The organism is Acinetobacter sp. YH01022 (genome assembly GCF_013420235.1).
In the GTDB taxonomy this organism is placed as follows: Bacteria; Pseudomonadota; Gammaproteobacteria; order Pseudomonadales; family Moraxellaceae; genus Acinetobacter.
Genome location: NZ_VOYP01000022.1, coordinates 1 through 56,934, shown reverse-complemented (window position 1 = coordinate 56,934; position 56,934 = coordinate 1). Strand labels below are relative to the sequence as shown.

Below are 56,934 nucleotides of genomic sequence, written 5' to 3'. Positions count from 1 at the left end.
TTTTTTCGTTCTGTAGGTGATCGTGATCGAAGAAAGTTTTCAACGACTTTTGCAGCTTCAACTTGAATATTGTCGTTCATAACGAATGAGTCATAAAGTCGAGAGGTCGCTTCGGCATTGATAGAGCGTTGATTGGCTTTCGCAGCCGCATCAATTTTATTTTTTAACTCTTCTGGAATTCGAAGGTTAAATTGAATGTCTTTTTTACCCATACATTCCACTGACAGTAGGAATTTTCATACTAGCATTATGCTATAAAAAACGAGTTGACATAAGTGATAGCACATTGCTATGTTAGCATTATGATAACATCTGGTTTATTGCATATGAAACAAACGAATCTACGATTACCCATAGATTTAATTTCTTGGGTGAAACAAACAGCAAAGAAAAGACATCAGTCAATGAATGCTTTTTTAATTACTGAATTGGAGCGATTAAGAGAGGAGGATAAGAGTGAATTGACAAAAAAGTGATTATTTTTATTCGGCAAAAAGTATAAAAGCCCATGTTGGTCGCATGAGCTTTTATGAATGTCTTCATTGGTGATCAGACATTTGTATTTTGATGAATAGGGACACTCTTGTCAATCCTATCTCAAAATCGCTTTTTGCCTGTTTTTTTTAATAAACAGGAGGCTCAAATGAGCACTAAATTTAAAAATGGTCAGTCACGCTATCGGTCCGAAGCTGAAGTTGTGACTCTCACAAAATTTCAGTTGTCTACGTTAACTCAAGCAGTACGTTGTTTAGACGATGCAGAATTTGAAAAGTATGGTGATGTCTATCTAGAATTCCCCGTCATTATTCAAGGGGATGGCAGCGTATCAGAAATTTTTAATCTGTACTTCCTGAAGAAACTAGAGCAAACATTAAATTATAACTTTAAGACCTTTGGATCAATAGCAGATCAATTGGTCGATTTTTTACGCTTCTTGGAAGATGAAAAGCTTGACTGTTTAAAGTTTCATAAAGTGAAACAACTGAATGCAATTTTTAAATACCGTACTCGATTAATAGAGCAGACCAATGCAGACTTGATTAAACCAAGCACCGCTCGTGGCAGAATTAATGCCGCGGTGAATTTTTATAGACTCCTTGTGACAGAAGATTTGGTTGATCATCAGCGTTATGGTATTCCTTTTCAAGATGTCTACAAATACATTGCAGTGGATAATGAATTTGGCGCACGTAGGCAAATGGCAATCAAGTCACATGATCTTTCGATTTGTGTTCCAGGTAAAGCCCCAAACCCTGAAGCTATTATCGATGGCGGTGAGCTGAGACCGCTGATAGTTGAAGAGCAAGCGATAGTATTAAAAGCACTGCAAAAATCATCACGTGAATATCAGTTGATGTTTTATCTTGCACTTTTTACAGGTGCTCGCCTGCAAACGATTTGTACTTTGCGGATTAAATATTTGGTAGAGCGTCAGCCAGATAGTCATGGTTTTATTCGCCTGCCAGTAGGTGCAGGTACTGGCATCGATACCAAGTTTCAAAAGCCAATGACGCTGTTGATCCCGCATTGGTTAGCGCAAGACATTAAAATTTATATCAATAGTGAGCAAGCCTGTTTGCGTAGACAGAAGTCAAACTATGGTGATTCTGATGAAAACTATGTGTTTCTCACAAAGTTGGGTACACCTTTCTATACCAGTAAAGCAGAACAGCAAGAACTGACTGAAAAAATTAAAGCTTCTAATTCATTTAGGACAAAATTTAAACTATATGAAGGCGAAGCGGTACGCAGTTATTTAAAAACAGTGTTGTTACCTAAAATTCACTTGACTGATCCGCAGTTCCAAAGCTTCAAGTTTCACGATTTGCGGGCTAGTTTTGGTATGAATCTCTTGGAGAGTCAATTACAGCATTTACCTAATGGGCATTCTTCATTAATAGCAGTCGAATATGTGCAAGCCAGGATGGGGCATAAGAGTAAGGAAACTACGCTGCAATATCTAAATTATAAGCCACGTCTTGAATGGCGAAATAGGATTCAGCATGAGTATGAATCGAGTTTAATGCAATACGTGATGTCTTCTGTAAATAAAACAGGAGAAGCATCATGAACTTCACTCGCTCTCTTTTATTTGTACATATTTCTGATGTGGGCAGACAAATTATAGAACACGAATGCCTCGTGCTTGTGCTGAAAGATAAAACCGCAGCCTTTGGCTCTAAAATGTTGGATATTGGAGCGTTATTTTATCAAAAAAGAGCATCTAAGAATGTTTTATCCAAACAGCAGTTGTTTGCTTCTTTTGATGACAAAAGACGCTACTTTTTACAATGCCTGACCGATTACCTATTTCAGATGCAATGCGCAGACTTATCAAAAGGCTTGTTTTACTATACATCTAAAATGTTTCTAGATTGGGTGGATCAGCAAAAGAAAGTTTTTGATCTATCGGATAAAATCAGTGTGATAGATGCTTACCAGCGTTACAGTAAACATCTCGTCGATCGGACTTTGCTATCTGATACAGCGGCAGAATATTTAGCAGCCCATACAGCTAAGATTTATCAACGCAATGTAGCTAAGCTAATTGCCTATGTGTTTAACTGTCATGAAGTTGATGTCGTCGCGCAAGCAGTACAAGTGCAGTCACAGAGTTATGATGTTCCTATCTTGCCTCTAGCTGAACAGGATCATCAGAAGACTTATGCCACCTTGTTGAATGTATTTCTAGAAATTCATCGTATCGTTGTGCAGGAGGGAAATTTCCCCGCCCATTTTCAATCGATTGATGATGAAAGTTTCTATTTCTATTCCGGTTTTCATCATCAAACTGAAAAACAGCATATTCAATTTGATATGCAGAGCTATTTAGCCAAATATGCGGTTATCCCAGCTTTTTCCAAAATGCTAGCTGATTTTGAGCTTGCTGAGAATAGTGAGCATAGAAAACGCTTACGTGAAAACCGCAACGAAGCGATGAATAAATTGCGGCAACGCAATGAAGATAAACGGCATATAGAACGTGAAAGACTCGCCTCCTATGGTTTAGTCATTGGCATGCTGTTATTTATAGCACAGACTGGAGCGAATTTAGACACGGCTCAACAGTTACAACTGGAGTCTATGCAAATCCTGCCCTCGACTCAGGGTAGACGATTTTCAGGCACGAAAAGCCGTGCAGGAGGAAAGACGGTACACCCTGAATTTGGGGTTCAATTTGAGCCGATTTTTAGGAAAATTTTGGAACTTCGAGCTTGGTATATTCAAGAAGAGCAGTGTGGTTTTGTCTTTCCACTGCGTAATGAAATTCAAAAATTTGGACCAGTTGGATACGGCAAGCTGCAATTAGTCAAAAGATTTTTAAAGCGTATTTTTCCAAAAATGTTTTGGATTACTCCGCAGCAATGGCGTAAGCACGTCAGTAGTCAATATGTTGAGCTGAGTAATGGTGATTTATTACTCGAAGCTGAAAAAATGGGGCATTCACTCGATACAGCCCGGAATAATTATGCGCGTACTTCATTTAAAGAGGCAGGTCAGCAAATTTCTCAATTCTTTAATGAGCTGCGAGGCGTTGCGGTTGCAAAAACTCGAACTGTTGAACATATTGCTGTGAAAACTATAGATGTGGCTGTTGCTGCTCATTCTTTGCCTGTTGGGAGTTGTCATACACAAATACCACAACCTGAAAAGGCATTAGGTTTTACAGAAAATGCACCAACCCCGAACTGTCAGCAATTCGAACATTGTCTTTTTTGCGCACACTATGCTGTTCATGCCGATGACGAAGATGTACGTAAACTTTTATCACTTAAAACCATGCTGGGGTATGTTAAACAAAAAGCGACCGACTTGCTCAAATGGGAGCAGCAGTTTGGGGTGATATTACACCGCATTGATGAAGTGCTTACTGAACTGTCGAACACTTACGCTACTTTACGAGATCGTATTTTCTCGATTCAAGAAGAGGTTGAAAGTGGCGATTTAGATGCATATTGGCTGAATCATTTTGAGTTGCTTGTCGAGCTAGGATGGGTGTCATGAGTTCCTTTAATTTTTATTTATATGCGATTGGTGCTAAACAATTTTTACCAGATGAGTATCATCTTGAAAATAATCAGCTTACTGTTTCTGCATCCTTTATTCTATCCCGAATGCCAAATGGAGCAACATTGTCTAAATACGGAGATAATATTTGGGACTTTTCACCGTATTTGCCGAATTGCCATTGTAGATTAAATTTTAATACATGGCTTCACAGTGCATGTGAAGATGATTTTCTTTTCTGTCAAATTCGCACAGAAATGAAAAAAATCGCTTTTGCGCTGCTATACGTCAAAACAGGTATGCCGATTATCAAAAGTATTGAAAATCGGCATACTGTACTACGACATTTAGCTGCAATTGCGTATAGAAATGGCTGCACTTTACAGCAATTATTTACAGATGCAGTCTATATTACAAAATTACAAGAAGCGTATGTGGGATTCAGTTTTAGAATTGCTTCATGTCTCAAGGCTTTGCTGAAAGATTGCTTTTCTATACAGCAGCAATACCCTGACCTTATTCCTGCATTTACTGTCTATAAGCCGATTTTGCATCTGGAAAAAGTCATTGCCAAATTGCGGATACAATCTAACAAAATTGGACCGCAAACCAAACTTATTCCATCCAGAATTTATATAAAATTAATCAATGGGTTGTCTGAAAAACTGACTGAATTTAACCAAAATTCATCTGCCTTACAGCAATGGTTTCAGCGCATCCTGCAAGACAAGACTTTTGCTCGTATGCCGGCTGAGTTTAAACGAACACAGCATGCAACGAGTTTTGAAGATGCACGAGACTTATTAGGTTTAACGAAGCTTTTTAAAAATAATAACATTCAAAAACACGCGAATTTAACTCGCTATATCACGTTAATTCAAGGTATAGCGAAGCTTTGGATTCACCTATTTACCGGCATGCGTGACAATGAAGTGAATCAACTGTCTTATGACTGCTATCAAACTGTTCAGAGTAATGAGCATGTTGTGCATGTAATCATGGGGTATACCTCTAAACTGCATGGCGGTGGTAATAAATCGACATATTGGATCACGTTTGAAGATATTCAGTTTGGTGTTAATGCAGCACAAAGTATTGGTGATATCTATGCATTGCTTAATCCGCATTATGATTCTTCTAACCCTACTGAATATCCATTGTTTCCAACAAGATTTTCTCAAAAATATCGACATAAAAAAAATCGGAATATCGAGAAGGAAACGGATTATGTATCACACTTTAACGGAGCACCTATTCGTTCATATTCGAGTTTTAATCATTACATACCTCGAATCCTGTCTGTAGTTGGTGATGATCTACGAATTTGTGAAGAGGACCTGGCGGAATTGGAAACTTTTGATGGTTTCCGCAATTGGCGAGAAGAAAAAGACTGCCAAGTTGGTGAGTACTGGAATATCTGTACCCATCAATTTAGACGTTCGCTTGCAGTTTATGGCGCTCGTTCAGGCATGATCGGACTTGGCGCTTTGTCAGTCCAATTTAAGCATCTAACAGAGTCTATGACGTTGTATTACCGTAATAATGCGGTATTTGCACCAAATATTTTAGTGAGTGACAGTCAAAAAGAGTTTATTCAAGAACTGGAATATCAGCGCTTGGTACATTCTTATGCGCAATTTGAAGAGGGTGTAATTAATAGTGCTGGCCGTTTACTTGGTGGGGCAGGAACCTATTTGCAGCTACAAAAAGACCGCGAGCAATTACTCACAGTATTTCCAAACCGTGATGAAACCATTAAGCGTATGAAAAAGGGTGAAATTGCCTATAAGCCTAGCTTGTTTGGCGCATGTACCAACCCTGATTCTTGCGAAAAAATTTCTTTTACGGCTATTACGAGCTGTTTGAGTTGTGCCCATGCTGTGTTTGATGCAACAAGTGCTGAAAAAATACAAAAAGCGGTTCAGCGACTACAACGGCAGCGAGATATGCAAGTACAGAACAGTCTGCTATACGAGCAAATGGACAGTGATATTTTGGCTTTAAACAAAATGATTCAAAGAATTCAAACGATTAATATTGAGGTGTAAAATATGAGTGCACTTAATGATTATTACGCTGCTTTAGAGCGATTAAAAGCCAACAAACCGATTATTCTACCGAAAGGCTCTGCCATTAATAACGATACGGTTGCAATGGAGGCTGGACGTAAACGAGGCTCGATTAAAAAGAGCCGTCATGCTGCATTAATTGAGGCAATTGAGCAAGCTGCACAGGCAGCAGGGCAAAATCTTCTTTCGCCTGCCCAGCAAATTGAGCAAGCGAAAACTAAGACCAAAGCGGTGAAAAGTGATTATGAGCAGCTGAAAGAAGATTATGAAATACTGCTGGAAAAGTGCAATTCTTTATTGTTGGAAAATTTTGAGTTGAGGCAAAGTACTCGGACTATTTGATTGATATAGCCACTCAGTTTATGAACTTAGTGGCTTTTTAATAAACGGAGTAAAAAATATGCCGTTAAACTTATTTCCACGGTCTGAGGTCTACTATTTTGATGATGCTCGAAGATTCTTTATTGACTAATACCACCATATCTACAGCATTGGCTTTTAAGGGTAGCCACGCATCTGCTTTTGGATATTTGGCTAAAGTTTTTTCAACGTCTGCTTTTGAGTTGTACTGTTGCAGTTCTACAAGTGGTAATGCACGTTGTTGGATTTGGTGTTTGGCTTGAGTGAGTTCTACATAGCGTTCTGGACGCTGTGAAATTGAAATACCGCTAAATACTTCTGCAAACATTTCATCATTGCGTTGTTGTGTGTCTTTGGCAAATTCAGTGGCAACATATTGCGGTTTAAACCATGAAGGTTTTTGGAATTGTGGCTGTGCATGCTGAATATTCGTATCAACTATTTCATTTTTTCTAACCAATTCAAAACGATCTACATTATAAACCAACCATGCAGGACGACCTTGTTCAATACTAAACACCCCATAACACAAAGCCGCGATTTGAATGAGGATAATGACACTGAGGTCAAATTTTAGTGTTTTTTTGCCTTCTTTATAGACCAATAAGCCTAAAAGTGGCCCTAAAATCACGTCGATAACCAACAGCATTAAAAAGATATGCATTACGCCAACAGCTGTGGCAAGTGGCGAGGGATACCAAATAAAAAAGACGAGTCCAACCACCCATAAAGCGACTAAGAATGATAGCAATAAATGGCTGAGGAAAAAATTTAGGCGATGAGTCATAATGATGTTTATCTCAGCAATTAAAAAAGCAGCCGAAGCTGCTTTTTTAAATTATAAAACTTAGCGACATTCCGATGGCGCATATTTTGATTGCAAACCATTTGTCGGAGATACAACAGTAATACCATCAGCCGTAGCTTTAACCTTAGTTGCAGAAGCACAGCCCCAGTCAATAGTACCTGTGCTACCCGCTGCTTGAGCGTCTTCAAGTGATTGACCTGCACCTGCAGCACCATTGCGCACCCAAGGCGTTAACGTGATTTGATTTTCATTTGCCGCCAAACCAACTGCTGTAGGATTAAATGTAACTGTAATTACACCTGTATCTGCTGTTAAAAGTACAGAGTTTACATTTTTAGAGTTAGCACCTGTATTAGAAGCTTGAGCATTCCAAGTGGTCACTACACGGTTTAAATCCGCCTTAGAAGCCGAACCATCAGTTTGTACCATTAATTTAGCAGAGTTTGCTAAATTTAAACCTTCCGTAATACGTGTACGCACTGTGTAATCTTGATATGCAGGAATTGCGATTGCAGCCAAAATACCAATAATAGCGACCACAATCATCAGTTCGATCAAGGTAAAACCTTTTTGCATTGTATTCATAACATTCTCCACAAATGTTGTTAATTTAATTATAAGCTTTGTAAGCTATTTTAATATTAGCATATTCTATGCCAATCTTTAGCTTCGATAATTTTAACTTAAAAAAACAATGATTTAAATGAATATTTTTCTGCATGAAAATAATCAAATAAATACTGTTTAGATTAAAAAATGACAATTAATGACACTATATGTGAGTTTTTGCTACATTTCATTGCCCTTAAATTTGATTCCTCCCAAAAAGTATAAAAATTAAGTGATATTGATCACAGAAAAAATGATTGGAATTTTATTGACCGTTCGTCGGATGCTATGAGAATATTTGTTTAAAGTAGAGATTCATACTTTTCAATGGACAAAACTTAAATTTTTGTCCATTGAAAAGTATGTCCATATGGACAAAATAAATAATGAAGTAAAACAAGATAATTCAATGGTTTGATGCATGTCTATATAAAGTGACTTATGGAATGTTTTTATATTAATGATCGTAGTAGCGATTATCGGTATTTTGGCTGCAGTAGCATTACCTGCATATCAAAACTATACAGCTCGTGCTAAAATGTCTGAAGTAGTTTTAGCTGCTTCAACTTGTAAAAATACAATTTCTGAAGCTGCTGATTCTGGTTTGCCAGCTGCACCTACAGCTAATACATGGGGTTGTGGTGAAGCTGGTTCATCTGCTCCAATTTCTAGTAAATATGTAAAAGAACTTACAACAACAGAAGATGGTGCAATCTCAGTTGAAGCTCAAAATATTGGCGCTGATGTAGATACAGAAACAGTAACAATTACCCCTTATGCTACAGAAGATACATCTGCTGCTGGTACTGCAATGACTGCTGCTGATTATGTTTCTGGTGCAAATAAACCAATTAAAGGCTGGGCTTGTTCATTCTCTGGCGATAAAAAGTTTGTACCAGCTTCTTGCCGTTAATATTTAATTTAAATAGTTATACAAAAAACAGTCTTAGGACTGTTTTTTTTTGTATTGGTAAATTGAGAGTTTAAGATGAATGGTTTGATCAAAGATAAATTCAGAGCGGCTGGTATACATTTACTGATTAGCCTATTTTTGGCCTTAATCTGCTTTTTGCTGGTCTATTTAGTATGGTACCCATCACCTTTGGTAAAAGCGACAGGGGTGGGTGGGCTATTTTTAATGATGTTAGGAATTGATCTGGTACTCGGTCCTGCTTTTACTTTTATTGTTTATAAAAAATTAAAAAAAACTTTAAAATTAGATCTGTGCATTATCGCAATTATTCAATTAAGTGCCATGATTTATGGTGTTTACTCTATGTATGAGGGGCGTCCAGTATGGATTGCATTTGCCGGAGATCGGTTTGAATCGGTTCGAGCCAATGAAGTGATTATCAATAGTGATCATTACAAAGCACCACTGTTGAGTCCTGAATATATTGATGTGGAAACAAAACCTAAAACGGCCAAAGAACAGTTAGATATGATGCTAAGTGAAGCACAGTCAAATATTAGCCCCGCACAACAGTCCAAATATCATCGTTCATTTGACTTTGCTAAAGCTAAAATAGCTCAAAAAGCAATGGATTTGGCAGAGTTAAAAAAATACAACGATTCTAATGATATTAATCATGTACTTCAAAAATATCCACAAGCTACAGCCTGGTTACCTTTGAAAGCCAGTGTGATGGATATGGTGGTATTGGTCAACCAACAAAAAGGTGAGGTGATTAAAATAGTAGATTTAAGGCCATGGAATTAACATAAAAAGGATTTTATTGACAAAAATTATCCATTTCTAATCATGATTTCTTTTATTTTAATATAAGCATTTGATAAATAATGAACTTATTAGATGGCATGTCTTTTGCCTATATTTGTTGAAATAAAAAGCAAAGGATAACGACATGAAAGGTTTTACATTAATAGAGTTAATGATTGTCGTTGCAATTGTTGGGGTGTTAAGTGCTGTGGCATTGCCCACTTATTTAAATTACGTGACGCGTGCGAGTATGTCAGAAGTTATTTTAGCCATGGCTGTTTGCAAGACTTCTATTACAGAAGCATCGCAAACAGGACTTGCTTCAGTACCGACTACTGGGGCTATATTTGATTGTCATGCATCTTCACATAAAGTTGCTGCTGTGAGTGTAGACCAGAATGGAGTAGTTAGTATTCAGTCGCAGAATATTCCACACTTGGGTACACGATTAAATTTAGAACTTGTGCCGTATAGCGATGCTGCCATGACGAATTTAACAGTGGCAGCTGACTTTGCTGCTGGATCGACAAAAGAAATTAAAGCATGGAAATGTAGGCCTAAACAGGATGCAACGGGAATAGATATTGCTTATTTACCGACAAGTTGTCGTTAGGTTGTTTTTATCTATATCTTGTTGGCCAAAAAATAACATGCTATTTTTTATAAGTTTATTGCTACTTAGATATTTATAATGACGAATGAAAGATTACCCGCAGCAAAAGACTTTTCTCTCCGTGATAATGTAGAGTGGTGTTTTTTTGCAGTAGCTAGCTTATTAAATTTGAAAAATATTTGTGATGAGCCATTATCTGAATTTAACCCAACTGAGGCGTTAATTATAATTAAAAATAAAAATTTAGAAATTGGCAGTGTTTTGGAAAAATACTATTTAGCTTATAAAGAATGGTATGAGTCTGAGCAAGCAGATGGTGTGTTCACGCTAGAAGAAAAGCGAGATACAACTCATGCAGAATTGCGTAAAATATATTTTAAGTTGTTAGAACGAAAAAATACATAGTACTGTTTCCTTCTACTCTGCTAGGCAATGCTATATTTAAATTCAGTGAAAAAAGTAAATAGTAGAATCGTACTGCTCACAGTCAGGGTTAAATTGTTGATTTAAGACCATAGAAATAAACTGGACTGCATTAGAAAGTAGTTGTTTAAGCTGTATTAGTTCAGACTTAATCTGACACAGAGCTTGAAAAAGAAGAAGTTACCGATTTTGATTAAAGGTGTCGAATCTCAATCAATAAAGGTAACTTCTCATGTTGCATACTAACAATCAAATCATTAAACACAAAGTCGGTCTGCTGAATTTAGCAGAGGAACTCCAGAACGTATCCAAAGCTTGTAAAGTCATGGGGGTATCTAGAGATACCTTCTATCGCTATCAAGAACTTGCCAGTACCGGCAATATGGATGCACTCATCAACCAGAGTCGCAGAACTCCAAATTTAAAAAACCGAGTGGATGAGCAAACAGAACAAGCTGTTGTTGATTTTGCAATCCAATATCCAGCTTATGGTCAGCATCGGACCAGTAATGAGCTACGTCAGATTGGCATCTTCGTATCTGGCAGCGGTGTGCGCTCTATCTGGCTTAGACACAATCTTGAGAATTTCAAAAAGCGATTAAAGGCGCTTGAAATGAAAGTTGCTCAAGAAGGTATTCAGTTGAATGATCAGCAGATTGCTGCATTGGAACGTAAACATGAAGATGATGTTGCTTGTGGTGAAATTGAAACACATCATCCAGGATACCTTGGAGCACAAGATACTTTTTATGTCGAAAATCTAAAAGGCGTTGGGCGTATTTATCAACCTAAATAGACAACAGGATAAAGACTATCGAGTGTTCTATTTTGCCATTCTGTCACTTGTTCAATGACAGCATCCGTCACCTTACTAATAAGGGAGGCAGATACATCGGCATCGTACATTTCTTTAAAAAAAGCAACAATTTCTCTATTTGTCATTCCTTTCGCATATAGCGAAAGAATTTGATCATCCATGCTAGTAATACGCGTTTGATGCTTCTTAATAATCTGTGGCTCAAAAGAGCCGTCACGATCATGAGGGATATCTAAAGCAAGCTGCCCATCTTGTGTTAGAACTGTTTTGGAGCTAAAACCATTACGTGCATTAGATCCTTTCTTAGGTTGATGCTTTTCATAGCCTAAATGTTCAGAAAGCTCAGTATTCAGAGCGGTTTCGATCATGAACTTTTTAAATATGGCTGTCATTTGGTTTAAATCTTCAGGAGTTTTTAAACCTTTAGCTAATTCAGCTGCCATACTTTTGATTGTAGCTTCAACCATGTGAAGTACCTCTTTTTATTATCCTCAGTAGGATAAATGAAAATTAAGTACTTACACAAAATTTAGAACAGTCCCTTTAAGCAAAAAAAGCAGATTATCAATTCATCTGCTTTTTTATTATCATATGCCCATCCTATTTTCACTGATTTAATCATGAAATTCTTTCTACTTCTCTTAGCTAGTGTTTTTATCTCATTGGCTTGGCTTCTGCCTATTCACTATAGGCCATGGGTTACATATACTGGCGAACTTTTTGCTTTTTTATCCCTCTTTACTCTAGCTGCAATATATTTAAAAGATAAAATTAAATTGCCTGTTATAAGTTTGCCTTTGTTGCTCCTTGCGGCTATCCCGCTGGTTCAGTATGGGGCAGGTGAGCTCTTTTTCTTTGATAAGGCATTGATTTGTAGTTTGTTTGTGCTTGGATTCTGGCTGAGCATGGTGGTTGGCTATAACTTGTCGAGCGAGAAAGCAGACCGAGCAAACATTTTTACCGGACTCAGTTATGTGTTTCTCATGGCGGGAACAGCGACGGGTGTCATTGCGATTTGCCAATGGTTAACGCTCGATGCCTATATCCCCGGGATGGTGAATATGCAACGTGCTGTTCGTCCCTATGCCAATTTTGCCCAGCCAAACAATATGGCTACTTTTTTGCTCATGTCCCTTTTGGCCTGTTTATATTTATATGAAACCAAAAAAATCCAGACCAAATGGCTGGTTCTAGCGGCATTCATTATGTTGGTGAGCGTGGCATTAAGCCAATCCAGAACCTCATGGGTGGCTTGTGTCTTTATTCTGGTTTATTTGGCTTATCAGCAATTCAAAGGCTATATCCATATTAAATGGTATTCCCTAGCGGCATGGTTAGGTGTATTTATAGGATTAGTCCTGGTATTGCCTGTCATTGGGAGCTATTTAACCCAATTATTGGATATACAGATTAAAGCTGTCGATGTGGCAAGACGCGCTACCGGGGATATGTCGCGTTTAGCCATCTGGAATCAAATGCTGCATGCCATTGCTGACCGTCCATGGTTTGGCTACGGCTGGAACCAGACCAGTGTTGCTTATACCTTGGTCAGTGATCATTTTCAGGGTCCAGTGTGGATTCGTAGCGCACATAATTTTATTCTCGATTTTATCCTGTGGAACGGCCTCATTATAGGACTACCTTTTTTAGCGTACTTTGGCTATTGGGGCTATCAGCTGAATAAGCGGGTCAATTCAGTTGAATCTGTGATCGGCATTTTAATGGTGGGTGCAGTACTGATTCACTCAATGCTGGAATTCCCCCAATATTATGCGTATTTCCTGCTTCCGGTGGGTTTTATTATTGGTCTGATTCAGTCGCAACAGGCAGATACCAAAATCCTGACCCTTTCACCCAATTATATGCGGGTTGCTTACGGTTTATTTTTCTTGCTGCTGATTTTGATTATGCGGGATTATTCAGTTCTAGTCCCTAAGCTTAATCAAACGCTACGCTATGAAAAAAAACCGGAAAAAATTACCAATCAGGATCAGATTTATTTGCTGGAAGAATTTAACCGGCGTATTGAATGGATTCGTATGAATCCCTATAGCAAGGTGAGTGCACAACAGCTTGAAGAAATTAGGGAGATGGTACTCAATTATCCAACCTCCTATGATCTGCTGAAGTATGCCAAAATACTGGCTTTTAATGGCTATGAACAGGAAGCCAGACATCAGCTCTGGTTGTTGAAAAAATTACGTAAAGTCGATTGGGACTATGCATCATTGGCTCAGCCCGCTGCCAAAAAGTAAAATTTAAAAAGTGAATCGACCAACTAAAACAGCCAGTCAATCGACTGGCTGTTTTTAAACTTAAATTTGGCTTTGAATGTAGTTTTCGATACCGACTTTCTCGACCAGATCAAGCTGGGTGGTGGCCCAATCCAGATATTCCTCTTCTTCTTCTAGAATTTCCTGAACAAGATCACGGGTGACATAATCCATTTCCTGCTCGGCCAAGCTGACCGCTTTTTGCAGGGCTTCAATATTTTCGTTGACTTTACGTACATCGCAATTCAGTACTTCAACAGTATGCTGACCGATGTATAACTTGCCTAAATTCTGTAAGTTAGGCAGGCCTTCAAGAAATAGGATGCGTTCAATAATTTTATCCGCATCTTTCATTTGCTGAATCGATTCTTTGTATTCTGCCGAACCCAGCTTCTCAATTCCCCAATCGTTAAACATGCGTGAGTGCAGGAAATACTGGTTAATGGCAGTCAACTGGTGATAAAGCACCTGATTTAACTGATTAATGACGTCACGATTGCCTTTCATTGTAAGTTCTCCATCAACAATTTTTTGCCTTCACAAGGGTTCAGGCAATCAAGAAAATGATTATTGCAAATATCTTAAACAACAAGCAAAACAATGGCGAGTAGTTTATTGAACAGCAAATGAAAATCGCAATCAAGAACGATAATAGGCGCTATGCTACACGGGCGTGTATAAAAAACCCGCCTAGAGTCATAAGCGGGAGAGGAGAAAATGATCTTTTGATCATTCAGTTTCTCATTAGAATAATCGGGTTTTAAGCTGCCACAGAAATGCGGGCTGCAATTTCTGAAAGTTCTTCGCTAATGATGGCGCGTGCTTCAGGGGCACAACGGCCACAACAGGTACCTAAATCAAGCAGGTCACGAATTTCACGATAGCTTTCCGCACCATTTGCAACGGCATCTTTAATATCTTGATCGGTAATACCACGACATAAGCATACGTACATTTGAACTGGCCACATAAAAGTGAAATGGGATAAGTGATATTATTGATAATTATTATCGTTTGTCAATGAAATTCATTTGAAATATCATTTATTTTGATTGAGTTTTTGAATAAAAAAATAGCACCTGAGCGGAAATCCGAGTGCTGCTCGGATTTCCGTTCAAGATGAATTGATCATTTAGAACTGATTTTTGAAACGTGGGTATTTAATGAGTTTTATAAATTATTGATTAATAATTACAATACCATCCATTTCAACCAAAGCCCCTTTAGGCAAGCTGGCGACACCTAATGCTGCACGGGCAGGGTAAGGCTGGGCAAAATATTCACCCATAATCTGGTTGACCAGCTGGAAGTGGGAAAGATCGGTCAGGAAAATATTCAGTTTGGCGATATCTGCCAATGAGCCACCGGCTGCTTCACAGACGGCTTTCAAGTTATCAAATACACGGCGAATTTGTGCTTCAATGCCTTCAACCAACTCCATACTGTAAGGATCTAAACCAATTTGGCCTGAAAGGTACAGGGTATTTTCAACTAAAATCGCTTGAGAATATGTACCAATGGCTGCAGGTGCATTTTCAGTATGGATTACTTGGCGGGACATCGATTTCTCCTTATATCATCTCTATGCATCATAGCCTAAATTATTCAATAAGAGTGACTTATGTTTGAACTAACTGGCTTTGGATGCTTCAGCAATGTTAATGGGCTGGGCTAAACGGGTAATGCGTGGAAAACCAAAGTGCATGCGTAAATCACGAATAATCTGGGCAATTTGCTTGCGGTTATGCACCACAATATGCACATAGGTTTTGCCTTCATGGGCATGAACCATTTCTACACCGGTTTTTTCCTTCCGGCACTGATAAATCAGGTCAGAAATCTGTTCATCATTCATCAGCATATCAATGCTTAAATAGGCGGTGAAACTGATGTCATCGAAATCTTCAGATGTCCAGTGCAAAGGCATAATATTTTCTGGATGCAGATGCTGTTCATGCAACAGGTTATGACAACGCGCACGATGCACAATCAAGCCACGACGTGAGAGATGTCCCTGAATTGGATCACCAAGCACAGGATTGCAACAATGAGCGTATTTGACATCTACGCCTTCAGTGCCTTGAATAAGACGGGTAGAAGACTGGTTATCCAGGCTCTGTCCTTGTGCAAACAGGTGGTTGGCCACTAATTGCGGTAACAGGTCACCCACCGCAATCTGTTCAAATAAGTGTTCCTTAGATTCGATATGTCGCCATTGCAATATATCGATCCAGTCTGCTTCGGTTAAATCTTTGATGCAGCGATTAAACAGTTTCAGTGCACGGTTCAGGGCTTGCTGGCCGACCAGTTGTTGTTCTTCAATATCCTGATCGCGCAAAATATTTTGGATGGCACGACGCGCTTTTTGGGTATTGATGAAGCTGAGCCAGTCCGGATTTGGTGTCGCCAGGACATCGGTAATAATCTCGATCACTTGCCCACTGACCAGTGGTGTGGAAAGGGGGCGGGTTTCCCCATTTATTTTTGCTCCGACAGCGTGGTTGCCTAAAAACAGGCTGGCTGAATAAGCAAAATCGACGGCTGTAGCCCCTTGTGGAAGTTCGTGCAAATGGCCATGCGGGGTATACACCCAGATTTTTTCCTGATGCAGATAATCCAACAGATCGCTAAAGGTGGTTTTGGCACATTCGCCATCCACAAGCACATTCAGGTTCTGCATAGACGCCTGAATGGCTGAGCGGCAGGCTTGTGGTGCATTTTCACCCAAGACCACACCAAAACGGGCAGCCTTACGCATCAGCTCAGTCTGAATAGTCAGAGAGAGCGTGGTTTTCTCGCCTTTTAAGCGCATCATTAAAGACTGGTTGCCACCTGGCAATGGACGGCGGATATGATCTTCATAATGTAGAATCTGGAAATTTTCGCGCAGGATTTCTGCCAGACGGTCACAGTCGGCAATACTTTGCAGAATAATCTCAAAAGCATGGCTGTGGGTGAGCTCTTGCAGATCAATATCGTTTTTGACGAAGTGACGCAGCAATTCAATATTGTTATTTTTCTTTTTAATACGGCCGCTAATGTGGTGCTGTTGCAGCAGTTCCGTCAGGTTTTTTTCCCAGATGCTTTGATATTCACAGCGTTTCGGCTTGGTTTGTAGTAGGGCATCCTGAACATTGTTAAACATATCCAGGTCAAGATTTTGATAGCACAGATGTTCCAGGTTGTCGGCCATCTCATTCATGCCGACGATACGCGCCATCGGCACAAAAATATCAAAGGTTTCCTGGGCAATACGTGCCCGTTTATCTGGGCGCAACGAACCTAAAGTGGTCATGTTGTGATAACGGTCAGCCAGCTTAATAATAATGACACGCGGGTCTTGCAGGGTAGCTTGCAGAATTTTACGGAAGGAGGCGGCTTTATTATATTCTTTGTCGCTAGAATGACTGAGTTTGGTCACGCCATCGACCAGCTCGGCCACCGTGCGGCCAAATTTTTCCGTAATGTCTTCTTTGTTGAAATCGGTATCTTCAATCACGTCATGCAGCAGGGCGGCCATCAGGGTTTCGGCATCCAGACGCATATGCGCAAGAATACTGCTGACCGCAATCGGATGCAGGATATAGGGTTCACCACTTTTACGGGTGATGCCATCATGGGCGATATCGGCATAATCGCAGGCCACAAGCACGCGCTCGACATCACTTGCACTTAAGTAAGCGTCGATAATAATTTTGAGCTGTTGTTTGGCTTGGCTGACCTGTGGGCCTGGCATATAACACCTTTATTACTTCAGTTTCTACAATTTAAATCGCTAGAGCTTTAATGAAAAGCATATTGCATGACTTGTCAATTTTTTCATTTAAAAAACAGCAAAAAGATACATCCTAAATAACGTATCTTTAATTTTATGTTATAACGGTTATTCATCAAATATTAAAGTTGTGCAATAAAAAAAGCCTAGTTAAAACTAGGCTTTTTTAAGATATTTTTTCTTATTGGAAAGAAAAGCCATCTAAATTCAAATTGTTTGCAGAAAGTGCAAGGTCAAGGCTAGAAGTTTGATAGTCTTGATCACGTTGTTTCAAAATATCTTTAGATACATGACCTACCGCAATTTCACGTAAAGCAACTACGGTCGGTTTATCGTTATCCCATTCTACAGTTGGTTCAATGCCTTGACGTGCCAATTGACGCGCGCGTTTGCTTGCCACTAGTACAAGCTCAAAGCGGTTGTCTACATGGTCTAAACAATCTTCAACGGTTACGCGTGCCATAAGAATTCTCGTTTGAATATTAAATTTGAACAGACTGGGCAGTATAAAATGCTTTGCCTGCAGACTCAAGTTTTAATCACGGTTCAACAGGAGTAATTAATTTTTCAATCAATTCCTGATGACGGGCTGCTTGTTGTGCAATCACTAAACGATTGGCAATAATCACACATTCCAGATCATGCAGTGCCTTATTAAAGTCATCATTAATAATGACATAGTCAAAGTTTGTATACTGCTGCATATCTTCAACTGCACAGCCCAGGCGGCGCTCAATCACTTCAACAGAGTCTGTGCCACGGTTGGATAGGCGCTGGCGCAAATCGAACTGGCTTGGCGGTAAAATAAAAATTTGTTTGGATTCGGGAAAAAGTTTGCGGACTTGATCTGCACCTTGCCAGTCAATTTCAAGTAAAACATCATGCCCTTTGGCAAGCTGCTGTTTTACAGTCGCTTGAGCCGTACCGTAATAATTGCCAAACACTTCTGCATATTCAATAAAACCGCCTTGCTCAACCAAGGCAAGAAAATCTTCTTTTTTTGAAAAATGATAATGTACACCGTCAAGCTCACCGGGACGTTGGTCACGAGTAGTATGAGAGACAGAAACGTGCAGATTGGTCACACGGTCGAGAAGGGCTTTAACGAGGGATGTTTTGCCTGTTCCGGATGCAGCAGAAACGACAAACAAGAGACCCGACATGATATTTTTCCTGATATGATAAAATATCTTCTCTATTTTAGAGTAGACGCCCCTTAAACAAAATAGCCAAGATGGCTTTTGTTGGCATAATTTTTTAAACATCCTACCTATTTAACTTCAACATAGAGGGTTCTATGGAAATTGTATTGGCGAATCCACGTGGTTTTTGTGCAGGTGTAGACCGAGCAATTGCGATTGTAAATCGTGCCCTTGAGTGTTTTAACCCTCCTATATATGTACGTCACGAAGTGGTACACAATAAGTTTGTGGTAGATGACTTACGCCAGCGTGGTGCCATCTTTGTTGATGAACTGGATGAAGTGCCCGATGACAATATCGTGATTTTTAGTGCACATGGCGTATCTAAAGCGGTGCAGCAAGAAGCGGAGCGTCGCGGGTTAAAAGTCTTTGATGCCACCTGTCCGCTGGTCACCAAGGTGCATATAGAAGTGACCAAATATGCGCGTGAGGGGACGGAAGCTATTTTAATTGGTCATGAAGGTCACCCCGAAGTGGAAGGCACCATGGGGCAATATGACAAGAAAAATGGTGGTGAAATCTATTTGGTTGAAGATGAGCAGGATGTGGCGGCATTAAAAATCCGTCATCCTGAAAAAGTGGCTTTTGTAACTCAGACCACATTGTCAATTGATGATACAGCCAAAGTGATTGATGCTTTACGTACAAAATTCCCTCATATTCAGGGACCGCGTAAGGATGATATCTGTTATGCCACGCAAAACCGTCAAGATGCAGTACGTGATTTGGCAACGCAATGTGATGTGGTTTTAGTCGTCGGATCTCCTAATTCATCAAATTCAAACCGTTTGCGCGAGCTGGCGGAACGTATGGGGAAACATGCTTATTTGGTGGATAATGCCGATCAGCTTGATCAGGCCTGGTTTGATGAAAGTACCAAAATTGGGGTAACTGCTGGTGCATCGGCACCCGAGATTTTAATTAAACAAGTGATTCAGCGTTTACAGGACTGGGGCGCCAAAGTACCAGAAGAACTTGCAGGGCGTGAAGAGAACATTACCTTTAGTTTGCCGAAAGAGTTACGTATTCCTGTAACTCAGGCCTAAAGTGTTAATGACTTAACATTCTGAATTTTTTTAAGAATTGACAGATAATTGCTTTTTGGTAATTATCTGTTTTTTTATGCCTTTTATCCTAATTTGTGTTTGTTTTGTAATTTAATTAGATATTATTTTTAATAGGGTAAAGTTTGGCGCGCCTTGGGGGGAGTATGCAGAAAAATAATGGATTTACGTTAATAGAGCTGATTGTGACAATTGCTGTGATAGCAATTATTGCGACTTTGGCTGCTCCTTCGTTTGGGAATTTAATTGAAAAAAGAAAATTAGATGCTGAAACAAGAGAGTTATCTTTTGTGTTAAGTGAAGCTCGTGCTCAAGCAACAACATTGAGGTCCAATGTCACCCTTAAATTTCAACATGGCCAAAATACTTCAATTCTAAAGTATTGGGCTCCAAAATCAGAAAATATCATATTAGATAATACTGCAAATGATGTTGATTTTTCAGATGTCGTATTTACACCTATTGGACAACCGTTACAGCGGACAAAAACTATTATTGATCCAGCAGATTCATCTACTAAGGTCGTGAGAATTCCATTGAAATTTTCATTATGTAATCCTGAAATAAAACAAAGTAGAACGATTTCGGTATCGATGAATGGCACTGTGACAAGTATAGAGTCGGGGCAATGCTAATGAGTTCAAAACATATAAAATCACAACATGGCGTGGGACTGATTGAAGTACTTGTTGCTTTGCTTTTGATTGCGATTGGAATTTTAGGTTTTTCTGCCTTGCAATTAAGAGCAATGGATGCAGCAAATGAAGCAGCGGATAGAACCTTCGCTATTAATATTGCACGTGATTTATCTGAGCGAATGAGAGCAAATAAATCTGGTTTTGATCAATATAAAACTTCTATTAATGCTAATAAAGTCAATGAGACAGGCTGTGTGGGTAGTGCAAGTGCATATACTCCAAGTTGTAATGCTGAAAAAATGGCTGACTTTGATGCTTCTGAAATAAATAAGAAGGCTACTGCCAATGGACATGTCGTAAGAATAGATGCTTGTCGTGGTTCTACATTAAGTTGTGTTTATGTAGCGTGGGGTGATACAGATATAAAAACATCTATTGATCAATGTGTTTCTACAAGTGGAAGTTATGTTGCTAATGCTCAATGTTTAGTTATGGAGTCTTACTAATGAATAGAGGTCTTCAAAACGCTAATAAAGGCTTTACTTTACTTGAATTAATGATTGCCTTAACACTTGGCCTAATTGTCAGTGCAATAGCTATTCAATTGACATTAACAGCGCAAAAAGGTGTTTCAAGTCAGCAAGCTATGTCTAATTTACAAAATGATGCTTTGTTTGGATTAGAAGCGGTTGTTAGAGATATTCGCCTCGCAAATTTAAATGCTTCAGATGTCGTTATAAATGACAGTGTTCTGCATGGTGGTATTGTGCTTGATGCGAAAAATTATACTTCAAAAAGAACGGGTGCAGGACTAGGTGATGTCGAGCTTGTAGATGCTTTGTCGCTTGGTAATATAGAAAATACATCTAATTTATCGGGTGTGAAAAGTGATCAATTAGTCATTCAATATAAAAATATGATGGAAGATCAGTTTGATTGCGAGGGTGCAAAAATCCCAATAAATACCTTTGTGGTTCAAAAGTATTTTATTCGTAAAGACACTGCTAAAAATGAACCTAATGAACCTTTTTCTTTGGCATGTAAAGCATTTACTTATACAGGTGATGAGCCAGCAAAAATCGATTTAAGTGGAAATGGCGAAGTTATCATTCCTCGAGTGGATTATTTTGGGGTTATGTTAGGCGTTGCTAAGGATAAATGCGTTGATACAGAAACCGCAGATGCCTTGATGAGCTGTTTTGGTTATATCTCAATAAATGACTATATGGCATTAACAACGAAGCCGCAAATTGTAATGTTAAAAGTGGGGATGTTAGTACGTTCAACGAATTCTACAGGTAGTAATGATTTATTTAATGAAGATAAATTGTATGAAATATTAAATGTAAATTCTAAATTGAAACCTAATACTAAAAATGACCAATATATGCGCAGCATTGTGACTCAGACTATTGCTCTAAGAAATGGTTTTGGCATAGAGAAGCAGGAATAGGAGTTGCGCCATGAAAAGTATTAATAATTTAAAAAATCAGTCTGGTGCAGTTCTTATTGTTGTACTGATCATGCTGGTTATTATCGCCATTGCGGGAACGTGGGCTATTCGCTCAAGTATTACTTCACTCAATATTTCTACTAACGCGCAAGCTCAATCTTTGCTTATGCAAAACAGTGACTCAGTGTTTTATACCATCGAAAATAAAACGAGTGATGATTTGAAATTTGCTCAAATGCGGATTGGTGATGGCATGTTGGCTTATGTACTGAGACCTGAAAACAAAGGTAAAGAGTTGGTCTTCTGTATTCGTGGGGCTGTGACTGATAATTTTTCGGGTAGTCGTATTGCGAGCTCAGTTTATTGGGTAGGTAATTCAATTATGAATACTGAGTTGGGTGTTAATGGTTTTTGTAAGGTTGAACGTGGTGATTTTATTAGTGGTCGCCAAGCTGTGATGACACAGGTTTCTATTCGTGCAGCAGATGCCTCTCGTGATTGGGAACACATGATGGAAGGTGACGATAAGGAAAGTTCAAAAAGTACAGGTATTCAAAAAGTAGCGATTACATCGACATCCATATTGCCAAATTTAGGAAATGCAAGTCTTAAACAGGTGAGCGGATGTTTATCAAATTACACGAGCTTTGTAGATCCTCTTGTTAAAAATGAAACAGTTACCGACTGTCTATCCCAATTAAATGTCCCATATAGCACTCAAGAAATGGAATATAGTCTGCGCTCGCTGAAAGCTAGCTCGTAGGAGATGAAAAGATGAAAAAATTAATTGTTCAAAACCATCCTCTACAGGGTGAAGCTAAAGTGATACAAAAAATCAAAGTTTCTGTATTAGCGGCATCGATTACATTATTGATTGCGCAAAGTACTAATACGTATGCAAGTGATATTGAGATTTATACGAAACCTGCTACGACTGCGAGCAGTGCTTCGGTTATTCTGATGCTTGATACTTCTGGTAGTATGGACATTAAGCAGTCAACAGGAGCATGTGATCTAGATTCATATACATATAGTGCAACTGATATTGATGATCCACGTGGGTTTAAAGTCAATAAATGTTTGAGTGATATTAAATATTACTATAAGAAAGAAAGATGGCAAGGGGGGAAGCTTTATAAGTGCCATAATAATGCTGCTACAGGGTCTAATAATTATAATGACTGTAATAAAAGTAATGCTGGATCTCCTGATCTAAGCGCATATTATGTGGTAAGTGATCAGTGGCATAATTATTATTTTAGAGCTGGTACAGAAAAACTAGATCGTATTAGTCGCCTAAAAGAAGCATTATACACCCTTGCAACTACTCCAACTTATGACCCAATTACAGCACCCAACGGTATTAAAGAAAACGTAAATATAGGGATTGGTACTTTCCCTTATTATGAGGAAGGAAATTATTTCGGACAAACTTATATTGTAGAAAATAATAAGCGTGGATACATTCGCCTTCCAGCCGCGAAATGGGATGCTGCTCAAAAGCAGAAAGTGCTTGAGATGATTAATGGTGCGAGTTTTCGAGGGATTGGGGGAACACCAACTTCTGCTGCTTATGCTGAAGCAGCAGCTTATTTATTGGGCACAACCACTGGTGGTGGCGAGTACAGTGGTATTGATCTCACATCTTCGTCCGATATTGTTTCAGGATCTGGTTCAACCAAAAAATATAAAACACCGTTAAGTGCTGCTACTGCAACATGTAGTGGGCAAGGGATATATTTCTTAACAGATGGTCAGCCACAATCTCCCAAAGGCACATATACAGATGTACTGATGCAAAAAACGCTAAAATTAACATCTCCTTATGTCTTTACCAGTGGGATAGAAAATAATGGTTCTAATGATAATAATGATTATAAGTCAGACTGGAAGGCAATCGGTTCTTTTGCGAAGTCTTTAAATGATCTTGAATTAGTGCGAACTGCTTCCGGAATTTCAAATCTTTCTAGGCCAGTGGTAACTGCAGTAGTTGGTTTTGGTAGTAGTATTACAGGAAATGATAAAGCAAATGTTGAAATGTGGGGCTTACATGAAAATGAAGGCGGACTCTTCGGTAAAGGTGGATATATACCAGCTAATGAATCTGCAGAAGTTGTTGAAAGTTTAAATAAATTTATTACAGGTGTTTCTGGAACGATACCGAGTATTAGTACTGGTTCATCTACAATTCCATTGGATGCTTTAAATCCTGAAGTTATTCAACCTTACTCTTATTTTCCACAGTTTGAACCTAAGGTTGCAGATGAGGCGAAACAACAATTATGGTTTGGTAACTTAAAAAAATTCTATGTCGTTAATAATGGTGTATTTGCAGATGAAGACGGCGAGAAGAAAGTTGTCGTAGAAGTTAATCAAAAAAGTCGGCTGCAAGATGTTAGAGATATTTGGGCAAAAGGCATGCCTCCAGCTCCCGAAGGACTTTCAATTTTTGCAAAATATGGAGCATTAGCAAAACTGCCGTTAGGTACATCAATTGCAACGGATTCCACTATTACAGGGCGTAATTTACTCACAGATTATGAATTTGATAGTACAGAAAGTGCAGGTAATCAAATTAAGCAGAATTTAGGATTAGTACGAATTACACATCAATATACAACTGATGCAAAAACCAAGACTGATGATGCCAATCGTATTAAAGGTCTCATGGGGCTACTGGGATATAATATTTCTGATGCCAATCAAGATTTATCTTCTGTACCTGCTGAAATGCGTCAGATGGGAAGTCTACTGCATTCTTTACCTGTTTTACTCACTCAAGAAGGTGAAGCTGTAGCGAAACTAAATGCCGATAAGAAGGTTATAATTGATACAGAAGGCCGTAAAGATTACGTACTCTTTGGTACGACACAAGGCTTATTACATGTAGTTGATGCAGAGTCAGGTGTGGAAAAATTTAGCTTTTTACCTAAAGAAATGGCAGAAAAGCAATATGAATTATTTAAATATGGTGCAGGTGCGTGGGATAATGGCAAAGATGGGCTGTATTATGGAGTAGATGGCGAATGGACTGCTCATACTGTTTACGTAAGTAAGGACGATGGTACTTTAACCGTCGACGGTGTGGCTCGAAATGTTGTCGGTGGTGATGAAGGCGAAAAAGAAAACCTAAAGGGTAAGCAATGGGTTTATGGTGGTCTGCGTATGGGGGGCAGAAGTTACTATTCGCTGGATTTAACAGGTTTGAGTGGCTCCAACTCATTTGTACCCAAAATTAAATTTCATATTGATCCTAATACTGGCACGGTAAAACGTCAGAGCGTAAAAACAAATGGCGAAAAAGAGCTAGTTGTAAAGCATTATCCTGCTGTTGAAAAAATGGGGCAAAGCTGGTCAAAACCAAAACTTGATTATGTAAATTGGAATGGCCAACGTAAATTAGTGATGTTTGTAGGTGGTGGCTATGATGCAGGTGGTGCAAATGGTGATGGACTACGTGATGTAAATGGTGTGCGTACAGGGTATGAGGGTTACGAAAAATATGATTACCAACAAAAAAATGAAATTGGCGCTGGCGTTTATATGTTTGATGCCGACAATGGTGATCTACTTTGGTATTCGAGTAAGACGAAAGCTACAGCAGTTGACACGGATGACATAAAATACAGCCAACCAGATAAATATACTCAAGATGATAACTTGCAATATAGTGTTGTAAGTGAAATTAAAACAGTTGATCGTAATAATGATGGTATTGTTGATCATCTATATTTTGGTGATCTTGCAGGTCAAGCTTTCCGTGTAGATCTTAATAAACCTACCGATCATGGATATACATTTGAGCCTCAAATTACCCGCATTTTAAACTTAAATAATAGCAACGGGAAAAGTCCTAGATTTTATTTACAACCTGTGTTTACAGCGCACCACAGCACGAGTAAAACAGAGGGTGGTAATATTGTAATGGCTACCTTTATTTCAGGGAATAAAAGTTCGCCATTACTGGGTACAAGTGAATCCCCGCAAAAAGATGCAACTGGTTTAACTATGGATGCTGTATATGGTATTTATCAATATGATATTCTGCCTACTGGTGAGTATTATCCAGATAATACTTCGTCTGAAAGTAAAAATAAGGATAAAACGCTTTCAACTGATTCTGTAACGGTTGACCTTAAAAAACTTATGCCGTTAAGTACGATTGTAAATGATAAGATGGCAGAGACTATGCTGGGTGCAAAAATTAGCCCAACCAATGGTTGGGGTGGTTGGTATTATCAGTTGAATAAAAATTTCGATGACGGTGCTGAGGTTGCTGGTGTTGTAAAAGGGATTACACCTTTAGTTGCGATGGAAGGAAATCTATATGTAACACTTTATGATTCATCAGAAGCCGGTTCTACTGAAACTTGTGGAGCGGGTGTAAAAGGACAAAGTTTTACCCAAAGATTATGTCTGCCTACTGGTGTGTGCCAAGAAAAAGCGAATTTTAAATATAATTTAGGTTCAGGGATTGTAAGTCTAAATGTAGGTCCGATGTCAAGCAACAAGGGTAATAAAGGTATTATTATCCCTGATCCAACTAGAGCAGAGAATATTAAGTGTGAAGGTGTAGATTGTCCAACAGCTGGTAATCGATTTATACCTGCAGGTGGCGCTTTGAGATTTATTCCACATCGTTGGTATGAACGTTATTCAACGAAGGGGCAATAAAATGAAAAATGATTCGTTGTTGTCATCGAAGAATACTAAAGGTTTTACTTTAATAGAATTAATGATTGTTGTTGTGATTGTCGCAGTGCTTGCGGCAATTGCACTACCTTCATACCAGCTTTATATTCGTAAGGGAAATTTAGCTCAAGCACAACAGGAAATGCAAAAGCTTGCTGAGCAATTGGAGCGGCATAAAGCTAAAAACTTTAGTTATAAAGGTTTTGAAGCAAGTTATTTATACAGAGATAAAGATGGTGTTTTGAGTTCAAACTTTGATACGGTAAAACAGCAAATATCACTCCCTATTCATTCGACTAATCCCAGCTATAAATTAAGTATTATTGGTTTTTATATAGTTAGCGAGTTTGGCAAAGATAAAGAAGGGAATGTAGACATTACTATCATCAAGGATCCTGAAATTAAAACGGATTTATTAAATAAAAAGATAGATTTTAATAAATCAACACAGGCTGACATGTTTGCAATAGGAAGTAGCTGGGCAATAAAAGCAGAGAGTTTGGATCAAAAGAACTACGCTCTTTTATTAAATAGCTTGGGTACTAAGTGTATGAATAAAAAAGATTACACGAAAGTAAGTTATACCTCATGCGGTACTAAGGAAGATGGAGCAGAATCATGGTAAAGCAAGGGTTTACGCTTATAGAATTGATGATTGTTGTTGCAATTATTGCAATATTGGCAGCTATCGCTTATCCCTCTTATCAACAATATAAAATCAAGGTAAACCGAGCAGAAGCCCAGTCAGAGATGACATCCATTGCAGAAAGAATGAATGCTTATAAAGGGATGAATGGTTCTTTTTCGGGGGCAACAATTTCTAAAATATATGGATCAACGGTTACTCCTAAACAAGGTACTGCTTTGTATAGTTTAAGTTTTGACGCGGCTTTGACGAATGCAACAAGTTGGACTTTAATTGCAAAGCCAATCACAGGAACCTTGCAGGCGGGTGATGGGTGGATGTGTTTGAATAATAAATCTGAAAGATTTTGGGAGAAAGGAGCAACCAGTTGTGCATTATCGCCAAACTCTAACTGGGACGGCAAATAAATAAATTCAAACCTGCGGATAAATGCGTTTAGATCTTTCATTCAGAGCAAACTTCGCGTAAAATACCGCCCTCTATGAAAGGGGTTTGAAATGTATCGGTGGTCGGTGCAGGGATAATCCGTAAAAACTATAAGGTTCTATCATGGTTGTTATTCGTCTTGCACGCGGTGGTGCTAAAAAACGTCCGTTCTATCAAATCATTGTGACTGATAGCCGTAATGCACGTGACGGTCGTTTCATCGAACGTATCGGTTTCTTCAACCCTACAGCTCAAGGTAAAGCAGAAAAACTTCGTTTAGATGCTGACCGTTTTGCTCACTGGGTAGCACAAGGTGCTCAACCTTCTGAACGTGTTGCTTCTTTAGCTAAGAAAGCTGCAGTTGCTGCATAATTTTTTATAAATTAGGTAGTTGCCCATGACACCAACACAGAATGTTCCCGAAGATCGTATTCAGATTGGACAGTTACGTTCAGCATATGGATTAAATGGGTGGCTCTGGGTCTATTCCAATACAGAACCCATGAGCAATATCTTTGACTATCTGCCTTGGTACATTGAGACCAAAGCAGGTTGGCAAACAGTCGATGTAAAACGTTGGAAACCACATGGCAAAGGCCTGGTTGTGTCGCTAAAAGGTGTGAGTGATCGCACCGCAGCAGACAACTTGGTTGGCGCAAATATCTGGATTTCAAAATCTCAGCTTCCACAAGCAGGTATGGATGAGTATTACTGGACAGATTTGAAAGGCTTAACGGTGTTAGGTTTGGATGATGCTGAACAGGAAGTCAATCTCGGTAAAATCCATGAAATGTTTGAGACAGGTGCCAATGATGTGATGGTGGTTCACGCAACACCAGATAGCGTTGATGCTGAAGAGCGTATGATTCCGTGGCATAAAGATGTGGTACAGCGAGTTGATCTTGAAGCTGGTCGTATCTACGTGAATTGGGGCGTAGATTATTAATCCTTTAAGGATAAACGCAGCAGGAAAATAGAGGAGTCTGCGATGTTTTTTGCAGTCATTACGCTTTTTCCTGAAATGTTTGAAGCGATTACAGCCTACGGTATCAGCGGGCGTGCGGCAAAACGTGAAATAGTACAAGTCACTTGTATTAATCCTCGCGATTATGCTGAGGGCAACTACAAAAGAGTGGATGAACGTCCATTTGGTGGTGGCCCAGGTATGGTGATGATGGCAGAACCCCTGTCAAAAGCAATTCACCATGCCAAAGAGCTTGCAAGGCAAGCAGGATGTGTTCAGGTTCCCGTGGTGTATATGTCGCCACAAGGAAAAACCTTAAACGAACCTGCAGTACAGCAGTTTGTCGAATATGACGGATTGATTGTGTTGTGTGGACGTTATGAAGGCGTTGATGAACGTTTGATCCAGCATTATGTTGATCAGGAATGGTCAATTGGAGATTACGTCTTGTCGGGCGGTGAACTGCCTGCGATGGTTTTATTGGACAGTATTATCCGTAGACTTCCGGGTGCCATGTCAGATGAACAATCTCACGTGCAAGACTCATTTGTGGATGGTCTTTTAGATTGCCCACAATATACTAAGCCAGACCATTTTGAAGGTTTGGATGTGCCTGAAGTACTTAAATCCGGGCATCATGCAAATATTGAAAAATGGCGGTTTTTGCAGCGCTATCAACGCACCTTGGAACGCCGGCCTGAGCTGGTTGAAAAGGTAGAGTTGACCAAGCAGCAAAAAAAATGGCTCAAAGATTCGCAAGAACAGAGTAAATAAGCTCAGTTTACGCAAACATACGACAAGCATGTCGCTTGAAGTATTTAATAGGCTCTTTATGCATTGAAGCGGTCAAGCATGAAGGGAAAGTCAATCGGGCCTATGCGCTTTAGCCTCTAGTCCCAGTGGATATCAGACCTCTTCTGACCCACATTATTGGAGATACCCCATGAGTGGTAAGCATCCTTTAGTACAAGCTGTTGAAAATGCTCAGCTTAAACAAGACATCCCAGCTTTTGCACCAGGTGACACAGTAGTTGTTCAAGTAAAAGTAAAAGAAGGCGACCGTGAACGTCTACAAGCGTTCGAAGGCGTTGTAATCGCTAAGAAAAACCGTGGCTTGAACTCTGCGTTCACAGTACGTAAAATTTCTAGCGGTGTTGGTGTTGAGCGTGTATTCCAAACTCACTCACCAATCGTTGCTGGTATCGAAGTGAAACGTCGTGGTGACGTTCGTCGTGCTAAACTTTACTACCTACGTGAATTGTCTGGTAAAGCTGCACGTATTCGTGAAAAATTACCAGCTCGTAAAACTAAAGCTTAATTTTAAGTTTTATACGAGTAAAAAAATGCGCCTGTTGGCGCATTTTTTTATGTCTGAAATTTGAGTGGTTATAAGCCTTGCTGTTTTAAACGGTTGGCATGCTGACGGTAAACATCTACCGGATCCGGTGCAAATAAAGATTTCAGACCAAATACTTGATTGACTTCATCTAAATGGTTCCAATTATAGTTATCGCGGATGGTTTTACCAAACTTGGCACTGCAACGTGACACCAGGCCATCATTTTCTTTACCGCCATCAATTAGCCAGCTGGTTACTTCTAAGGCTGAATCCGGATCAAGTACATTGATCACAGTGCTGGTACCTGTAAAGGAGTAGTTGTATATGCCGTTGTCAAGAAGTTTACCTTCCCCACAGGGTGTGGTGTGTAGACCGATAGGGAACTTGGCATTAAACTGTGCAGCGCCTGCACGGGTTAAACTTGTTCCTCCTGCAAGTGAATCATGCGGAAAACTCTTCGGGTCAAGCCCTTGTGCCCAGGTAATTGCTTTGGAAACAAAATTGATGATACCCACCAGTGGACCTTCTATAGCTGTACCTTCAGCAGATAAAATTAGGTCTGCCACAGGCGAGCCTGTATTTGGAGCACCTACACCTGTCATGGAGGCGACTTTGTCTGGCATTGCGCCGCCCACATAGCGAATAGTTGGACCGCCATGCGAATGGCCAATCAGATTGACTTTCTCTGCCCCGGTTAATGCCAGAATCTCTTCGACTTGTTGTACCAGTTGTTCGCCACGAATTTCAGACGAGTTAAATGGCGATACACGAGTGGCCCAGACATTGGCGCCATTTCGTGCCAAGTCGGGCAAAATCTGATACCAGTAATCAAGACCAAACTGGTCTGTACCTACGGTAATGAAACCTGCCATACCGTGACTAAAAACAATCGGATATTTGGTTTTTGCATAAGTTGAGACCGCTTTAGCTGTCACTTGTGAGGTATTGGATGCCTGAACAGTACCCAATAGTGTGCCAGTGAGTAAACCAGCGAGTATTAGTCCGTATTTCATAAAAAATCCTCATTTTTTTTGTTTTATGTATCCCTGCATATGCTAAATCCGGGGTGCTAAATACCAGACTCAGCGCATGATTTAAAAGTTGCAGCTCTGACCCAATCGTTAAGTGAGGTCCTGAACGATAAAGAAAATATATAAGAGTATGATTTCTGATGCGTCTAGCTATTATAAACCTTGCAGTTTGAGACGGTTGGCATGTTGTCTGAACAGGGCAACCGGATCAGGAGCAAACAGTCCTTTCAGGCCAAACATCATATTCGCCAGATCGGTATGGTTCAGATTGTAATTGTCACGAATGACCTGACCAATATGCGAACTGCAACGGGCCACCATGCCATCATTGTCTTTGTTGCCATAAGACAGTGGACCGAGTTGCATCAGAATGCTATCAATGTCCAGAAGATTGGTGGTTTGAGCTGTACCGCCCCAAGAATAGTAGTAAATATTTTTATCGACTTTTGCACCGCTCTGGTTACAGTCTGAAGCCAAAGCAGCAGTGGGGAAACGTTTATTAAAGTTTGCAGATTCCACTTCAGTCAGAGACTTCATTGAAGCATCAAAGTTCACGGGAATGTCCGGATTGGCTTGAGCCCAGGTCAGTAGTGGTCCAATAATGTATTGGCCCATAATATTGAATGCCGTGCGGCTAATCGTATTGCTTTGAATATCATCGGCGACCTTAGAGCCGCGATAGGTTCCGCCCACGCCGGTGACTGATGCCACATATCGTGGTTCTACCGCTGCGACATATTGTACGGTTGGGCCGCCATGACTGTGGCCAATCAGGTTCACTTTATCCTTTCCCGTAATCGCGAGCACTTCTTCGACTTGAGCAATCAGTTGTTCACCACGGAACTCAGTGGTATTGGCCGGGGAGAGCTGTGCGGCAAAAACAGTTGAACCATTGCGTGCCATATCAGGCAAAATCTGGTACCAGTAATCAATATTGAAACTGTCATCGCCAATGCGTGACCAGCCTAACCAGCCATGGGTCATGACAATCGGATACCGGGTCTTTGCATAGTCAGATTTGACCGTTTCTTGAATTTGCAAAATTCCTTTTGCTGCCTGTGTTTCAGCTGCCAGCCCCAGTGTCAGGGTCATCATGACAGCAAGCAGGGTCGTTTTTTTACTTTTTAAAGTTTTCATCAACTTTTTCCTTAAATATTTTTGTTTTTATTCATATCAGTATAGCCATAAGTTGATTAATCTCATCTTCTTATTGGCCTACATTGCGATTAATCGCCATACGGTAATTTTCCTCCCTGATCATGGATGGTTTCAAAAGTCCCGACTCGAAGTTGTTGTTGTGGTTTATTAAAATGCTGGGTACGTAATTTTTGCACGGCTTGCTGCTTGGCTTCGTCACTCATGCCGCTTTTCATGATGCTGTCCCGTTCATCCAGATACTGATTGACCTTAACTTTCCAGTCATTGCGTTGCTCATCTAATGCTTCTAAACGTTGAGTGGCTTCAGGACCAACCAGATTCATGCGCATCTGATGAATATCTTGCGCTGAGCCGCCACGCGCCTTAATGTCTGCCGTAAGTTTACGCAGGTCTTCCAGTTTATTGAGCTGTTCGAGGTTTGCTTTCCAGTCTTCAGGTAACTGGTTAAAAAGATCTTTTAGTTTTTGTGCTTTTTGTGCTTCGGTCAAGCTCTTGTCTGCCAGAACGGTCATGCGATTGAGAGTGTATTCATGATAGGTATCTTCAATGCCAAATAGGCCTTCAATTTCGTAATCAGAGAACAACTGTTTACGCAGATTTTTCATATTGGCAAAAATACTTTGATAATATTGAGGATCTTCCTTGTCGATATTTGAGGGCTGCAAATCGCCCAGTTTTTCCCGGTAATTGATATAGCGATTCCACAAATCAATAATTTGCCCTAGAGCCGGCTCCTTATAGTTTTGCTGTATATAAGTTTTAAAATCATGTTGGATCTGTTTAAGATCTTTTTCGCCATACTGGGTAATAAAATATTCAAAACAGTTGCGGGTCTGCTCATTTACGATTAAACGGTTGGCATTGTCCAGGCGTAACTGACAGTTCACTTCAGTGTCTTGCTGGCTAGGACTGACGAAAGCTCGACTCTGATCGGTAGGGGCTGGTATAGACGATGTTAAGAGATGATTCTGCACCTCAGCCCTTTGAGCGGTTTCCGTTTGTTCTGCTGTGGATTGGGAAGGTGCGAGCCAAAATAACAGCACAGCCAAGCACACTATAATAACAAGCAAAATAATCCATAATTTATGATGTTTATGCATGTCCTATGCAACCTTCTTTATTGTGTTTTTTAAGGTTCTAAAATTGAATTCAATTTGCCATAAAGAAAGTGAATAAAACGTAGAAAAGTTGTAAAAAATGACAAGCGGTTGTTAACATAGCAGCCGTTTGAACTTGTTTGATTTTCACTATGAAAAAAACGTCACCTAAAATTCAACGCCGTCATATTAGCGGCGTATTTTTACTGAATAAGCCTTTGGGTATCAGTTCAAATGCGGCCTTGCAAAAAGTACGCTGGCTCTATCGGGCACAAAAGGCCGGACATACCGGAGCGCTAGATCCACTGGCCTCAGGTTTACTGCCCATCTGTTTGGGTGAGGCAACCAAATTTTCCCATTATTTACTCGATTCGACCAAGCGTTACCAGACCACGATTCATTTGGGGCACAGCACCACCACCGGTGATGTCGAAGGTGAGGTGCTGCTGGAACAGGCTGTGCCTGCATTGACGGAAGACAAAATAAAGCAGGTTCTGGAAAAATTTGTTGGCGATATTCAGCAAGTGCCACCCATGTATTCGGCACTGAAAAAAGAAGGTCGTCCGCTGTATGAATTGGCGCGTAAAGGGATAGAAATTGAACGGGAAGCCCGTCCGATTCATATTTATGCCATCGAATTACTTTCTTTTACTGAAAATAGTATTAGCCTGGATGTGACCTGTTCTAAAGGCACCTACATTCGTGTATTGGGCGAAGATATTGCCCAAGCCTTGGGTACATATGGTCATCTGACTTATCTGCACCGGATTAAAACCGGTCATTTTGACCTGATTCCTGAATATACGATCGAATATCTGGAGAGTCTGACTGAACAGCAGCGAGAGGCTTTGTTGCTGCCTGCCTATGCACCGGTTGATCATTTTCCTAAAGTTCAGGCGCCTGAAGGACGTGCAGAATATTTTAGCCGTGGCATGGAAAGCAATATTGAACATGCCGCGGAAGCGCAGGTGCTGGTGTTTGATGGCGAAAAATGTTTAGGTCTGGCTGAAATTACCGACCGTAAGCGTCTGGTTCCGAAACGCGTATTAAATCTCGAATAATTGTTGAAATAAATGTATGGAAATTGAAATTATCTTAAGCCTTCTGTTTTTTGCATTTTTTGCCGGTGCGATTGATGCAGCAGTAGGAGGTGGCGGATTGATTCAAATTCCGGCCATTATGAATGCGATGCCACAGCTCAGTCCTGCGACGGTATTTGGGACCAACAAACTGTCATCCATCTGCGGTACCGCATCGGCAGCCTATTCATTTGTGCGTCAAGTCAAATTGCGCTGGAAGCTGCTGGCGGTAATTGCCAGCTGTGCATTTGTCAGCTCTTTTGCCGGGGCTGCCTGTGTCAGCATGATTCCCAAAGAGGTGCTGCGTCCTTTTGTACTGGTGATGCTGATTGTGATTGCCATTTATACCTTTATGAAAAAGCAGTTTGGGCAAGTGCATGTACGGCAGGAACTGACACCGAAAATCCTGCTGCTGGCCGCTGTTGGTAGCCTCGCGATCGGTTTTTATGACGGCATTTTTGGTCCGGGCACCGGCAGTTTCTTTATCTTCTTTTTTATCCGTTACCTTCAAGCGGACTTTTTGCATGCTTCCGCCTTGTCCAAGGTGGCCAATTTAACCACCAACCTTGCTGCACTGAGCTTTTTCGCCCCTACGGGTCATGTCCTGTTTGGCTTGGGGCTGATGATGGCTGCCGCCAATGTAGTCGGTTCAATAGTCGGTGTGCGAGCTGCCTTGAAATACGGCAGCGGTTTTATCCGTATTCTGTTTTTAATTTTAGTCAGCATCCTGATCGTTCGTTTGGGATATCAGACCTTTTTTCCGTAAATTATTCCCGATATTAAAATTTTTTATACAAATTGCTTCATCTCGTCACCCACATGTGCGTCATTCGCTTTTAAGATCATGAGCAGAATGTCTTCAAAATAATGATAAGCAGTCTTTTGAGTGTGTAGCGGCTGTAGCAAATAAAAGGGTGGTGTAGATGAATATTTTCGAAGCTTTACGTGCAAGCCATGAAATCCAGAGAGAACTTTCTGAAAAATTAATCCAGACTTCGGGGAATAGTGAAGAACGTCGTGAGCTGTTTGAACTGCTTAAAAATGAACTGTTTGCTCATGCAGTTGCGGAGGATCGTTATTTATATATTCCTTTAATGATGACCGATTCTGGCCTGAGTATTACCCGTCATGCCTTGGCGGAACACCATGAAATTGATGAATTACTTGAGCAATTGACCGAAACGGATTTTAGCAATCATGGTTGGTTGGCGATAGCCAAGAAACTTTCTGAAAAAGTGCATCATCATTTAAAAGAGGAAGAGCATGGTTTTTTCCAGCAGGCGGGTAAAATTCTGGAAGACCAGCAAAAGATAAGCCTAGCCAAGAAATATTTGGCTGAATATAAAAAGTATAAAAAGGCAGATAAAGACAGTCTGACTTAAAGCGATATAAACAGAAAGACGGCGTTTAGCCGTCTTTTTTACCAGGTTTTTTGATTATGAGCTTTGAGGATTTGGTGTTTTACTGGCTCTAAATGTCACGCCAACTGATGCCAGCATGACACACAGCAAGGCAATCCACTGTAGCCATCCTATTTTTTCTCCAAGCAAAAGCAGTCCCGTGAGTGCAGCTAGAGCAGGAGAAAGGCTGGATAAGGTGCCATAACTCAGTTTGCTTAAATGCTTTAACGCTTGCAGATCAAGCGCATAAGGAATAGCGGTGGCCAGTATTGCGATTGCCAGGGCTTTGCCCCAGTACTGGGTTTCCACCAATGCAGCAGCATTGTTGTATAAGCCAATCGGTAACAGGCTGAGAGCAGACAAACTGATGGCAATAGTTAAGGCATGCATACCAATATTCTGCTGCACCACCTTTTGACCAAAATAAATATAAAATGCCCAGCATAGCCCGGCACCGAGTGCACAAGCTGCAGCGAAAATCGAAAAATTCGCACTCTGTGTCTGTCCCCAAGGCACCATCAGGGCAATGCCTAAAATGGCCAGTCCGACCCACAGATAATCACTACGCTGCTTAATCGACAGCAAAGCCAGTCCTAAAGGGCCGATGAATTCCAGACCCACCGCAATGCCTTGAGGCAGTTTGCCCAAGGACATGTAGAACAGGATATTCATGAACCCAAGTGCTGCACTATAGCAGAGTAGGTCACGCCATTTTAAAAAGGACAGCCGCTTTAAGATGTGCCATGAACGAAACATGATGCAAACAATCACCGCGGCAAAACACAAGCGCAAAATCGTCACGGTCAGGGGATCGAGCACCATGAACAGCTGTTTGGCGAAAGATGCACTAATTTGATAGGAGATCATGGACAGAACCATGAACACTACGGCAAGAAGTTGAGAATTTGGCATGAGACACGCAGTTGGATGGTCAAGTTAATTAACCATGTTATGGGTGTGCACAGTATAGCGGTTCATGCTGATTTTTTGAGTTTTTACTGTGGAAAATTTTAAATTCAGAACTTTGAATTTAAAATAATCGGTAGATGCAGGATGGTTTTATCGATTTGAATTTAAATGATCCATTTTTTAATGGGTTTGCAGTTTGGTTCGTGGCTTGCTGATCAGGGTAATCAGCATGATCAGTACGGTCTGTAGCAGGGCAATTTTGAAAATTGGCTGACCCTTAATCTGATCTGATTGTTCGCACAAAATGAGATAGGCAAAATGCCAGATTTTAAAAATCTGGAAAAATAAAAAACCACAGCATGAATGCTGTGGTTTTTTAAATAAAACTGAATTAGAACAATACGCGAACGCGGATTGTGCCTTCAACTTCGTGAAGCGTATCGAGTGCTTCTTTAGACGCAGTTGCATCAACGTCCATCACCAGGTAACCGACATCACCTTTAGTCATTAAAGACTGACCAGAGATGTTGATGCCGTGTTCAGCAAACAGGTTGTTGATTTTAGACAGCACGCCTGGAATGTTTTTGTGAATGTGCAGTAAACGGTGTTTACCTTCAGTCAATGGCAACGCGATTTCAGGGAAGTTCACCGCAGACAAGGTCATGCCTTTATCTGAATAAGCAACGAATTTCTCTGCAACTTCAAGACCGATGTTGGCTTGCGCTTCCATGGTTGAACCGCCCACGTGAGGTGTCAAGATCACGTTGTCCAGGCCACGAAGTGGAGAAACGAATTCTTCACCGTTGGCTTTAGGCTCTTTAGGGAATACGTCAACTGCAGCACCTGCAATGTGACCAGACTTGATGGCATCCGCAAGGTCTTCAATGATTACACATGTACCACGTGCAGCATTGATGAAGATTGAACCTTCTTTCATTTGAGCAAACTGTTCTTTGCCCATGAAGTTACGCGTAGATGGAACGTCTGGAACGTGTAGAGATACCACGTCAGCATTTGCAAGCAACTCGCCCATCGTACCGACCTGGCGTGCGTTACCCATAGGAAGTTTGGTTACTGCATCATAATAAATGACATTCATACCCATGCTTTCAGCAAGCACTGAAAGTTGAGAACCGATTGAGCCGTAACCGACAATACCTAAAGTTTTACCACGAGTTTCATACGAACCTACTGCAGACTTGTTCCAGCCACCACGGTGAGTAGAAGCAGATTTAGCAGGTACGCCACGAAGCAATAAAATAGCTTCAGCAAGTACCAGTTCAGCTACTGAACGGGTATTTGAATATGGTGCGTTAAATACTGGAATACCGCGACGCATTGCTGCATCCAGGTTTACCTGGTTGGTACCGATACAAAAACAGCCAACAGCGATCAGCTTGTTGGCTGCTTCGAATACTTCTTCAGTCAGTTGAGTACGTGAACGAATACCAATGAAGTGAGCATCTTTTATCGCTTCTTTCAACGCTTCACCCTCAAGCGCAGTTTTACGGTAATCGATGTTGGTGTATCCAGCAGCATTTAAAGTGTCGATTGCGTTTTGATGAACGCCTTCTAACAACAAGAAACGAATTTTATCTTTAGGCAGTGAAAGATGTTGGCTCATTACGGCTCCGCTACAAAGGCCAAATTTAGTCGCGATATGATAACATACGAGAAGGGTCTATATACATTTCCTTTATGACGGAGACTATAGGTATTTTTGCCATACATATGCCAGGAACTACAGATTTTGGTCTAACTAAAGCTGTAATTTTTAAGCCTAGATTGTCAAAATGCTTATTTTCACCAGGTTTCAGTAAAAAATGTCTTATAATGTCGAGTAGTGAAATCGATCACAGTTATATTGTTGATTTTATGCTCACACCCAGTCTAAGACATGATTTTTTTGTAAATCTCTTTGCAAAGAATGCTCTATAGACCGTCCACCACTTGTATATTTCTTGCTAGGTCTGCAAACGATGAATGCTCCAGTCGCTTTAACACCTGAGTTATTAACCCAATTGACAGCCATTGTGGGTGAAAACCGCATTAAAACTGATGCTGCTAGTCTCGATGCCTGGGGCAAAGACTACACCAAGCATTTCGATCCAAACCCATCAGTCATTGTTTTTCCATCAAGTACGGAACAGGTGCAGGCGATTGTTAAATTTGCCAATGAACACAATATTGCCATCACACCGTCGGGCGGCCGTACCGGTTTATCGGCCGGTGCAGTAGCAGCCAACGGTGAAATTGTGGTTAGCATGGACAAGATGAACCAGATTCTGGAATTCTTCCCGGCAGACCGTATGGTGCGTGTACAAGCGGGTGTGGTGACTGAACAGTTACAAAACTATGCCGAAGAACAGGGCATGTATTATCCGGTGGATTTCGCGTCTTCAGGTTCATCACAAATTGGCGGTAACATCGGCACCAATGCCGGTGGTATTAAAGTGATCAAATACGGCATGACCCGTAACTGGGTGCTGGGTCTGACCGTTGTAACCGGTAAGGGCGACATCCTGCGCCTGAACAAGGGCATGATCAAGAACGCGACCGGTTATGCATTACAACATTTGTTCATTGGTGGTGAAGGTACGCTTGGTCTGGTGACTGAAGCTGAAATCAAGCTGGAGCGTCAACCGCAAGACCTGCAAGTGATGGTACTGGGTGTACCTGACTTTGAAGCCGTGATGCCTGTACTTCACGCATTCCAGGCAAAAATTGATTTAACTGCATTTGAGTTCTTTGGTGAACTTGCGATGCAAAAAGTGCTGGATCATGGTCATGTACAACGTCCGTTTGAAACGGAATGTCCATTCTATGTACTGCTTGAATTTGAAGCGCCGTTTGAGCCAATCATGGACAAGGCGATGGAAATTTTTGAGCATTGCATGGAACAGGGTTGGGTGCTAGATGGTGTCATGAGCCAAAGCCTGGAACAGGTACACAGCTTATGGCGTTTGCGTGAAGATATTTCTGAATCAATCGCGCCGTTCACACCATACAAAAATGACATTTCCGTACTTATTACGCATGTTCCTGCATTTATTAAAGAAATTGATGCGATTGTTGCGGATAATTACCCTGACTTTGAAATCTGCTGGTTCGGTCATATTGGTGACGGTAACTTGCACTTGAACATCTTAAAACCAGAGAACCTGTCTAAAGATGAATTCTTTGCCAAATGTCAGGTGGTGAACAAATATGTATTCGATACTGTGAAAAAATATGACGGTTCGATTTCTGCAGAACACGGTGTTGGTATGACTAAAAAACCTTACCTCAACTACACCCGTTCTGAAGAAGAAATTGGCTACATGAAAGCCTTGAAACAGGTATTCGATCCAAACGGCATTATGAACCCGGGTAAACTGTTCGATCTTTAATATTTAACCTGTAAGTTCTATGCGCCGATGACTACATAACTGTTATCGAGTATGAAAAAAAGGCATGGCATCATAGATGCGATGTCTTTTTTTTATGGGGGAGATTTCCCAATGTTACGTTTATTATCGACCTCTATAATTTGTTTGGGCTTAATCACGACGGGTTGTGCAACGACTAAAAAATTGGCCTCTAAAGTGAATATTGGTTCGTCCGATACGCCTTTGCAACAAGTCTTGAAAGAACGACCTGATTTGCGTAAGGGTTCGGCAACCGTGGAGATTCGTCAGTTTTTTAACAGTGTAGAGTCACCAACTGCTGCTCAGGTAAAAGTCACGGAAACGGGTTTAATGGATGATTCGGTTCGTTCAATGCGTACGGTATATAGTTTTAAACTGGTAGATGGGGACTGGAAGAAGGTGGATACAGAGAAGTCGTATCAATGTTTGCGTGGGAAAAATACCAAGTCTTTTCAGAAAGCGAAATGCCCTTAATAAATCTTTGATTTATGGTTGAAAAGTAAGCTGTAATGCTGCATAAAAAGCGTATCGATTGATGCGCTTTTTTGCATTTGGGGATACAAGAACAATGAATATTTTAATTGTGGGTAATGGTTTTGATTTGTCGCATTATTTGCCGACGAAGTATGATCATTTTATGGATGTAATGGGTGCGATTGAAGATAAAGACTTAGGTAAACCTGTTAAGGATCTTTTTAATAATTCAATAGATGATTTTTCAACTTTATTAAAGAAAATATTTGAAATGCAGAAGGCTATTGATGAAAAAAATTATCAGATGAGTTTTGAGGATTTATTTAAAAAAGGTAGAGATAAAGATTTTATAAATAAAACTAAAGAAATTTATGAAGTAAATAAAATAAAAGTTTCTTTTGAACAGATTCTTGATTTTCAATTTCGATTGAAAAATAATGGATGGTATCAATATTTTAAACATCACGTTAAAGAAATAAAAACTTGGATTGATTTTGAACAAAAAATTGAAGAAGTTTTGATAGTTTTAGCTCAAAGTTTAGTTCGATTAGAAAAATTTGAAATAGAACAAAAAGTAGATAGTGAGCTTGATTTATCAGATATCCTTAATAAGAAGTCTCTAGGAATTCTAAACTATTTTAATTTTTGCTATAAAAGTGGTGGGAGTGCACGTATAGGGGGAAAGATTAGGTCTATTCCATATTCTTTAAATCTAAATTCAAAATATTGCTTTGGTAATAGAATAGAAAATGGATTTAATCCAACAGCATTTCTAGAGGATTTGCATGATCAATTAGAAGAATTCATAAAACTATTTAACTTGTACTTAGAGCTAATAGTTAATCAGTTAATTCCAATCTGTAAATTATCTTTAGGGGATGTTGAGTGGATTCATCCCGATAAAATTTATTCATTCAATTATACTAGGGCGTGTCCTCATTTGGCTTTGCACCAAATAAATATACAGGCTATACGGATCATAGATTTATAATTGCGTGCTAGTTTATCAAATCGAGTTGCAATAGCACGGAAATGTTTTAATCTCGCAAAAGCATTTTCAACTAAATGTCTTAATTTATATAGATATTTATCAAATTCCTTATTCGATCTCTTACTGTTTGATCTCAATGGAATAATGGGAATCATATTCTTGTTCTTGGCACACATTCTAATGTGCTCAGCATCATACCCCTTGTCAGCAATGAGATAAGTTGCCTCGCCTACAATATCAATCAGTTGTTTTGCAACTTGACTGTCGTGGACGTCACCCCCAGTGATTTTAAAATCAATCGGTAATCCATTCGCGTCGGTTGCAAGATGTATTTTTGTTGTTCGTCCACCGCGTGATTGTCCAATTGCTCTTTCGAAACCATGCCGAGCTCCACTTGCATGTTGATGCACGCGTATGTAGCTTCCATCAATGAATACCCATTCCTGATCCAGAATGCCTCGTAATCTAAAAAAATTTATCCCATAATCCCTTACTTGCCCAGCGATTAAAGCGGTTGTAAGCAGTTTGCCAAGGGCAAAATTCTTGAGGAATATCACGCCATGTCGCACCCGTACGTAGTTTCCATAAAATGGCTTCCATGATATTTCTACTGTTTTTTGAACAGTAACAACCGTGTAATCGCATAGTATCTTGAATTTGCTGCCAAATATCATCGGTGAGAAGAGTACGTGCCATTGAAAAAATATAGAGATGAAAAGAGCTTAAAGGAGGATTTTAAGTATTTAAAAACAATTCTTCAAATGAGGACACGCCCTAATACTTACCAAAAAAATTATGATTCATTTATAGATACTGATTACTTGCATGGAAGTTTTGGAACAAAACAAAATATTGTTTTAGGAGTATCTGAATTACATCATGATTCTTTAAAAAAAATAAAAGCTTATGGCTTTACGAAATATCATCAAAAATTATTTAAAGAAACAGATTATCTATTCTTAGATGAAAATTCAAAAGTTAAACAAGCAATTGTAGTTGCACAAAGCTATCTCACTAAAGATAATATCAATTTTTATTTTTGGGGACATTCACTTGATGTTTCTGACAGAGAATATATCGAGGAAATATTTAGTTTTAATAATACTAAAGATAGCAGAGTACGTGTAACAGTATATTATTTTAATAATACGACGAAATTTTCCTTACTTAATAATTTATTGACTATTTTAGGTAAAGAGAAAGTTGAGAAATGGATGAAGAACAAATGGCTTCAATTTAAACCAAATCCAGAAATTAAATTTAACGAAATGATTTCCGAAAAAACAGCTTAAAGACAAGAAAAACACTCTCTGCTAAACTACACCTACTTAACCAAGTAGGTGTACTTGTTTGAGATCAACTATTCTCACGAATTTTTTATTTAAACACCTGGTGAATACGGTGTTTTAAGTCACTTATAAGCAAGTGCATTTCCCAAACTTTAATTTAAACACTAAATGCTTGGCATTGAGCTGACGCTTCTCTCCCTAAAAATAGTGCGCAGCCCCACAAGCCTATAACCCTATGTAGAAAAACAATGCAAAAAGTTAAGACCGCCACCTTAAACCGTGCCACGCTGATGTTTCCATTGGCATTGGTGCTGTTTGAATTTTCCGTCTATATCGGCAACGACTTGGTGCAGCCAGCCATGCTCGCCATTACCAAAGACTTTGGCGTGAGCAGTTCTTGGGCACCATCTTCCATGTCGTTTTACCTGCTCGGTGGAGCATGTGTGGCATGGTTACTCGGTCCATTGTCCGACCGACTGGGACGTAAAAAAGTTCTGCTCGCAGGGGTACTGTTTTTTGTACTGTGCTGCTTACTGATTTTACTGACGAAAAATATTGAAAGCTTTTTAGCACTGCGCTTTTTACAAGGGATTGGTCTCACGGTTATTTCCGCAGTCGGTTATGCCGCGATTCAGGAAACCTTTGAAGAACGTGACGCGATTAAAGTCATGGCGCTGATGGCGAATATTTCCCTGCTTGCCCCCTTACTCGGTCCCGTGATTGGTGCATTCCTGATTGACCATGTGTCATGGCATTGGGGCTTTATCGGCATCGCCTCATTAGCCTTTTTAAGCTGGTTTGGACTGAAAGCCAAAATGCCCGAGAACAAAGTCAGCATACCAAAACAGCCATTCAGCTACATTCTGGATGACTTTAAACAGGTCTATAAAAACAAACGTTTTCTGACGATGACCTTGGCCTTGCCGATGGTCAGTATGCCGTTAATGCTCTGGATTGCACTGTCACCGGTCATGCTGGTGGAAGAATTAGGTTTTAGCAGCATGCAATACGGCTTGGCACAGTTTCCGGTATTGGGTGGATTGATTGTCGGAAATGTGGTGCTGATTAAAATTATCGACAAACTGGCTTTGGGCAGATCGGTGCTGATGGGCTTGCCGATTATGCTGCTCGGAACCGTGGTTTTACTGGCTGGTGTGATTTGGCAGGATTATCTGGTCTGGTGCTTAATTGCGGGCATGACTTTAATCAGCTTTGGAGAAGGCATCAGTTTTTCCGTGCTGTACCGTTTTGCGCTGATGTCATCGGAAGTGTCTAAAGGCACCGTAGCTGCTGCGGTATCGATGCTGCTGATGTTCAGCTTCTTTATCATTATTGAACTGGTTCGGATGATGTATGAACACTACCATTATTTGGCCTATAGCGTGGCGTGTTTTATTTTAATTGCACTGTGGTTTAGTTTTCCGCGAGCGATGCTCAAAGACATTTTAAAAGAACGGGTGGAGCATGGGGTATTTTGATATTCAGACCTCTCCCTTGCGCAGCAGCGCTGCTCATCTCCTGAAAGGAGGGGAAAATACTGATTTCAAATCAGTATTTTCTTCCAGTAGGAAATGAGGGTGCATCCTTATTATTTCCTGAAAAAGAAAATAGCCTTTTAATCAGAAACTATAGCTTGGGTTCAGCAATCGGCTGCTCAACAGCCTTCAACTTACGATCGAAAACAAAAGTGCCAAACGGTAAAATGGATGCGATTAAACCCAGAATAAACATCTGAATCGACCATTTCTGTTTTTCGCACACGATAAATAAAACAATTAAAAACAGGATAAACAGTACGCCGTGCCCCATACCGACATATTTCACCATGATCGGGTTATCCAGCATATATTTCATTGGCATCGCGATGAAAAGAAGTAACAGAAAGGAAATACCTTCTAAAAGACCGACAACACGTAAAGTTTGAATATTCATGGTCATGTTTAAATCTATGAGAATGAACCCTGAGTGTACCGAATATTGCCGTAAGGGTGAATAAAAGCTCGGTATATTTTAAAAAATTATCAAACACTTATAATCAGGTGTTGAAATCGGTCTTGCAGGCAATTCAGGGTTTTTCTAAAGTTCAATTATGGTGAATATAGCCTATTTTTTCTGTAGTGCTGTCAATTTATCGACCTGAGCGTTGCTCCATACTCTCTGTTATTTGCAGGTCATCATAAAAAAGCAGACACTCTGCCTGCTTTTGGATTTTATGGTTTTAGGGATACATTATTGAATCACACCACAGGCAATTCGGTTTCCGCCACCGCCCAAAGGTTTAGGTTCGTCGGCATAGTTGTCGCCACCGGCATGGACCATAATCGCCAGACCTTGAACATCAGCCAGGTTTAAACGTGGGGCCAGCAGTTTTTGCTGAGATTTGCCTGAAGCCTCCACTGTAATGAGGGGTAAATCGCCTAGATGGCCAGTGAGTGGCGTACCGTGATGTGGTGCCTGGTTTGGATTGAAATGACCGCCTGCTGCAAGCGCTGCGCCCATTTTTCCATCTTTTTCTGCCGGGCCACAGAAGCCTTTTTCATGAATATGGAACCCGTGAGGGCCGGGTGGCAGATCACTTAAATCGGTATTAATGACCAGACCTGCCGGGCTATCGCGTAATTCTACAGTCCCGATTTTATTACCTACACCTTGAGCAGTGACGGCATTGACCGTGACACGTTGCGCTTTATGTTCTTGTATGGGCATGGTACCGGCACAACCGGCTAAAAATATGGTACCCAATGTTGTTATTGCGCCTTGTTTAAATAGTGTTTTCATGACTTGAAGCATCCTGACTTTTTTATAATTGGCGTCATTGAAACAAAGTCGTGGATGCAAGACCAGGTGATTTAAGTAGTGCAATGTATAAGTTTCTTAACTTCTGCCTACCAGCTTAATCAGGGTGATGGGTTTCATCATCAATATCATGAGCGAGCGTGGCTTTAGGCATCATTAAACCTTCGGTTTCATTGGTTTCATGCAGCCATTCCCTCCAGATTGCCAGTAATACCGCCAGAATGACCGGGCCGACAAATAATCCCACCATACCAAAGCTGGCCAGACCACCCAGCACACCAAACATGATCAGCAGGAAGGGAATTTGAGTGGCACCGGAAATCACCAGAGGACGGATCACGTTATCTGCGGTACTGACAATACACACGCCCCATACCATAACCCCAATCGCCTCTATGGTATGTCCTTGAGAAAATAACCACAGTGAAACAGAGGTATAGGCAACTGGAGGTCCAAAAGGAATCAGTGCCAGCAGGAAGGTAATAATGGTCAGTACCATCGGGTTAGGTACATCGGCCACAAAATAGCTGATGCCAGCCAGTATAGACTGGGCAATGGCAGTCAATCCAACGCCATAGACCACGGCACGGGTAGTATCGGAAATGGTGGCAATATAATGATGGATACGCGGACCAATCACCATTTCCAGGGCTTTGCTGACCTGATGTAAAATGGTGTGACCATCACGGTAAAAGAAAAATAACGACATCACGGCAAAGCAGAGCTTGATCAGATTTTTGCTGACTTCGTTCAGTACCGCTTTCCCGTAATTTAAATGACCCTGAATCCAGATCGAGACGGACTGGATAATGCTGTTCGGGTCCTGATTAATCTCTCTTAACGTTCGCGAAATTTCTTTGCCAATAAAAGGTAACTGCCGGATAAAGTCAGGAACATTCAGGTGACCGGAAAATACCTGTTTCTGTAATTCGTAATACAGATTTCGCCCTTCATGCTGTAACATGAAAATGGCAAAAATAATCGGTAAACCCAGAACCAGAACCACAGAAAGAATCATCACTGTGGCACTTAGCGTAGGGCGCTGTCCACACATGCGTAATACCGACTGATACAGCGGCCAGGTGACATAGGCAATAATTGCCGCCCAAACCACAGGTACAATAAAATATTTGAGCACATGAAAACTCAAATACATCAGGACAAAAAATAGTCCAAATAATAAAACCTTTTGTAATGTGGGCGCGTAACGTTGCACTGAATTCACTGACTACTTCCTAAGTTCGGAGTTCATCTTAACCGAAAAAAAAGCTCCCGAGAACGAGAGCTGGGTAAGTTGTGATGAATATTTATTGCACATTTCTAGGCAAAAGTTTGCGCTGTGTCTATTTAATGCGATTAAAACCAGGCGCTGGGATCATCAACAATTGCATTTAACAGCGGTTGCCATTGATCTTGCATAGCCCGATAGTTTTTTTGTGTTTTATCAAAAATACTCAGTCCCTGCATGGCAAGCTGGGCATAGGCAGCACGCTCGGAAATCCAGGCTACCGGCTGTTGTTCAATTTTTTGGAAAAAATCCTGAATATCTTTGGAACTGGCAGTGTTTGCTTTCATGCGGTTAGCCAACAGTAAAATCTGTACCTTCCCTTTGCGGATGCGTTTAATATCCTGTAAATGTTTCAGGAAACGGCGCGTACTATCAATATCAAAGAAAGACGGCTGCAATGGGGTAATAATGGCATGTGCTTCACTGATTAATTGTTCGGCATGCTCGCCAGATAAGGCTCCTGGTGCATCAATAATCAGATATTCGATATTTTTAGGTACATCGCCAATTGATTTTTCCTGACGCCAGTCCAGACTTTGAATAGGAGCCGCCTCTGGCGGTCGTTGTTTTAACCATTGCAAAGCTGATTTTTGATTATCGGCATCGGCAAGTGCGACTTTATACCCCTTTTGTGCCAAAGCGGCAGCCAGATTAATTGCAGTAACGGTTTTACCGCATCCACCTTTTTGATTGGCAATTAAGATAGTTTTCATAACCCTGATGATTTTATTCTGCTCAGTCCTAGCATATCATTGTTTGATGCAGTGAATATGACTCGGGACAAAAGTCTTAAGGTATAAGTAGCGGTAATTTTTGCAATTAAGGAATAATAATGTCCATTTGGATGGCAATGCTGATTGGGGCGTGTATAGGCGTGGTGCTCACCACCATGATTTTAAGCAATACTCGAAATGGACGTATTAAAGCAGAGTATGAACAGTACATTGCGGAACTGGAGCTGGAGCATCAGCAGGCTTTGGCGCATGCGCAAAAACGCAGTGTCAATACCAGCCGTGCTGTGCTGAAAGGCAAGATGGCAGAGCAGCTGGCACCGATTATGCCCCAGTTTCAGTATTTACCCAGTGATGCCAAGTTTCTGGGCGATCCGGTCGATTATGTAGTGTTTGATGGTTATACTGACCTGCGTGATGGCGAAGGAAGTCCCGATGATATCGAAGTCGTACTGATTGATATTAAAAGCGGCGGTGCACGCCTGACCAAAGGTCAACAGGCGATTGCCCAGGCCATACGGGAAGGGCGGGTACGTTTTGAAACAGTCCGTATCGATTTTGATGATTAAAACGGCGATGCTTATAAAACGCCGTTAAATTCAGGACTTACTGTTTTTGAACACGTGCAAACAGCATGCGTTGGGCAATTTTAGGAATACCGGCTGCGTCCAGATAATATTTTTCTTTAAAGCTGAAATGTGCATCCAGCAAGGCCTGTTCAATATTGCGGTTCAGATGACAGCCATCGGCAAGGCGTTTTTGAATGGGTGTCAGCAGGTCTTGCAGATGTTGCAGTGTTGGGCGGTCAGATAGTACATGTTCGACCAGATGCAAGGTTCCGCCAGGCTTGAGTACGCGATGTAATTCTGCCAAAGCCTGATCCAGATGTTCAATACTGCACAGTGTCCAGGTACTGACAATATTATCGATACTATGATCGGCAAAAGGCAGCTTTTCTGCACTGGCCTGAACATGCTGCACATGAATGGCACTTTCGTGCACACGTTTAATCGCCAGTTGATAAATATCGGCATTTGGTTCAAGGGCGTAGAGGGTATCGACATTTTGATAAAAAGGCAGATTGATCCCGCTACCAAAGCCAATTTCCAGCACTTCGCCTGCAATGGGGAGTAGCAGTTCGCGACGCAGATCCATCAGGCTGGCCGTTTGCATCACCTGATTGAGCAAATGCGGAAAAATGTGTTGCTGGTAAAATTTATAAATCATTGTCACTTAATTTTTCTTACTTTATATCATCTTAGTTTAACCAATCTTCAGCTCAGAAAATAAGACAAAAAAGTGACTGAATATATCTCTATTGTTACCAAGTTCATATATTTCTTTAAGTTTACTCACTTTAAAATTAAGTTAGAAATCAAGAAATACGTTAGGGGCATAAAAATGGTCAGGCCAATATTATTCAGTACTTTACTTGCTGCCAGCATGTTGCAAATGAGTGCGAGCGCCTCTGTTGATTATAATATTGCGAAGGGCTTGGCTCCGCTGGCAAAAGACCAGTCAATCAAAAAACTGCAATCGTTTAAAGGCGATTTTCGCATTCTAGGTTCGAAAATTTATACCAGTGATGAACAGGCCAAGTTTTCACCGATTGATTATGCCGTGAGCTGGGGGTTGTTTGCCGAGCCTGAAATTGCACGACATATCTCGGTCAATCAGTATGACCGTTATTTAAACTGGAAGATTGATCGCCTGCCAGTGCCTGCCGAACAAGCTATGCAAATGGTCTCGAATATGCACATCATTCCTGCCAACCCTCAAATTGCCAAACAGATTAAACATGTGAAACGCGGTGATCTAGTGCGGCTAAAAGGCGAGCTGGTGGAAATTAAAGATAAAGATTTGGTTTGGACTTCATCTTTAGTCCCGACAGATACTGGAGATGGTGCCTGTGAGTTATTCCGTGTCAGTTCAATTGAATGGATTGAACGGGTGAAAGGCTAACCGTTTTTTATAACAAGATGATGAAAAGATTAAATTTATGAAATCTTTAGTACTTAGTTTTGCTGTAATACTGGGGTTCAGCATGGTGGGGTGTAGCAGTATGAGTCCAACGTTAGATGGAAAAACCCATAGTTACTCATTAGACAGTCAATGCCCGGCTTTGCTGGAAATGAAAGTAGGACAAACTCTGGAACTTACTGTGCCAGAAAATCCGACTACAGGTTATATCTGGCAAGTGGCCGAGCCGCAGAATATCTTAAAAGTGGAAGAAATTTATCGGCAAGATCAAGTGAAAAGCAAGCAACCGATGCTGGGTGTAGGTGGACAAAAACTGTTTATATTTACTGCACTGCAACCGGGTGAAGAATGGATTCACGTGAAACATAGCCGTGCGTGGGAACAAAATTCGGTGGATGAGTGGCGTTGCTGGGTTCGGGTTTCTTAATTTAATAATTTAGTATTTGTGTGAAGCTTACCGTTGGCACAGCCTTATTTTTCTTTAAAAGTCAAAAGTACTTTGTGCAGGCTTTAATCCTACTTTTGACAGGCCAAAAGTAGGCAAAAGCCTTTGTTACCCACACACAACATCCGTGTTGTGGTGGGCAACATGTGGCATCCCTGCCACATTCGCGTATCTGAAGCTTGTTGTAATAAAATTTCGGGTGATCAATAGAGTAAAAAAAAGCCCGCTTTAATAAAGCGGGCTTTTTTATATTCTAAGATGTATATAAGTAACTTATTTCGCTGTTAATGCCTGACCGTCAAACTGAATGCCATCCCAGCCATTTTGCATAAACTGGCGAATGTTCTGGTGGTCTGTGGCTTCAGGAGTCGCTAATACCGCTGCATAGTGTTCAGCAAACAGGCTTAGGGTTTGTGCCTGATCTAGACCATTGAGTTGGGCAAAAGAAAATACTTTGGCACTGCCTTGGTTTTCCGTTGCAGCATTGGCCTGTTGGCCATTTTGAAACGCTGTAGGGCTATGCTGATAACGTGCATCAATATATGCAATCACGTCTGCAAATTTGATTTCACCTGCCTGAAGCTGTGCCAATAAATCCTGAGCCATAATTTCCTCAATTCATAGAAAAAAAGTTTAAAAACATCGCGACTATAACAATTTTTAGGGCAGTATTTCATTACTATTTCAGTTCATTTGTAGAGTATAGTGAATCAAGAATTTACACAGTCCTGATCTTTGATTTGATAAAAATGGAACAGATATGAATTGGCTACTGGTAGCTTTAGGGGGAGCAGTCGGCGCAAGTTTGCGTTATGGTGTAGGGGTATTTTTATTTAAACCGAGCAGCGGATTTCCGTGGACGACATGGTGGATCAATATCTTTGGCTGTCTGCTTGCCGGTATTTTCTTTGCCTATAGCCAGAAATTTCCTGTTTTGCAAAATGAAGCACGTCTGTTTTTGATGGTGGGTATTTTAGGTGGCTTTACCACTTTTTCCAGTTTTGGTCTGGAAACCTTTCAACTGCTCAAGCATGGACAGATTGCACTGGCTTTAGGCTATGCCATTTCCAGCGTGATTACGGGAATTATTGTGTTGGCGCTCGGTTTTTACCTGTTTCAGAGTTTATTGCAGAGTCGATAACAGCTCAAAATTTTTGTCATATCAGAAAAAAAGAAGCCCAAGCTGGAGGATATGGCTTGGGCTTTTCAAGTCTTAAGATTAACCTTGAAATCTTAAAACAGTATGAATTTAATGTGAGCGTTTGAAACGTGCGAAACGTTTATTAAAGCTTGCTACACGGCCTTCATTGCTGGTTTGACGTTGTTCACCGGTATAAAACGGATGCGAGGCACTGGAAATATCCAGAGTCACATAAGGATAAGTCTGGCCTTCATATTCACGGGTCTGGGTCGGTTTTAACGTGCTGCCAATCACAAAATAGACATCTGCATTGGTGTCGTGGAACAGCACTTGTTGATAGTCGGGGTGGATATCTGGACGCATACATTTCTCCATCGTATATTTTAAATTTAAAGAAATGTTATAACATAACAATTATCGAGTCAAATAAAACCCGGGCACTATGGGTGAACCGGGTGGGTGCAGCTTGATCATACTCGAGGCGGCACCAGCTCCTCAAATAAATCATTCAGGTTATCATTCACTTTTAAATGAATTAAATTCCAGTAATGTCCGGAAACCGTGCGGTTAACCATTAAGGTATCCGGTGAAGGCTTAAACACATCCCAATATTTTAATGACGGTTTCAGCAGTTCGACGCCATCATGATGGGCAGAGTTTTCGGCAAAATCGTAATGGGTGATCAGCGGACGCATCAACACTTCCAGCCACTGGCGATATAGATCTTCAGGAAACTTGCCTTGCATGGTGATGGAATGCAGGTCATCCAGCTTCTGTTCCATTTCGGCAATATTGCTTTCACGGGCGGCATTAATCAGGGTCTTGAAATTCGAGACAATTTCGGTAGAAAGGGTTTTGACACCGCCATAGTCGTAAATAATCACCGTCCCATCTTCTCGGAAGGCAAAGTTGCCTGGATGCGGGTCACAGTGGAAACGTTTCAGATAGAAAATCTCCTGACCAATGGCACGGAACAAACGGCGTCCCAGTTCATTACGGGTGTCTTGAGACCAGGTACTGGCCGTTTCGATGCTTTTGCCCTGTTCCAGGCTTAGGGTTAAAATATGACGCGAAGAATAATCGCTATAGACCTGTGGAATAACAATTTTATTGTCTAATGTTTGATGAAATGTACGTGCGACTTCTAAGTTTTGCGCCTCAATCTCATAGTTCAGCTCATTATCCAGACTGTCCTGAATTTCCTTAAACAGCTGATCTTGCAATTTGCGGTCAATTTTCAGTACACCCATTAAGCGCAAGGCCAGACGCACCTGTTTCAGGTCACTTTCACAGGCTTCATCCACGCCCGGATATTGTACTTTGACCACCACCTGCTGACCGTTCGGCAAGATGGCTTTATGTACCTGCCCAATAGAGGCCGCAGCAAAAGGCTGTTCATCAAAACTTTTAAAGATTTTCAGGAGCGGTTTACCCAGTTCTTTTTCAACTTGTGCTTTAATTTCAGCAAAAGGCATGGCTGGAGCCTGACGCTGTAACTTGCTAATGGCACGGGCCACTTCTGGTGGGAAGATGTCTTTGTATTGTGAAGCAATTTGCCCCACTTTCATCACCGCACCTTTCATTTCGCCCAGCGTATCGGCAATCTGCAGTCCGATATCCTGAAAAAGTTTAGTGCGCGAAGCATTTTTTTGTTCTTCATCGGCATTAAAATTTTTAATCGAGTTTGATACGGTTTTAGTTGCAATACTCGCCGTCATACTGGCAAGTTTCATAAAGCGACGACCGGGGGTCCTAGCCGTTTTTGCCATGCGATATTCCTCAGCATCATCATAGATGGGTTTTAATGATCATAGGCGTTAAACAGGATATTGCCTACTTGAAATTGTTAAAAGCTGCACTTTTACAGTGAGATTATCAAAAAATAGACCATTTTTGAGTGGCTAAATAACTGAAATATGGTAGATTATTTTTATATTTATGCTGTACTGGACTCATCCCTTTTCCCATGAAAAGGGATGAGTCCATGCGTTTTTTAAGGCATTTTCAGGCGATGGTTGATTTTGTATAAACGGGTTAATAACAAGATACAGGCCACACTTAAACCGACAATCAAGCCGACCCAGACACCCGCTGCCTGCATTTGGGTAAAACGCGCTAGATAAATCCCGACCGGGAAGGCAATGACCCAATAGGCAATCATGGTGATCCACATCGGACCTTTGGTGTCCTGCATGCCTCGCAGGCAACCTGCCGCACTGACTTGCCAGGCATCCATCAGCTGATAGGCCATGGCAAACAGCAGCAGATATAGCGCGACCTGAGTGACCTCGTAATCTGAGGTGTAAATTGACACAATTTCTGGCCGGAAAAACCAGATCAGTGCCATGGTAGCGAAGGCAAAAACAGTGCCGGTGGCCAGACCCAGATATTGCACTTTATGCATTGCCTGCCAGTTTTTTTCCCCATAATAGGTGCCCACACGAATGGTCAGCGCAATGGCCAGTGACATTGGAATCATAAATAATTGTGAGGTCACGGACATGGCAATCTGATGCGCGGCCACCAAGGTTTCGCCCAAGGGGCTGAGCACAATCGCAGCCGTGCTGAACAGGCTCACTTCAAAAAAGATGGCCAGGCCAATCGGGAAACCGAGTCTTAAAATACGCTTGATCCAGTCCGGATTGATTTTTTCAAATGTGGCAAAGGGCTGTGTTTTTTTATAGGCCGAAGCTTTTAATACATAGGTTGCGAGTGCAATAAACATCAGCCATTGCAAAATCGCCGTGGCAAAACCACAACCGGCTGAACCTAACTCCGGAATTGGTCCCCAGCCATGCATAAAAATAAAGTTAAGCGGAACCAGAACCATTAATGCAATCAGGCTAATCGCCGTCACGGGACGTGGATGCCCCAGCGCTTCCGAATAGCCACGCAGCGCTGCATACATGGTCACAGCGGGCATACCTAGACCAATAGCATGCAGGAACAAACTGGCTTTGGGCAGCAAGACTTCTGGTACGCCTAAAACAGGCAATAAAAATGGCATGATCTGTAAAATCAGTGCAGCGATGATGCCCAGAATCAGCGCGATCCACAGCGATTGCCGTGCAATACTGGCAATTTTTTCCGGCGTACGTGCGCCGTTGGCTTCTGCAACCAAAGGAGTGGTGGCAATCATGATGCCGCTAAACAGCAGCATGACCGGAATCCATAAGCCTACCCCGACAGCAATCGCGGCAAGATCTACCGGAGAAAGATGTCCGGCCATAATGGTATCAATCAGTCCCAAACCGGCCTGGGAAAATTGAGTGACCAGAATCGGAATCATCAAATGAAAGAGCTGTTTTAATTCATAACGGGTCGTTGTAATCGACGAGACATTTGACACAAAAATTACTCATCATGTGCTTAGAATAATGAGGGGTTAGCGTTGTAAAGTGAGAAGCACACCAATAAAAATCACTACGCCACCTAACAGACGTTGCCAGTTCACCGGTGTTTTTTCTGTGCCCAGTAAACCAAAATGATCCAGAATCATTGAAGTGACCAGTTGACCAAAAATAATCAAACCGGACAGAGTGAGAAAACCAAGTTTGGGCGCAGCATAAATACTGAGGCTAATGGCATATACCCCAAGAAATCCACCCAACCATAAATACCATGGCAGTTGCACAAACGTGGCAAAACCCGGTTTTCCTACCGGCTGAAAAAACACCAATATGGCCAGCAGTATTGTACCAACCAGAAAAGATAAAAGGGCGGCTTGTAAAGGTGAATTTAAATATTCTCTCAACTGGCTGTTGATAGCTGTTTGAAAAGTAAGCGCGATACCAATCCCCAGGGTCATGGGAATGAATAACAATAACTGAGCAGATATTTTCATCATTCTAACAATTTAATTCTTCAATAGTTTTTCCTAGTGTACTGATATTCCTTGTGAGATTTTATCAGTGTCCTGATGCAGTCATGTTAATATATTTATCTTCCTGTCTTATATATTTTGAGCTTGTTCCTTGGCCGAATTAAATCCTGCACTGGTTCCTTTATCTTTATACATTCATATGCCGTGGTGTGTGCGTAAGTGTCCGTACTGTGACTTTAACTCGCATGCCGTACCGGATGGAAAACTGTCCTTGGATCTGGAACAGCAATATTTACAGGCTTTGGTCGAAGACTTTAAAACCCAGGTCGACTTTGCCCAGGGGCGTCAGATTCATAGCGTGTTTATTGGTGGAGGCACGCCGTCACTGATTTCTGCAAAGGGTTATCAATGGCTATTTAGCCAGTTAAAAAGCTTAATTCCTTTTGAAGATGGCTGTGAAATTACTCTGGAAGCCAATCCGGGAACAGTGGAGCATGACCCCTTTGCAGGTTATTTGGCAGCAGGAATCAACCGTCTTTCCATTGGTGTGCAGAGTTTTAATAGCGATCAGCTGAAAAAATTAGGGCGTATTCACAGCAATGATGATGCGATTAATGCCATTCATTTGGCCCGTGAAGCAGGCTTTGAACGTATCAATGTCGACTTGATGCATGGCTTGCCAGAACAAACGCTAGAACAGGCGTTGCTTGATTTAAAACTGGCTGTGGAAAATGGTGCCACGCATGTGTCGTGGTATCAATTGACCATTGAACCGAATACAGTATTTTTCCGTACCCAGCCGGTTTTACCCGTTGAGGATGTGCTGGAAGATATTCAGGAACAGGGTGAAGCCTACCTAAAGGCCAATGGTTTTGTGAACTATGAAGTTTCAGCCTGGCGTAAGGAAAAACCCTCTGCGCATAATTTAAATTACTGGCAGTTTGGCGATTATCTGGCGATTGGGGCAGGGGCGCATGGCAAAGTGACTCGACCCGATGGTGTGTACCGTTTCCAGAAAACCCGCTTGCCCAAGGATTATCTGGCCAAAGTACCGGCTGAGCATTTGCAGTTTAAACGCATAGAAGATGAAGACATGCCGTTTGAATTTATGATGAATGCGCTACGGTTAAATCAGGGTGTTGATGCCAAACTGTATGCCGAGCGTACAGGTTTGAATTTAGAAAATTTGCATGAGCTTTTAACTTCATTACGTTCACGTAAGTTAATGGTTACTGATCCGCAGCGTCTTGCATGTACCACGCAGGGGCATGGTTTTTTAAATTCGGTACTGGAAGAATTTCTGTGACTTGCAATTAATCCCTCAGTTGATGTTCGGATGCAATACAGAAGCCGGAGATATGGGCGATTAAATTTCCATTCAACTGCATAGAAGGTAGAGTGAAGTTTTCAGTTTTCTATGCAGCGTTGTCTGAACGCTAAAAACAAAAAAAGCACTATCAAAGTGCTTTTTTATCGATGTTACTTATTATAAAGCAACAATATTCACAGCATTCGGGCCTTTTTGACCTTGCGCAATACTGAATGATACATGCTGACCTTCAAACAATGTTTTAAAGCCAGAATTTGCAATTTCACTGAAATGAGCAAATACATCTGGACCAGATTCTTGTTGAATGAAACCGAAACCTTTAGTTTCGTTAAACCATTTTACTGTACCGTTAACTGTATTAGACATAATATAACCTATCGAATTTTAATAATTTTTAGCCATCTTAAATGACTGATATTAACTTTGAAAATAATAATGAATTGAGCTTAAGATCTGAAAAAAGCGAAGGATTATGACTAAAACTGCGATACTTAAAGAAGATTTACTAAACAAGATTTTTTCTAGTTGAGTTAATCATATAGGACTTACGCATTGACAGATTCAAAAAAGTATTAAAATGCTTTATAAAGTATCTGTGATCAGACGAATTAAACATGCTTCTACAGCAACTTGTACATTACCCATTTATATGGGCTTTCTCATGAC

At 40.7% G+C, this 56,934-nt stretch carries 62 protein-coding genes and 2 pseudogenes (1 of these 64 only partly in view); 36 read left to right on the top strand and 28 right to left on the bottom strand.

From position 1 onward, the window contains the following. Positions 1-212, bottom strand: partial view of an Arc family DNA-binding protein gene (locus FTT87_RS09635; RefSeq protein WP_180174774.1) — the 5' end (the start) only. Its footprint begins 787 nt before the window's first position; 212 of the gene's 999 nt are visible here — the first part of the coding sequence; the start codon lies at positions 210-212; its stop codon lies off the left edge, out of view. Between the two features lie 90 nt (positions 213-302). On the opposite strand from FTT87_RS09635, the gene FTT87_RS09630 reads away from it, so the two are divergent. From FTT87_RS09630 to FTT87_RS09610, 5 genes are all read left to right on the top strand, one after another. Beyond that, complete coding sequence (locus tag FTT87_RS09630) at positions 303-476, top strand: Arc family DNA-binding protein (RefSeq protein ID WP_180174773.1); 174 nt, start codon at positions 303-305, stop codon at positions 474-476. 167 nt (positions 477-643) lie between these two features. Further along, positions 644-2,071 (top strand): site-specific integrase, encoded by a 1,428-nt coding sequence (locus FTT87_RS09625; protein WP_180174772.1) that lies wholly within the window; start codon positions 644-646, stop codon positions 2,069-2,071. Then, positions 2,068-4,005, top strand: a complete 1,938-nt coding sequence (locus FTT87_RS09620; RefSeq protein ID WP_180174771.1) for a hypothetical protein — start codon at positions 2,068-2,070, stop codon at positions 4,003-4,005. The genes FTT87_RS09625 and FTT87_RS09620 overlap by 4 nt, the downstream gene beginning before the upstream one ends. Continuing rightward, positions 4,002-6,056, top strand: a complete 2,055-nt coding sequence (locus tag FTT87_RS09615; protein WP_180174770.1) for a hypothetical protein — start codon at positions 4,002-4,004, stop codon at positions 6,054-6,056. Before FTT87_RS09620 ends, FTT87_RS09615 begins: the two co-directional genes overlap by 4 nt. A gap of 3 nt (positions 6,057-6,059) precedes the next feature. Beyond that, positions 6,060-6,419 carry a hypothetical protein gene (locus tag FTT87_RS09610; protein WP_180174769.1) on the top strand — a complete coding sequence of 120 codons (360 nt, stop codon included), beginning with the start codon at positions 6,060-6,062 and terminating at the stop codon, positions 6,417-6,419. 70 nt (positions 6,420-6,489) lie between these two features. Here FTT87_RS09610 and tfpZ (FTT87_RS09605) read toward each other — a convergent pair whose 3' ends face one another. Both tfpZ (FTT87_RS09605) and FTT87_RS09600 read right to left on the bottom strand, forming a co-directional pair. Further along, positions 6,490-7,224: a TfpX/TfpZ family type IV pilin accessory protein gene (gene tfpZ, locus FTT87_RS09605; RefSeq protein WP_180174768.1), complete on the bottom strand. Its 735-nt coding sequence runs from the start codon at positions 7,222-7,224 to the stop codon at positions 6,490-6,492. Positions 7,225-7,284: 60 nt separating this feature from the next. Further along, entirely contained in the window at positions 7,285-7,821 is a 537-nt protein-coding gene (locus FTT87_RS09600) for a prepilin-type N-terminal cleavage/methylation domain-containing protein (protein ID WP_373423512.1), read from the bottom strand. A gap of 493 nt (positions 7,822-8,314) precedes the next feature. Between FTT87_RS09600 and FTT87_RS09595 the strand changes: the two genes are divergently transcribed. From FTT87_RS09595 to FTT87_RS09575, 5 genes and pseudogenes are all read left to right on the top strand, one after another. Next, complete coding sequence (locus FTT87_RS09595; RefSeq protein WP_180174766.1) at positions 8,315-8,767, top strand: pilin; 453 nt, start codon at positions 8,315-8,317, stop codon at positions 8,765-8,767. Between the two features lie 75 nt (positions 8,768-8,842). Next, complete coding sequence (gene tfpZ / locus FTT87_RS09590; RefSeq protein WP_180174765.1) at positions 8,843-9,574, top strand: TfpX/TfpZ family type IV pilin accessory protein; 732 nt, start codon at positions 8,843-8,845, stop codon at positions 9,572-9,574. Between the two features lie 172 nt (positions 9,575-9,746). After that, on the top strand, positions 9,747-10,187 hold the full coding sequence (locus FTT87_RS09585; RefSeq protein WP_373423511.1) for a pilin: 441 nt from the start codon (positions 9,747-9,749) through the stop codon (positions 10,185-10,187). Between the two features lie 78 nt (positions 10,188-10,265). Further along, positions 10,266-10,592: a hypothetical protein gene (locus FTT87_RS09580; protein ID WP_180174763.1), complete on the top strand. Its 327-nt coding sequence runs from the start codon at positions 10,266-10,268 to the stop codon at positions 10,590-10,592. Between the two features lie 250 nt (positions 10,593-10,842). Beyond that, positions 10,843-11,397 (top strand): annotated as a pseudogene (locus FTT87_RS09575) (helix-turn-helix domain-containing protein); the annotation flags it as partial. A 2-nt stretch (positions 11,398-11,399) separates the two neighbouring features. On the opposite strand, the pseudogene FTT87_RS09570 reads toward FTT87_RS09575, so the two are convergent. Then, a pseudogene (locus FTT87_RS09570) lies at positions 11,400-11,894 on the bottom strand (transposase); the annotation flags it as partial. Between the two features lie 153 nt (positions 11,895-12,047). On the opposite strand from FTT87_RS09570, the gene FTT87_RS09565 reads away from it, so the two are divergent. After that, a complete protein-coding gene (locus FTT87_RS09565) occupies positions 12,048-13,682 on the top strand; it encodes a PglL family O-oligosaccharyltransferase (RefSeq protein WP_180174762.1) in 1,635 nt (544 codons plus the stop codon). A gap of 60 nt (positions 13,683-13,742) precedes the next feature. Here the strand turns inward: FTT87_RS09565 and bfr are convergent, their stop codons facing one another. The 6 genes from bfr to gmk all read right to left on the bottom strand — a co-directional run bounded on the left by bfr (position 13,743) and on the right by gmk (position 18,638). After that, the gene (bfr, locus tag FTT87_RS09560) at positions 13,743-14,207 is read right to left on the bottom strand and encodes a bacterioferritin (protein ID WP_092820182.1); all 465 of its coding nucleotides are present in this window, start codon (positions 14,205-14,207) and stop codon (positions 13,743-13,745) included. Positions 14,208-14,460: 253 nt separating this feature from the next. Beyond that, complete coding sequence (locus tag FTT87_RS09555; protein ID WP_086174534.1) at positions 14,461-14,655, bottom strand: bacterioferritin-associated ferredoxin; 195 nt, start codon at positions 14,653-14,655, stop codon at positions 14,461-14,463. A gap of 222 nt (positions 14,656-14,877) precedes the next feature. Continuing rightward, positions 14,878-15,261 carry a RidA family protein gene (locus tag FTT87_RS09550; protein ID WP_092820181.1) on the bottom strand — a complete coding sequence of 128 codons (384 nt, stop codon included), beginning with the start codon at positions 15,259-15,261 and terminating at the stop codon, positions 14,878-14,880. 69 nt (positions 15,262-15,330) lie between these two features. Beyond that, positions 15,331-17,436 (bottom strand): bifunctional (p)ppGpp synthetase/guanosine-3',5'-bis(diphosphate) 3'-pyrophosphohydrolase, encoded by a 2,106-nt coding sequence (locus tag FTT87_RS09545; RefSeq protein WP_180174761.1) that lies wholly within the window; start codon positions 17,434-17,436, stop codon positions 15,331-15,333. Between the two features lie 220 nt (positions 17,437-17,656). Further along, positions 17,657-17,938: a DNA-directed RNA polymerase subunit omega gene (rpoZ, locus tag FTT87_RS09540; RefSeq protein WP_004896248.1), complete on the bottom strand. Its 282-nt coding sequence runs from the start codon at positions 17,936-17,938 to the stop codon at positions 17,657-17,659. Positions 17,939-18,014: 76 nt separating this feature from the next. After that, positions 18,015-18,638, bottom strand: coding sequence for a guanylate kinase (gene gmk / locus FTT87_RS09535; protein WP_092820179.1), 624 nt, complete (start codon positions 18,636-18,638; stop codon positions 18,015-18,017). A 134-nt stretch (positions 18,639-18,772) separates the two neighbouring features. Between gmk and ispH the strand changes: the two genes are divergently transcribed. The 12 genes from ispH to rplS all read left to right on the top strand — a co-directional run bounded on the left by ispH (position 18,773) and on the right by rplS (position 29,878). Next, on the top strand, positions 18,773-19,723 hold the full coding sequence (gene ispH / locus FTT87_RS09530) for a 4-hydroxy-3-methylbut-2-enyl diphosphate reductase (protein ID WP_180174760.1): 951 nt from the start codon (positions 18,773-18,775) through the stop codon (positions 19,721-19,723). 164 nt (positions 19,724-19,887) lie between these two features. After that, positions 19,888-20,376 (top strand): Tfp pilus assembly protein FimT/FimU, encoded by a 489-nt coding sequence (locus tag FTT87_RS09525; protein WP_180060134.1) that lies wholly within the window; start codon positions 19,888-19,890, stop codon positions 20,374-20,376. Beyond that, positions 20,370-20,885 carry a type IV pilus modification protein PilV gene (gene pilV, locus FTT87_RS09520; RefSeq protein WP_180060131.1) on the top strand — a complete coding sequence of 172 codons (516 nt, stop codon included), beginning with the start codon at positions 20,370-20,372 and terminating at the stop codon, positions 20,883-20,885. The genes FTT87_RS09525 and pilV overlap by 7 nt, the downstream gene beginning before the upstream one ends. Beyond that, positions 20,885-21,832: a PilW family protein gene (locus FTT87_RS09515; RefSeq protein ID WP_180174759.1), complete on the top strand. Its 948-nt coding sequence runs from the start codon at positions 20,885-20,887 to the stop codon at positions 21,830-21,832. Before pilV ends, FTT87_RS09515 begins: the two co-directional genes overlap by 1 nt. 10 nt (positions 21,833-21,842) lie before the next feature. Beyond that, positions 21,843-22,595 (top strand): hypothetical protein, encoded by a 753-nt coding sequence (locus tag FTT87_RS09510; RefSeq protein ID WP_180106858.1) that lies wholly within the window; start codon positions 21,843-21,845, stop codon positions 22,593-22,595. Between the two features lie 11 nt (positions 22,596-22,606). Then, on the top strand, positions 22,607-26,506 hold the full coding sequence (locus FTT87_RS09505) for a hypothetical protein (protein ID WP_180174758.1): 3,900 nt from the start codon (positions 22,607-22,609) through the stop codon (positions 26,504-26,506). A gap of 1 nt (position 26,507) precedes the next feature. Continuing rightward, positions 26,508-27,149, top strand: a complete 642-nt coding sequence (locus FTT87_RS16170) for a type IV pilin protein (protein ID WP_180174757.1) — start codon at positions 26,508-26,510, stop codon at positions 27,147-27,149. Beyond that, entirely contained in the window at positions 27,143-27,577 is a 435-nt protein-coding gene (locus tag FTT87_RS09495; RefSeq protein ID WP_180174756.1) for a type IV pilin protein, read from the top strand. The genes FTT87_RS16170 and FTT87_RS09495 overlap by 7 nt, the downstream gene beginning before the upstream one ends. Positions 27,578-27,719: 142 nt before the next feature. Next, positions 27,720-27,968 carry a 30S ribosomal protein S16 gene (rpsP, locus tag FTT87_RS09490; RefSeq protein WP_180174755.1) on the top strand — a complete coding sequence of 83 codons (249 nt, stop codon included), beginning with the start codon at positions 27,720-27,722 and terminating at the stop codon, positions 27,966-27,968. A gap of 25 nt (positions 27,969-27,993) precedes the next feature. Further along, positions 27,994-28,542 carry a ribosome maturation factor RimM gene (rimM, locus tag FTT87_RS09485; RefSeq protein WP_180174754.1) on the top strand — a complete coding sequence of 183 codons (549 nt, stop codon included), beginning with the start codon at positions 27,994-27,996 and terminating at the stop codon, positions 28,540-28,542. A gap of 42 nt (positions 28,543-28,584) precedes the next feature. Beyond that, on the top strand, positions 28,585-29,334 hold the full coding sequence (gene trmD, locus FTT87_RS09480) for a tRNA (guanosine(37)-N1)-methyltransferase TrmD (RefSeq protein ID WP_180174753.1): 750 nt from the start codon (positions 28,585-28,587) through the stop codon (positions 29,332-29,334). 169 nt (positions 29,335-29,503) lie between these two features. Then, complete coding sequence (rplS, locus tag FTT87_RS09475) at positions 29,504-29,878, top strand: 50S ribosomal protein L19 (RefSeq protein ID WP_086197174.1); 375 nt, start codon at positions 29,504-29,506, stop codon at positions 29,876-29,878. A gap of 68 nt (positions 29,879-29,946) precedes the next feature. On the opposite strand, the gene FTT87_RS09470 is transcribed toward rplS, so the two are convergent. The 3 genes from FTT87_RS09470 to FTT87_RS09460 all read right to left on the bottom strand — a co-directional run bounded on the left by FTT87_RS09470 (position 29,947) and on the right by FTT87_RS09460 (position 33,188). Further along, positions 29,947-30,912, bottom strand: a complete 966-nt coding sequence (locus FTT87_RS09470) for a triacylglycerol lipase (protein WP_180174752.1) — start codon at positions 30,910-30,912, stop codon at positions 29,947-29,949. A 171-nt stretch (positions 30,913-31,083) separates the two neighbouring features. After that, on the bottom strand, positions 31,084-32,067 hold the full coding sequence (locus FTT87_RS09465; protein WP_180174751.1) for a triacylglycerol lipase: 984 nt from the start codon (positions 32,065-32,067) through the stop codon (positions 31,084-31,086). An 89-nt stretch (positions 32,068-32,156) separates the two neighbouring features. Further along, positions 32,157-33,188 (bottom strand): lipase secretion chaperone, encoded by a 1,032-nt coding sequence (locus tag FTT87_RS09460; RefSeq protein ID WP_180174750.1) that lies wholly within the window; start codon positions 33,186-33,188, stop codon positions 32,157-32,159. A 149-nt stretch (positions 33,189-33,337) separates the two neighbouring features. Between FTT87_RS09460 and truB the strand changes: the two genes are divergently transcribed. The 3 genes from truB (at position 33,338) to FTT87_RS09445 (ending at position 35,646) form a co-directional block, all read left to right on the top strand. After that, entirely contained in the window at positions 33,338-34,246 is a 909-nt protein-coding gene (gene truB, locus FTT87_RS09455) for a tRNA pseudouridine(55) synthase TruB (protein WP_180174749.1), read from the top strand. A 16-nt stretch (positions 34,247-34,262) separates the two neighbouring features. Beyond that, positions 34,263-35,030, top strand: coding sequence for a TSUP family transporter (locus tag FTT87_RS09450; RefSeq protein WP_180174748.1), 768 nt, complete (start codon positions 34,263-34,265; stop codon positions 35,028-35,030). Between the two features lie 157 nt (positions 35,031-35,187). Then, a complete protein-coding gene (locus FTT87_RS09445; protein ID WP_092820162.1) occupies positions 35,188-35,646 on the top strand; it encodes a hemerythrin domain-containing protein in 459 nt (152 codons plus the stop codon). Positions 35,647-35,700: 54 nt separating this feature from the next. Here FTT87_RS09445 and FTT87_RS09440 read toward each other — a convergent pair whose 3' ends face one another. From FTT87_RS09440 to serA, 3 genes are all read right to left on the bottom strand, one after another. After that, positions 35,701-36,576, bottom strand: coding sequence for a DMT family transporter (locus FTT87_RS09440; RefSeq protein ID WP_180174747.1), 876 nt, complete (start codon positions 36,574-36,576; stop codon positions 35,701-35,703). A gap of 177 nt (positions 36,577-36,753) precedes the next feature. Beyond that, positions 36,754-36,876: a hypothetical protein gene (locus FTT87_RS16005; protein WP_257230573.1), complete on the bottom strand. Its 123-nt coding sequence runs from the start codon at positions 36,874-36,876 to the stop codon at positions 36,754-36,756. 88 nt (positions 36,877-36,964) lie between these two features. Further along, positions 36,965-38,197 carry a phosphoglycerate dehydrogenase gene (gene serA / locus FTT87_RS09435; RefSeq protein ID WP_180174746.1) on the bottom strand — a complete coding sequence of 411 codons (1,233 nt, stop codon included), beginning with the start codon at positions 38,195-38,197 and terminating at the stop codon, positions 36,965-36,967. Positions 38,198-38,552: 355 nt separating this feature from the next. Between serA and FTT87_RS09430 the strand changes: the two genes are divergently transcribed. The 3 genes from FTT87_RS09430 (at position 38,553) to FTT87_RS09420 (ending at position 41,445) form a co-directional block, all read left to right on the top strand. Then, positions 38,553-39,962, top strand: a complete 1,410-nt coding sequence (locus tag FTT87_RS09430; protein ID WP_092820158.1) for an FAD-binding oxidoreductase — start codon at positions 38,553-38,555, stop codon at positions 39,960-39,962. A 111-nt stretch (positions 39,963-40,073) separates the two neighbouring features. Then, entirely contained in the window at positions 40,074-40,454 is a 381-nt protein-coding gene (locus FTT87_RS09425) for a hypothetical protein (RefSeq protein ID WP_092820157.1), read from the top strand. 94 nt (positions 40,455-40,548) lie between these two features. Continuing rightward, positions 40,549-41,445, top strand: a complete 897-nt coding sequence (locus FTT87_RS09420; RefSeq protein WP_180174745.1) for an AbiH family protein — start codon at positions 40,549-40,551, stop codon at positions 41,443-41,445. Here the strand turns inward: FTT87_RS09420 and FTT87_RS09415 are convergent. Beyond that, a protein-coding gene (locus tag FTT87_RS09415) for an IS5 family transposase (RefSeq protein ID WP_373423510.1) occupies positions 41,391-42,141 on the bottom strand; the annotation gives its coding sequence in 2 pieces (ribosomal slippage) (positions 41,391-41,919 and positions 41,918-42,141; 753 coding nt in all). The genes FTT87_RS09420 and FTT87_RS09415 overlap by 55 nt on opposite strands. Here FTT87_RS09415 and FTT87_RS09410 point away from each other — a divergent pair. After that, the gene (locus FTT87_RS09410; RefSeq protein WP_373423509.1) at positions 42,135-42,737 is read left to right on the top strand and encodes an AbiH family protein; all 603 of its coding nucleotides are present in this window, start codon (positions 42,135-42,137) and stop codon (positions 42,735-42,737) included. The two genes, FTT87_RS09415 and FTT87_RS09410, sit on opposite strands and share 7 nt — an antisense overlap. A 245-nt stretch (positions 42,738-42,982) precedes the next feature. Beyond that, positions 42,983-44,212: an MFS transporter gene (locus FTT87_RS09405; protein ID WP_180174743.1), complete on the top strand. Its 1,230-nt coding sequence runs from the start codon at positions 42,983-42,985 to the stop codon at positions 44,210-44,212. A gap of 148 nt (positions 44,213-44,360) precedes the next feature. On the opposite strand, the gene FTT87_RS09400 is transcribed toward FTT87_RS09405, so the two are convergent. The 4 genes from FTT87_RS09400 to FTT87_RS09385 all read right to left on the bottom strand — a co-directional run bounded on the left by FTT87_RS09400 (position 44,361) and on the right by FTT87_RS09385 (position 47,531). Next, entirely contained in the window at positions 44,361-44,666 is a 306-nt protein-coding gene (locus FTT87_RS09400; RefSeq protein WP_180174778.1) for a DUF3817 domain-containing protein, read from the bottom strand. A 297-nt stretch (positions 44,667-44,963) separates the two neighbouring features. Next, positions 44,964-45,512, bottom strand: coding sequence for a superoxide dismutase family protein (gene sodC, locus FTT87_RS09395; protein ID WP_180174742.1), 549 nt, complete (start codon positions 45,510-45,512; stop codon positions 44,964-44,966). A 115-nt stretch (positions 45,513-45,627) separates the two neighbouring features. After that, the gene (locus FTT87_RS09390; protein ID WP_349928541.1) at positions 45,628-46,755 is read right to left on the bottom strand and encodes an AI-2E family transporter; all 1,128 of its coding nucleotides are present in this window, start codon (positions 46,753-46,755) and stop codon (positions 45,628-45,630) included. A gap of 131 nt (positions 46,756-46,886) precedes the next feature. Then, positions 46,887-47,531 carry a ParA family protein gene (locus tag FTT87_RS09385; RefSeq protein WP_086195815.1) on the bottom strand — a complete coding sequence of 215 codons (645 nt, stop codon included), beginning with the start codon at positions 47,529-47,531 and terminating at the stop codon, positions 46,887-46,889. 119 nt (positions 47,532-47,650) lie between these two features. Here FTT87_RS09385 and FTT87_RS09380 point away from each other — a divergent pair, with 119 nt between their 5' ends. Beyond that, positions 47,651-48,118: a Holliday junction resolvase-like protein gene (locus tag FTT87_RS09380; protein WP_092820151.1), complete on the top strand. Its 468-nt coding sequence runs from the start codon at positions 47,651-47,653 to the stop codon at positions 48,116-48,118. A gap of 37 nt (positions 48,119-48,155) precedes the next feature. Here FTT87_RS09380 and FTT87_RS09375 read toward each other — a convergent pair whose 3' ends face one another. Beyond that, a complete protein-coding gene (locus FTT87_RS09375; protein WP_180174777.1) occupies positions 48,156-48,776 on the bottom strand; it encodes a class I SAM-dependent methyltransferase in 621 nt (206 codons plus the stop codon). 174 nt (positions 48,777-48,950) lie between these two features. On the opposite strand from FTT87_RS09375, the gene FTT87_RS09370 reads away from it, so the two are divergent. After that, positions 48,951-49,511: a hypothetical protein gene (locus FTT87_RS09370; RefSeq protein WP_180174741.1), complete on the top strand. Its 561-nt coding sequence runs from the start codon at positions 48,951-48,953 to the stop codon at positions 49,509-49,511. 100 nt (positions 49,512-49,611) lie between these two features. Next, positions 49,612-49,956 carry a protease inhibitor I42 family protein gene (locus FTT87_RS09365; protein ID WP_257230572.1) on the top strand — a complete coding sequence of 115 codons (345 nt, stop codon included), beginning with the start codon at positions 49,612-49,614 and terminating at the stop codon, positions 49,954-49,956. Between the two features lie 291 nt (positions 49,957-50,247). Here the strand turns inward: FTT87_RS09365 and FTT87_RS09360 are convergent, their stop codons facing one another. Then, on the bottom strand, positions 50,248-50,580 hold the full coding sequence (locus FTT87_RS09360; protein WP_180174739.1) for a HopJ type III effector protein: 333 nt from the start codon (positions 50,578-50,580) through the stop codon (positions 50,248-50,250). 154 nt (positions 50,581-50,734) lie between these two features. Between FTT87_RS09360 and crcB the strand changes: the two genes are divergently transcribed. Further along, on the top strand, positions 50,735-51,115 hold the full coding sequence (crcB, locus tag FTT87_RS09355; protein ID WP_180174738.1) for a fluoride efflux transporter CrcB: 381 nt from the start codon (positions 50,735-50,737) through the stop codon (positions 51,113-51,115). Between the two features lie 108 nt (positions 51,116-51,223). Here the strand turns inward: crcB and FTT87_RS09350 are convergent, their stop codons facing one another. The 4 genes from FTT87_RS09350 to FTT87_RS09335 all read right to left on the bottom strand — a co-directional run bounded on the left by FTT87_RS09350 (position 51,224) and on the right by FTT87_RS09335 (position 54,962). Beyond that, positions 51,224-51,478, bottom strand: a complete 255-nt coding sequence (locus FTT87_RS09350; protein WP_166168663.1) for a type B 50S ribosomal protein L31 — start codon at positions 51,476-51,478, stop codon at positions 51,224-51,226. Between the two features lie 107 nt (positions 51,479-51,585). Beyond that, entirely contained in the window at positions 51,586-52,884 is a 1,299-nt protein-coding gene (locus FTT87_RS09345) for an AarF/ABC1/UbiB kinase family protein (protein WP_180174737.1), read from the bottom strand. Between the two features lie 224 nt (positions 52,885-53,108). Continuing rightward, positions 53,109-54,464: an MATE family efflux transporter gene (locus FTT87_RS09340; RefSeq protein ID WP_320159616.1), complete on the bottom strand. Its 1,356-nt coding sequence runs from the start codon at positions 54,462-54,464 to the stop codon at positions 53,109-53,111. Positions 54,465-54,500: 36 nt separating this feature from the next. Then, entirely contained in the window at positions 54,501-54,962 is a 462-nt protein-coding gene (locus FTT87_RS09335; RefSeq protein ID WP_180080539.1) for a DMT family transporter, read from the bottom strand. Between the two features lie 127 nt (positions 54,963-55,089). Between FTT87_RS09335 and hemW the strand changes: the two genes are divergently transcribed. Beyond that, a complete protein-coding gene (gene hemW, locus FTT87_RS09330) occupies positions 55,090-56,244 on the top strand; it encodes a radical SAM family heme chaperone HemW (RefSeq protein ID WP_180080536.1) in 1,155 nt (384 codons plus the stop codon). A gap of 180 nt (positions 56,245-56,424) precedes the next feature. Here hemW and FTT87_RS09325 read toward each other — a convergent pair whose 3' ends face one another. Then, on the bottom strand, positions 56,425-56,634 hold the full coding sequence (locus tag FTT87_RS09325; protein ID WP_086195804.1) for a cold-shock protein: 210 nt from the start codon (positions 56,632-56,634) through the stop codon (positions 56,425-56,427). Between the last annotated feature and the right edge of the window lie 300 nt (positions 56,635-56,934).

Bases quoted from the DNA above. Each gene is read 5' to 3' on its own strand.
- FTT87_RS09630 (WP_180174773.1), top strand. From the start codon at position 303: ATGATAACATCTGGTTTATTGCATATGAAACAAACGAATCTACGATTA.
- FTT87_RS09625 (WP_180174772.1), top strand. From the start codon at position 644: ATGAGCACTAAATTTAAAAATGGTCAGTCACGCTATCGGTCCGAAGCT.
- FTT87_RS09620 (WP_180174771.1), top strand. From the start codon at position 2,068: ATGAACTTCACTCGCTCTCTTTTATTTGTACATATTTCTGATGTGGGC.
- FTT87_RS09615 (WP_180174770.1), top strand. From the start codon at position 4,002: ATGAGTTCCTTTAATTTTTATTTATATGCGATTGGTGCTAAACAATTT.
- FTT87_RS09610 (WP_180174769.1), top strand. From the start codon at position 6,060: ATGAGTGCACTTAATGATTATTACGCTGCTTTAGAGCGATTAAAAGCC.
- tfpZ (WP_180174768.1), bottom strand. From the start codon at position 7,224: ATGACTCATCGCCTAAATTTTTTCCTCAGCCATTTATTGCTATCATTC.
- FTT87_RS09600 (WP_373423512.1), bottom strand. From the start codon at position 7,821: ATGCAAAAAGGTTTTACCTTGATCGAACTGATGATTGTGGTCGCTATT.
- FTT87_RS09595 (WP_180174766.1), top strand. From the start codon at position 8,315: ATGATCGTAGTAGCGATTATCGGTATTTTGGCTGCAGTAGCATTACCT.
- tfpZ (WP_180174765.1), top strand. From the start codon at position 8,843: ATGAATGGTTTGATCAAAGATAAATTCAGAGCGGCTGGTATACATTTA.
- FTT87_RS09585 (WP_373423511.1), top strand. From the start codon at position 9,747: ATGATTGTCGTTGCAATTGTTGGGGTGTTAAGTGCTGTGGCATTGCCC.
- FTT87_RS09580 (WP_180174763.1), top strand. From the start codon at position 10,266: ATGACGAATGAAAGATTACCCGCAGCAAAAGACTTTTCTCTCCGTGAT.
- FTT87_RS09565 (WP_180174762.1), top strand. From the start codon at position 12,048: ATGAAATTCTTTCTACTTCTCTTAGCTAGTGTTTTTATCTCATTGGCT.
- bfr (WP_092820182.1), bottom strand. From the start codon at position 14,207: ATGAAAGGCAATCGTGACGTCATTAATCAGTTAAATCAGGTGCTTTAT.
- FTT87_RS09555 (WP_086174534.1), bottom strand. From the start codon at position 14,655: ATGTACGTATGCTTATGTCGTGGTATTACCGATCAAGATATTAAAGAT.
- FTT87_RS09550 (WP_092820181.1), bottom strand. From the start codon at position 15,261: ATGTCCCGCCAAGTAATCCATACTGAAAATGCACCTGCAGCCATTGGT.
- FTT87_RS09545 (WP_180174761.1), bottom strand. From the start codon at position 17,436: ATGCCAGGCCCACAGGTCAGCCAAGCCAAACAACAGCTCAAAATTATT.
- rpoZ (WP_004896248.1), bottom strand. From the start codon at position 17,938: ATGGCACGCGTAACCGTTGAAGATTGTTTAGACCATGTAGACAACCGC.
- gmk (WP_092820179.1), bottom strand. From the start codon at position 18,638: ATGTCGGGTCTCTTGTTTGTCGTTTCTGCTGCATCCGGAACAGGCAAA.
- ispH (WP_180174760.1), top strand. From the start codon at position 18,773: ATGGAAATTGTATTGGCGAATCCACGTGGTTTTTGTGCAGGTGTAGAC.
- FTT87_RS09525 (WP_180060134.1), top strand. From the start codon at position 19,888: ATGCAGAAAAATAATGGATTTACGTTAATAGAGCTGATTGTGACAATT.
- pilV (WP_180060131.1), top strand. From the start codon at position 20,370: ATGCTAATGAGTTCAAAACATATAAAATCACAACATGGCGTGGGACTG.
- FTT87_RS09515 (WP_180174759.1), top strand. From the start codon at position 20,885: ATGAATAGAGGTCTTCAAAACGCTAATAAAGGCTTTACTTTACTTGAA.
- FTT87_RS09510 (WP_180106858.1), top strand. From the start codon at position 21,843: ATGAAAAGTATTAATAATTTAAAAAATCAGTCTGGTGCAGTTCTTATT.
- FTT87_RS09505 (WP_180174758.1), top strand. From the start codon at position 22,607: ATGAAAAAATTAATTGTTCAAAACCATCCTCTACAGGGTGAAGCTAAA.
- FTT87_RS16170 (WP_180174757.1), top strand. From the start codon at position 26,508: ATGAAAAATGATTCGTTGTTGTCATCGAAGAATACTAAAGGTTTTACT.
- FTT87_RS09495 (WP_180174756.1), top strand. From the start codon at position 27,143: ATGGTAAAGCAAGGGTTTACGCTTATAGAATTGATGATTGTTGTTGCA.
- rpsP (WP_180174755.1), top strand. From the start codon at position 27,720: ATGGTTGTTATTCGTCTTGCACGCGGTGGTGCTAAAAAACGTCCGTTC.
- rimM (WP_180174754.1), top strand. From the start codon at position 27,994: ATGACACCAACACAGAATGTTCCCGAAGATCGTATTCAGATTGGACAG.
- trmD (WP_180174753.1), top strand. From the start codon at position 28,585: ATGTTTTTTGCAGTCATTACGCTTTTTCCTGAAATGTTTGAAGCGATT.
- rplS (WP_086197174.1), top strand. From the start codon at position 29,504: ATGAGTGGTAAGCATCCTTTAGTACAAGCTGTTGAAAATGCTCAGCTT.
- FTT87_RS09470 (WP_180174752.1), bottom strand. From the start codon at position 30,912: ATGAAATACGGACTAATACTCGCTGGTTTACTCACTGGCACACTATTG.
- FTT87_RS09465 (WP_180174751.1), bottom strand. From the start codon at position 32,067: ATGAAAACTTTAAAAAGTAAAAAAACGACCCTGCTTGCTGTCATGATG.
- FTT87_RS09460 (WP_180174750.1), bottom strand. From the start codon at position 33,188: ATGCATAAACATCATAAATTATGGATTATTTTGCTTGTTATTATAGTG.
- truB (WP_180174749.1), top strand. From the start codon at position 33,338: ATGAAAAAAACGTCACCTAAAATTCAACGCCGTCATATTAGCGGCGTA.
- FTT87_RS09450 (WP_180174748.1), top strand. From the start codon at position 34,263: ATGGAAATTGAAATTATCTTAAGCCTTCTGTTTTTTGCATTTTTTGCC.
- FTT87_RS09445 (WP_092820162.1), top strand. From the start codon at position 35,188: ATGAATATTTTCGAAGCTTTACGTGCAAGCCATGAAATCCAGAGAGAA.
- FTT87_RS09440 (WP_180174747.1), bottom strand. From the start codon at position 36,576: ATGCCAAATTCTCAACTTCTTGCCGTAGTGTTCATGGTTCTGTCCATG.
- serA (WP_180174746.1), bottom strand. From the start codon at position 38,197: ATGAGCCAACATCTTTCACTGCCTAAAGATAAAATTCGTTTCTTGTTG.
- FTT87_RS09430 (WP_092820158.1), top strand. From the start codon at position 38,553: ATGAATGCTCCAGTCGCTTTAACACCTGAGTTATTAACCCAATTGACA.
- FTT87_RS09425 (WP_092820157.1), top strand. From the start codon at position 40,074: ATGTTACGTTTATTATCGACCTCTATAATTTGTTTGGGCTTAATCACG.
- FTT87_RS09420 (WP_180174745.1), top strand. From the start codon at position 40,549: ATGAATATTTTAATTGTGGGTAATGGTTTTGATTTGTCGCATTATTTG.
- FTT87_RS09405 (WP_180174743.1), top strand. From the start codon at position 42,983: ATGCAAAAAGTTAAGACCGCCACCTTAAACCGTGCCACGCTGATGTTT.
- FTT87_RS09400 (WP_180174778.1), bottom strand. From the start codon at position 44,666: ATGAATATTCAAACTTTACGTGTTGTCGGTCTTTTAGAAGGTATTTCC.
- sodC (WP_180174742.1), bottom strand. From the start codon at position 45,512: ATGAAAACACTATTTAAACAAGGCGCAATAACAACATTGGGTACCATA.
- FTT87_RS09385 (WP_086195815.1), bottom strand. From the start codon at position 47,531: ATGAAAACTATCTTAATTGCCAATCAAAAAGGTGGATGCGGTAAAACC.
- FTT87_RS09380 (WP_092820151.1), top strand. From the start codon at position 47,651: ATGTCCATTTGGATGGCAATGCTGATTGGGGCGTGTATAGGCGTGGTG.
- FTT87_RS09375 (WP_180174777.1), bottom strand. From the start codon at position 48,776: ATGATTTATAAATTTTACCAGCAACACATTTTTCCGCATTTGCTCAAT.
- FTT87_RS09370 (WP_180174741.1), top strand. From the start codon at position 48,951: ATGGTCAGGCCAATATTATTCAGTACTTTACTTGCTGCCAGCATGTTG.
- FTT87_RS09365 (WP_257230572.1), top strand. From the start codon at position 49,612: ATGAGTCCAACGTTAGATGGAAAAACCCATAGTTACTCATTAGACAGT.
- FTT87_RS09360 (WP_180174739.1), bottom strand. From the start codon at position 50,580: ATGGCTCAGGATTTATTGGCACAGCTTCAGGCAGGTGAAATCAAATTT.
- crcB (WP_180174738.1), top strand. From the start codon at position 50,735: ATGAATTGGCTACTGGTAGCTTTAGGGGGAGCAGTCGGCGCAAGTTTG.
- FTT87_RS09350 (WP_166168663.1), bottom strand. From the start codon at position 51,478: ATGCGTCCAGATATCCACCCCGACTATCAACAAGTGCTGTTCCACGAC.
- FTT87_RS09345 (WP_180174737.1), bottom strand. From the start codon at position 52,884: ATGGCAAAAACGGCTAGGACCCCCGGTCGTCGCTTTATGAAACTTGCC.
- FTT87_RS09335 (WP_180080539.1), bottom strand. From the start codon at position 54,962: ATGATGAAAATATCTGCTCAGTTATTGTTATTCATTCCCATGACCCTG.
- FTT87_RS09325 (WP_086195804.1), bottom strand. From the start codon at position 56,634: ATGTCTAATACAGTTAACGGTACAGTAAAATGGTTTAACGAAACTAAA.